The sequence below is a fragment of the uncultured Cardiobacterium sp. genome, assembly GCF_938028825.1.
Taxonomy (GTDB): Bacteria; Pseudomonadota; Gammaproteobacteria; order Cardiobacteriales; family Cardiobacteriaceae; genus Cardiobacterium.
Genome location: NZ_CALIZP010000071.1, coordinates 1 through 57,671 on the forward strand (window position 1 = coordinate 1; position 57,671 = coordinate 57,671).

The following is a 57,671-nucleotide window of genomic DNA, read 5'->3' on the forward strand; positions in this document are numbered from 1 at the left end:
CCGCTTCGGCAAATTCGTAGTAAACGTTGTTTACCGCGTCGATTTGCAGCGGCGCACCGCCGCCATTGATGGTGTATGCGCCGATAACGCGGCCGCCGGTGTCCTTGATGGTGAGGTTGACTTGTTGTGCCATGTTGTGTTCCTTGTGTGTTGGTGGGAAGGCTTTACCAATCCCGGTTGTAAGCCGGGAAGGTGGCGCGCCGAAACGCGCTCAGATGATTTCCCGGGATTGGTATTGCATCGTCCCGCTATTATGACCTGATTGGTATCAAAAAGCGCTTGCCACGGTTTTCCCATGGCAAGCGCGCAGTTGAAGCCGCCCGCAAGCGGGCGGCTGTGGTTGGTGGTCAGAAGTTGTTGTGACTATGGTCATCGTCCAGATGCGGGTTGTAATTGCTGCTGTAAGCAGGTTCATCGTAACCCTGCGGCGTCATGACTTTGACATGCGTGAGGATGTCTTTTTCGCTCAGTTTGCCGTTGGCGCCGACGATATCCACCGTCTGGGTGTGGCCTTCGCTGTCGCTGATGCTCAGGCGCTGGCTGTCACCGTGGTCTTCCAGCGTCAGTTTGGCGCCACTGAGGTGTTCGCCTGCAAAGACGATGCGGTCCCCTTCCGCCGGATTGAAGTCAAGGATTTTGTCTCCCTGTCCGTCGTTGCCGTCAAAGAGGAAGGCGAAGGTATCCGCGCCTTTGCCACCGCTGAACTGGTGCGAACCATGGGCGGCAACAAAGACATCATCGCCATCTCCGCCGTGCGAGATTTGCGGGCTGCCGCTATCGGTTGCCCCGGCGAGGATTTCCGCGCTGTGCTGACCGAGGTAGTTGAGGACGGCCTCGCCTTCCATATTGACCAGCTGGCTGTAATCCGCTTCGTTGATACCCGGATCGAGGTGCACCGTCTCCTGAACGGTATGCATGGCGTGCTCGTGTGTGTCGCTGCTATCCGCATCATGCTGCCCGTCGTGGCTGGCGTCCTGCGCCTCATCGGCGAGAGGGCTGTACTCGACGGCCGGCTGTTCCGGCGCGAGATGCGGTGCCTGCGGCACTTCACCGGCTTTCACGGTGACCGCTTTACTGCTGGCGCTGCCGTAGGCATCGTTGAAGTTCTGCGCGGTAACCTCGCTGCCTGTTTGCAGCATATGCGCCGGGATGGTCACAGTGCCGGTTTGCGCATCCAGGGTAATGCCGCTTGCCGACGATACTTGATGGCTGTCGGCAAAGGCCCATTCCGTTCCTGCGGCATGGATACTCTTCTGTGCAATCAGTTTGTATGCCTGGCCTGACGGATCAGTGAAGCGGACTTCCATGAAGGTTAGCTCGTTCATGGTGTATTTGTTCGCCGGATTGCTCAGATCCATGCCGGAGGTAATGCTGACATCGCCCGTTTTTTCATTCCGCACCATCGTCGGTGCTGCCGGCGGGTCGTTGTCGAGGATGCCCACGTTGTAGCGCACATCAGTAATCGGCCTTGCGCCTTCGGCGCTTTTGATGGCAACTTGTGGTCCGGCGTGATAGCTCTGCACCACATTGTCATCGCGAGTCGTCAGCGTAAAATCAACGCTGGTTTCTCCTTTGCGAATAACGTACGTCTGCTGGTTGCCTTCATTAAAGGCCGCATACTCACTTCCGGCAAACTCAACGGTCACGCTGACATCGTGATCTACCGCCTTGTTCATCTGCAGCTTGTAGCTGATACCCTCGCCTTCGCGTACGACGGCATCTCTGCCGACCAGGGAAACAACCGCTTCACCGTCACTATCGGCAATGGTGCTGTACACCGTGTCGTTCTGGGCTGCGGAATCTCTTGGGGCATACTCAAGCGTGGCACCTTCCGGATTTTTCAGTGTGATGGAGAAGCCTTCCACGCCTTCCGCTGCACTGTCGGCATTGGCGGTAACCGTAAAGGTGGCCCGGGTTTCTCCCGCCGGGATGGTGACGCGTTTTGTGCTCAGCGTCACGTCATCCTCGGCGGCGTTTTTCACTTCTATACCCAAGGCGGAAGGAACAAAATCAATATCAACACTGACCGGATGATCAGTCGCCTTGCTCAGGGTAACCGTATAGGTTGCGGTGTCGCCTTCTTTCAAAGATGGCTGGTCGGTACTGAGGGTAAGACTTGGCAATGCAGGCTCATCATCAATGACTTGCGCCTTGACCAGTTTGGCAGCATCGTTAATCGTTGCTCCGGATGCGCCGGTCATTTCAATGCTGAAGCGCCCGGTAGAAGGGTGCCCCGGTCTGTCGTTGACTTCGTTGTTATCATTGACGAATGCAGTGAAGGTTGCCCGGGTATCTCCGGCAGGAATAGTGACCTGTTTATCATTCAGGCGAATGGTTCCCTGCTCGGCACCATTCATGTAATGGTGCAACCCAAGGGAAACCGTCACATCATGATCTGTCGCCTTATCCAGCACCGCCGTAAAGGTGGCCCGTCCGCCTTCCGGAACTTCGCTCGGCCCTACCAAGCCGACCGTGGGGTCAACGCCATCCCCCTGAACCTTGCCTGTGGCTTCGCTGCCCGGATTTTCATGATGTTGGATATTGTCATCATATTCCGCCTTGACGGTAATACTCTTGCCCACATCGCCAGGACGCAGGGTGTAGGTTTTGCCGGTTGCTCCGGTGATCGGCTGACCATTTGCCAGCCACTGATAGCGGATGGCATCTTCGGCAACACCGTCAGGATCAACCACAGTAGCCGTCAGCGTCTCACCGACTTTTGCCGTACCGCTGATGGTGACACTGCCGTTATCCACCACTGCCGGATAATTTGGATCATCCTGCACTTGCAGGGTGAATTCCTTGCTGAACGTACCGCCGTGACCGTCGTCGGTCGTCACCGTCAGTTTGACTGTCGGCTCTTGGGCAAAGTCGAGTTTCTCACCGGTTTTCAGTTTCAGCGTACCGTCAACGACCTCGAAGCGGCTGTCGCTTACCGTGTAGGTATGTGTATCGCCCTTGTCTTCATCGGTCGTGGCCAGTTTGCCGACTGCCACGCCGTCTTTGCCTTCCATTACTTGGGCAGCATCCAGACTGATGTCTGTCGGGGCATGGTTTTGCGGCGGTTGCGGTGCCGGATAGTCCGGATCATCCTGCACTTGCAGGGTGAATTCCTTGCTGAACGTACCGCCGTGACCGTCGTCGGTCGTCACCGTCAGTTTGACCGTCGGCTCTTGGGCAAAGTCGAGTTTCTCACCGGCTTTCAGCTTCAACGTACCGTCAACAACTTCAAAGCGATTGTCGCTTACCGTGTAGGTATGTGTATCGCCCTTGTCTTCATCGGTCGTGGTCAGTTTGCCGACTGCCACGCCGTCTTTGCCTTCGATAATCTGGGTGACATCCAGGGCAATATCGGTCGGCGCATGATTTGGCTGAGGAATTTCCTTACCGCCTACCAGCGCTGTCGAGCGGCTTTCCGCATGTTCGATATGACCGACTTCATCAATATAGTCCGCCTGTACCGTAATGCGTTTGCCGTTGTCTTCGGGTTTAACCGTATATCTTTCGCCCTGACCGACTTCTTTCCCGGCTATATACCAGGTGAATCTGGCTGTGTTTGCCCGGACACCGTCGCCATCACCAATGACAGCCAGGATGCTTTCCCCCACTGCCGGAAAGCCCGATTGGGTATTGATGTACACATTTCCCGCTTTATTCGCCGAAGTCGCCGGGAAGTTCGGATCATCCACCACTTCCAGGGTAATGTCTTTGGTAAACGCGGCTCCATGATTGTCGGTCGTCGTCACTTGCAGCGTGACGGTCTGCTCGTTGGCATGGTTGAGATACTCACCGGCTTTCAGTTTCAAGGTACCGTCGGCTGTTACCTCGAAGCGGCTGTCGCTTACCGTGTAGGTATGCGTATCTGCCGTATCCTGATCAGTCGTGGTCAGCTTGCCGACTGCCTCCCCACCCTTGCCTTCGCTGACGCGGACCGTATCCAGCGTAATATCGCTCGGCGCATGGTTTTCACTTGCCGGAACGGGAACATCCTGCCCATCGCTGGTCGGTTTTTCCGCAGTACCTATATTGTCGGTGTATTCGACGTGGACGCTGATCTTGTGCCCGGCGTCATCGTTGGTGAGCGTGTAGGTCTTGCCCGTCGCCTTGTCGATCGGTTGCCCGTCGCGCAGCCATTGATACCGCACACCTGCTTCGTCGTAGTTGTCGCCATCGGTCACGGTTGCCGTCAGCTCGCTGCCGACTTTCGCCTCGCCACTGATGGCAACGCTGCCCGGCTGGTTCACCGGCGTCTGACCGTTGTCATAGCCTGCATTGAGCGTGGCACCCGTACCTTCAGCGTATTCGGAATCGTTGTGCGCGTTGACGGGGCTGCCGTCTTTCAGCGCCGCACCGCCGAGGGTAACAACACCGCTGTTTTCATCCAGGCTAATGTTGTCGCGCGGCAGGTCGGCACTCGCCCATTTGCCGCTGTCGTCGCGGGTCACTGTCAGGGTCTGCTCGGCATCATTGCTATCGCGGTAAGTAACAACCAGCTTCTTGATGCCGCTGTCCGCCTGCGGGGTGACTACCACACTGCCGTTCTCGCTGCCTGCGGCCAGGGTCGGCGCGGGCGGCGGATCATTATCGGCGATGGTCGTTTCTACGGTATCCGCCTTGTTGGCGGCACCGCTTACGCTGTCCACGCTGACACTGAACGTACGGCTCGGCTGATAGCTGTCGTTGTCAAGCGCCGCCACCTCAAAGTTGTGGCTGGTTTCTCCTTTCGGGATGGTGATGGTGCGGGTTTCCGCCTTGACGTTGCCATCATCCGTCGTGCCATGCTTGATGGTCACGGTCACGGTCACGTCGCTGTCTGCCGCCTTGTTGAGCGTCAGGGTGTAAGCGGCGCTTTCACCTTCGACCACGTTACCGTCGCCGGAAAGCGTCAGCTCGGCTTCAACCGGCTGCGGTGTGCCGCTGTCGGGGTCGGTCGTGATGGATACACGGGGACTGTACGCGGTGCCTTTACCGGCAATGGCACTCAGGGTGGTGTTGTCATCCACCGCTGCTGGGGCAACTTTAATGATGCCGCTGGCGGCATCGAACTCGACGCCGCCCGGTTTTTGCGTGCCGTCCTGCACCTGCCACTGGCCGGACGCGTCGGCACGGGTGAGAACCAGGCTTCTCGTTTGTCCGTTACCCTCGTAATCCACGCGCAGATAAGTCGCTTCATCCGGCGGGGTGATGGTTACCCCACCCTGTTCGGCACCTTCGCCCTTGGTCAGGGTCGGTTGCGTGAACGAAGGCTGCGGCGGGGTCGGCGTGTCGCTGGCGACATCCAGAGCCGCACTGAGCGGGGTTTCATCGTGTCCGGCGTTGTCCTTATACGTCGCCCGCACGGTGATTTTGTGCCCGGCGTCATCATTGGTGAGGGTATAGGTCTTGCCATTGGCCTGGGCAATCGGCTGACCGTCACGCAGCCACTGGTACTGCACGTTGGCTTCCTCAAAATTGTCGCCATCGGTCACGGTAGCAGTCAGTTCGCTGCCTACCTTGCCTTCGCCCGTGATGCTAACCACACCCTCGTTGTTCGGGGTATCAATCGTCTTGTCAACTGCACCGCTTGCGCTTGTGCTGTCTTTGCCGTCGCTCACGGTCACGGATACCTCGGGCAGATCGTTGCCTGCATTGACATGATCCGCCCCGGCCTTGCTCAGGCTCACCGTGCCCGTCTGCGGGTCAATCGTGTAGTAGCCGGCCGGATCGCTGCCCGGCGTCAGGCTGTAGATTAGCGGATCATTATCGGCATCCGCCCCCTTGCTGGTGGCTACTTGCTGCCCTTCAGTCGCTTGACCTTGCTGCGGATGCAGGGTCACCGTCACTTCCACCGTCGGCGCATGATTTGCCGCCGCAGCGTCCACATCGCTGATGATCTGGTTACTCGCCGTATTCGGATTACTGCCGTTGGACGCGGTTGCCCTGACTTCCGTTTCATCTCCCACCGCATCCGGCGGCAGTTTGACCGCACCGCTGGTTTCATCCACGCTGATGTCCTGGTTGTCCGGCACGCCCGCCGCCGTCCACTTGCCTTCGCCGTCCTTGCTGACGGTGATGGTGTGCTCGGCGCCTTCTTCATCCTTAAAGGTAATCACGACCTTGTCGGTATTACCCTGCGGTTTGATGGTAACGGCACCTTTCTCGGCATCCGTCCCTTTCTCCAAAAGCGGTTGTTCCGGATCGGCAAGCACCGGTGGCGGATTATTGCCAGCGATGAAATCCATATCTCTGGCATAGACCGAGTGAATACTGGTGGCCGAGATTGATACGGTGCTGCCGTCCTGCACGACTTTCGCCGCCAGCGTAGTCTTGCCACTTTCAGCATCTACCGTGATACCTTCGATTGGGTCACCATCCAGTTTCCAACTACCATTAACCTTGCTGACCGAGATGTTTTTCCTGGCACCAGTGGCCTCATCCGTATATGAAACATCCAGTTTGTCAGTGCGCTCTTTCGGGATGATGACGACACTACCCTGTTCCTCGCCCTCACTAACCTCCGGCGGTTCGGGCCTGGGCTCGTTTTTATCGATACCCGTCATAATCTCGGCAACCGTACTGGTTTGTGTCGCATTGCTGTTGACGGCGATAACTCTGCTTTCATCCAGCACCTGATCCGGCTCGAAACGAATCCGCCCGCTGTCGGCATCCACATAACTGCCGTCATCGGCGCTCCATTTGCCTGTCGCGGCATCTTTGCTCACCGTAACCGTATGCGTGACCGGCGGAGTACCCTCATCCTGATATTCGACCACCAGTTTGGTTGCCCCCGCTGCCGGAGTGACAGCAAAGGCATCGCCATATTCACCGATTCCCGTTTGGAAAGTCGGTGGTTCTAACGGGCTCGGTATATCGCTCACCGCATCGGTCGGGGTACTGGTCACGTCTTCACGGTGGCCCGCTTTGTCGGTGTAGTGTGCTTCGACGGTGATGGTTTTGCCTTTGTCAGCCGCTGTCACGGTGTAGGTTTTGCCCGTGCCGATTTCTTGGCCGCCGGCCAGCCAGCGGTAGGTGATGCCGCTGTCCGGGACGCCGTCGGCGTCAGAGACGGTCGCCGTCAGGGTTTTGCCCACTTGCGCCTCACCGCTGATGATGACTTGGCCCGGCTGGTTGCCCGGCTGCGGTTGCGGCTGGGTCGTGTCTTCAACCGCGTTGGTCGGGCGGCTTTCCACGCTTTCTGCCGTGCCTTTGCCGTCGGTGTATTCGGCTTTGACGGTGATGACTTTGCCTTTGTCGGCCGCCGTCAGGGTGTAGTTCGCCCCCGTGCCGATTTCTTGTCCGTTCGCGTACCAGCGGTAGGTCACCGTTCCCATGCCGTCTTCGTCGGCCAGGGTGTTGGTCGCCGTCAGGGTCGCGCCCACTTTGGCTTCCCCGCTGATGTTCACTTCCCCGGTCGGCGCATGGTTGCCCGGGATCACCGGCTGTTCGGTAACCGCATCGGTCGGGGTACTGGTCACGTCTTCACGGTGGCCCGCTTTGTCGGTGTAGTGTGCTTCGACGGTGATGGTTTTGCCTTTGTCAGCCGCTGTCACGGTGTAGGTTTTGCCCGTGCCGATTTCTTGGCCGCCGGCCAGCCAGCGGTAGGTGATGCCGCTGTCCGGGACGCCGTCGGCGTCAGAGACGGTCGCCGTCAGGGTTTTGCCCACTTGCGCCTCACCGCTGATGATGACTTGGCCCGGCTGGTTGGCATTCGGCGTCGGTGACGGTGGCTGCGGATTCGGATTGGGTTGCGGCTGCGGTTCTATGTTTGGCGGTACGGGATTGGGGGTGGCGTGGTTATCGCCGTCGTCGTCATCATCATGGCCGCTTTTTGCAAGACCGATTGCTGCGGCTACCAACCCGATGGCACCCGCAACGCCCAGCGGGGCGAGTGTCGGTTGCCCCAGATCTGCGGCAAAGGCCTGCTCGGCAACGACTTCGGAAGCAAGGACGTGTTCCGGCATGGTGGCAACAGGGTAGTTGAAGAGGCCGCCGTCCATCTGCGTGCCAACCAGTGCGCCCTGTCCCTGGGTGAAGTAGTTTTCGATAACGAGGCCGGTGCCGTCATCGAAGGAAACCAGCAGGTTGTCGCCTTCACGATCGGTGATGATGCTTTCCGGGCCGATGCCGGTGGCCTGTTCGGTGAACTGGTAGTACACACCATCCACTGCCTGAATGTGCTGGGCATCGGCAGCGGTGTTGATGTTGTATTGCCCAACGACGTTACCGGCGTTGTCTTTCAGAGCCAGGGTGATTTGCTTTGCCATGACTAATTCCTTTTAAGGTAGTGGGTTAAGGGATTTTCACGCAGTTGCATGAATGTTTATTCACATTATACAAAGGTTAATGTTTAATTACCACTTTATGAAGCAATCTTCGTGCCAAGCCTGCAAGCGGCGCAACCGCACGGTTTGGCAGCGAAAAAAACCGTCCTCGCAGGACGGTTTTTTCGGGAGAATCAGTCAGATACGCAGCCAGTCATGCAAAAACCCGCTCAGCCAGCGGCGAATGTCGTCGTTGTGCCGTTCCTGGAACGTCCACTGCGAGGCGGCGGTCTGTGCGCCGGGATTTGACAATTCTTCGCTGTCGCGGGTGTGCCAGTAGCGGATTTGTTCCGGCGTCGCTTCGGGGTGAAACTGAAAGCCGTAGGCACGCTCGCCGAGGCGGAAGGCCTGGTTGGGGAAGGCATCACTCGCCGCCAGTTTGACCGCCCCTTCCGGCAGGGTGAAGCCTTCGTTGTGCCACTGGAAGAAGCGTTCCGGCATTTCGGCAAAGATGCTGCCAAAGCCTTCCACGGTCGGATAGAGATGGTAATAGCCGATTTCCACGACGTGTTCGGCGTGGCGGGTAATCTTGCCGCCGTAGGCCATCGCCAGCAGTTGCGCACCGAGGCAGATGCCGAGGAAGGGTTTGCCGCTTTCGACCACGCTGCGAATCCACAGTAATTCGGCGAGCAGCGCGGGCAGGGTGTTGCAGTCGTTGGCGCTCATTTTGCCGCCGAAGACGATCGCCGCGTCGAAACTGTCCGCGTCCGGCAGGGCATCGCCCGCAAGCGGGCAGATGACGCGGAAATCGTGCTGTTGCGCCTGAATCAGGTTGCCGATGTGGCCGGTCGAGCCGGCGGGATTGTGCAGAATGGCCACGATGCGCTGCATGGTCGGGATTGCCTTTTATATGATGACGGAAGCGGCGTAATGTAGCGTAATCACCACATAACAGAAAGGGCGCAACGCCAGAAGCGCTGCGCCCGTCCACACAGGAAAATCTACTGCTGGTTGAACGCATCCAGCGCGCGCGCCGAATACACCATTGCCGCGCCGGCATTCATGGCCACCGCCACGCCGAGCGCCTCCGCGAGCTCCTGTTCCGTCGCGCCGGCCTTGCGCGCCGCATCGGCATGCACCGTGATACAGCCGTCGCAGCGGGTGGTAACAGCGACAGCCATCGCAATCAATTCGCGCGTCTTCGCGTCCAGCACGCCATTCTCGCCGTTGGCTCTGGCGAGCGTCTGATAACCCTTCATCGTGTCCGGGCTCAGTTTGCTGAAACCGCCCAGTTTTGCCATCAGCCAGGTACGATATTCCTTCCAGTTCAACATGATAAAAACCTCATACATTAGTGAAGGCCGCGTATTGTAGGGACGGCGTGTTAAGCTGATAAGCCGGAAAACACGCAAAAAAACGCCCCGGCGTCTCAACACCGCATCATGAGCCTTCTCATCACAACACAAGGATCCCCGCCATGCTCTTTGTCGATAACCGGGAAAACACCGACCCGCGCACCAACATTGCCCTCGAAACCTACCTCGTCGAAAACCGCCTTACCGACCAGCCGCTCCTGCTCTTCTACATCAACGAGCCCTCCATCATCATCGGGCGCAACCAGAACACCGTGGAAGAGGTGAACCAGCGCTACGTCGAAGAACACGGCATCCATGTCGTGCGCCGCATGTCCGGCGGCGGTGCGGTCTATCACGACCTCGGCAACTTCTCCTTCTGCTTCATTCAGGACGAACACGGCCCGGCGCGCGATTTCAGCGTCTTCACCCGCCCCGTGATTGACGCCCTGCACCGGATGGGCGTCAGCGGCGCCAAACTCGAAGGCCGGAACGATCTCCTCATCGACGGCAAAAAATTCTCCGGCAACGCCATGTACATCAAAAACGGCCGCATGACCGCGCACGGCACCATCCTCTACGACGCCAACCTCGACGCCGTGACCGCCGCCCTCAAACCGCGCGCCGACAAAATCGAATCCAAAGGCATCAAATCCGTGCGCAGCCGCGTGACCAACATCCGCCCCTACGTCGCCGACAACTACCGGCACCTGGACACGCGCGCATTCCGCGACCACCTGCTGCTGCACATCTTCGGCGTGGGGAGCCGCGCCGAAGTGCCGGAATACCGCCTGGACGAACACGACTGGGCGCAAGTCGCCGCCATCCGCGCCGAACGCTTTGCCAACTGGGACTGGAACTATGGCCGCTCGCCCGCCTTTACCAGCGAGCGCTACCACAAATACCCGCAGGGCGCGGTGGATTTCCGCTTCAACGTCGAACAGGGCGGCAACATCAAGGACATCAAAATCTACGGCGATTTCTTCGGCACGGGCGACATCGCCGACGTGGAAAAATTGCTGACCGGCATCCCCTACCGCCGCGAAGCCGTTACCCTCGCCTTCACCCACATCGACACCGCCCGCTACTTCGGCGGCATTGCGGCAGAAGACCTCGTTGACCAACTGGTCGGCTGACGGCGCGATGGGTACGGCCACGCAGACGGGAAACCCGGCGGCACAATCCTTTATCGCGTGTTTCTACCCGTTTTTTCTGCCCCAACCTCAATCCACGCCGCCCCGCTGAGGCCGTCCTTGTCATGCACGCTGACCAGCGCGTTCACCGCCGGATGGCGCAAGAGCATATCCAGCACCGCCTGTTTCAGCGGGGCGCGATCATAGTGCGGGCTGTTGCGCCCCTTGCCGTGTACCACCAGCCAGCATTCTTCGCGGCGGTTTTTCCGCTCGCCCAGCATATCGCCGAGATAACGCAGCGCTTCATCGACAAAAAAGCCATGCAGATCAATCTCGCGCGCAAGCGGCAGGCGCCCGGCGGCAAGCGCGCGGAAGCGTCCTTCCGGAATGTGCGCCAGATTAACGGCAAATGTCTCGCGGATGTCCGCCGCCTGCCGGATACGTTGCGCTTCGATGCGGCGGCGCTGTAAAATTTTCGCCTGTCTGCCAAAGCCTTCTGCCAACAGCGGCGTTTTCAGGGGCGTAACCGTACCGATCAGGTCGGCAAAGCGTTCTTTTTCCGTCATGTATCTTTAATAGAGTCGGTGGCAGGCAAAGGGTTATCCATATATCAGGGGCGCGGCATTTTATGGTGCGCCCCAAGCATTAAAAAACATCATACACTGTGGCAATCCCAGCGAAGGACGAATCATGAAAATCGGCATTCACGGCATCAACGGCAAAATGGGGCTGGCTATCGCCCATGAAATCATCACCCATCCCGGTCTGGAACTCGCCGCCGCGTCGGTGCGTAACGGTCATGACTGGGCGGGCAAGCGCCTTTGCGATGTCGCCGGCCTGCCGCATGACTGTACCGTCCGCGTGACCAGCAATCTTGACCAGTTCTGCGCCGCCGTCGATGTGGTGGTGGATTTCACCCGCCCCGATGCGACGCTTGCCATCCTGCCGGTCTGCCAGAAGCTGAAACGGCCGCTGATGATCGGCACCACCGGCTTCAACAATGATACCACCGCCTGGATTCACCGCGCCGCGCAGGTTATCCCGGTCGTGCTCGCCGCCAACACCAGCCTCGGCGTCAACATCCTGTTTGAAGTCAGTCGCCGCGTCGCCGAAGTGCTGGACTACCAGCATTGGGACATCGACATCGCCGAAGCACACCACCGCAACAAGGTGGATGCCCCGTCCGGCACCGCGCTGCGTATCGGCGAAATGATCGCCCAGGCGCAAAACAGCGATTTTGAAGCGCGCAAACGCTACCCCTACACCAACCGCCGCAAGAACGGCGACATCGGATTCTCCGTACTGCGCGCCGGCGACATCATCGGCGAGCATACGGTGTACTTCACGACGGCAGACGAGCGGCTGGAATTCACCCACCGCGCGAACAACCGCCGTATCTTCGCACGTGGCGCCCTGACGGCGGCCATCTGGCTGGACAAACGTCCGGCGGGGCTGTACAGCATGGCGGATGTGCTCGGTTTCACTTCATAAACAACGAGGAAATACCCATGAAATGGTTGGGCTATCTGATTACCGTCATCCTGTGTGCCGCCTTTGCCGCCATCGGCCTGCTCAATAGCGGCAGCGTCACCGTCAATTACATCCTCGGCAGCGCCCCTCTGCCGCTGGTTGCCGTCATGCTGCTGTCCTTCCTCTTCGGGGCGCTGATGATCCTCTTCCTCTTCGGTTTCCAGGCCCTCTACTGGAAACTGCACGCCAAATCCCTGCAACGCCGTCTCGCAGAAGACCATGCAGCGGCTGAAAAAGCCGCCATCAAGGCTCAATTCCACGCCGACCAGAACGCCGCCTGATGGCCGACTGGCTCATCATCCTGCTGCTGCCGCTGACGGCTTGGTCCGGCTGGTGGCTGGCGATGCGCAAAGAAGCGCGCGAATGGCGTGCCAACAAAACCCACGCCGCCTACTTCGAAGGCGTGGGTTTTCTGCTGAACGACCAGACCGACCGCGCCGTGGATGTTTTCATCCACATGGCCGACCTTGACCAGCAAATGCTGGAAAACCAGCTCACCCTCGGCAGCCTCTTCCGCAAACGCGGCGAACTGGACCGCGCCCTGCACCTGCACCGCCAACTGCGCGGCCACGAACAACTCAGCGAAGCGCAGCGTCTCGCCATCGACTACGAACTCGCCGAAGACTACGCCGCCGCCGGCATGTACAGCCAGGCGCAGGCACTCTTTGAAACCCTGCTGCAAGCGCAGTACCGCAGCGCCGACATCCTGCCCGCCCTGGCGCACATCTACGAACGTACCAAACAGTGGCCGCAGGCCATCGCCTTTGCCAGCCAATGGCCGGCAGCGGACGACGCCGCTCGCCGCCGGGCGCTGTCCCACTACCATTGCGAACTGGCGGAACAGGCGCTGGCGCGTAACGACGATGACGAAGCCGCCGCCCGGCTCACCCAGGCACTTGCCGCCGACCGCGACTGCGTCCGCGCCAACCGGATGCGCGGGCAGCTCTTCCTGCGCCACGGCGAATACGTCAACGCCATCCACGCCCTGCAAACCATCGGCGAACAATCAGCGGAACTGCTGCCGGATGTCCTGCCTGACATCGCCGCCGCCTATCACGCCCTTGACCGTGACGACGAATACCGCAACTGGCTGGAAACCGCCGAAGCGCGCAGCCAGAACCCGCGCCTGACCCTGGCGCTCGCCGCACTCACCGCCGCCGGCTCGCGCGAAGCCGCCGCCGCTCTGCTGCAACAGCGCATAGCTGAAAAACAGACGCCGCTGCTACTTGCCGCCTACCTCGATTACTGCGAAGACTACGCGCCGCTGGCACAAACAGCGGGCAAACTCGTGCGCCCGCGCACCGTGTACCAATGCAACGAATGCGGCTTCCGCCAGCAAAACCTCATCTGGCACTGCCCCGCCTGCTTCGCCTGGAGCAGCTTCCGCCCGCTGCTTGAACTCAAAGTAGAAAACCGATGACCCGCCGCGCCATCCTCGTCGCCCTTGACACCAACCGCCGCGAGGATGCCCTGCACCTCGCCGCCCGGCTTGACCCCGCCTGCTGCCGCCTGAAAATCGGCAAAGAACTCTACACCCGCGAAGGGCGGGTGCTGGTCGAAACCCTGCAACAACAGGGACACGACATCTTCCTCGACCTCAAATTCCACGACATCCCGCATACTGTCGCCGCAGCCGTCCGCGTCGCCGCCGACATGGGCGTGTGGATGGCCAACGTCCACGCCGGCGGCGGGCGCAAAATGCTGGAAGCCGCCGCTAATGCCCTGACGCATTACCGCACACCGCCATTGCTCATCGCCGTGACCGTCCTCACCAGCATGAACGACGCCGACCTGCGCGAAACCGGCATTGACGAACCGCTGGCGGCGCACGTCGCCCGCTTGACCGCCCTTGCTGCTGACAGCGGCCTTGACGGCGTCGTCTGCTCCGCCCAGGAAGCTGCTGCCGTCAAAGCGGCACACGGCAGCGCCTTCCTCACCGTCACCCCCGGCATCCGCCCCGCCTGGGTGGCAGCCGACGACCAAAGCCGCATCATGACCCCGGAAGCCGCCATCGCGGGCGGCAGCGACTACCTCGTCATCGGCCGCCCCATCACCCGCGCGACAGACCCGGCGGCGGCACTTGCGGCCATCAGGCGCAGCATCACCCCCGAATAACCCAAGGAAACCGCCATGCGAGGCTCAAAAACCATCTACATCCTGCCCAACCTCTTCACCACAGCATCCCTCTTCTGTGGCTTCTATGCCATCCTTGCCGCCATCGACGGCAACTACACCGACGCCGCCCTCGCCATCTTCGTCGCCATGCTCTTTGACGGCTGCGACGGCCGCGTTGCCCGCCTCACCCACACCGAATCCGCCTTCGGCGTCCAGTACGACTCGCTTGCCGACCTCATCTCCTTCGGCGCCGCCCCCGCCCTGCTCATCTACCGCTGGTCGCTGCACTACGCCGCCGGTGCCCCCCTCTACCCCGACAAGCTCGGCTGGCTCACCGCCTTCGTCTATACCACCTGCACCGCCCTGCGCCTCGCCCGCTTCAACGTTCAGGCCGGCAGCACCGACAAAGCCGTCTTCATCGGCCTGCCCAGCCCGTCCGCCGCTGCCATCGTCGCCGGCTTCGTCTGGGTCGGCAGCAAATACCATTGGGACGGCAGCAGTCTCCTCATGCCCTCCACCCTCCTCACCTGGTTCGCCGCCCTGATGATGGTCAGCAACATTCCCTATTACAGCTTCAAAACCTTCAAGCCGCAAAGCAAACTGTCAATGGGCAAAGTTACCGCCCTCGCCTGCGCCATCGGCATCATCTTCCTCAAACCCGCCCCCGTCCTCTTCACACTCTTCCTCATCTACGGCCTGCACGGCTCCGTCTGGACCCTGTGGCGCATGCACAAACGCCGCCACAACCAGAGCCGCTGATGCTCGCTCTGCGCCCGCAACAACGCACCGCGCTGACCCTGCTCGGCTACAAACTGTGGCTGCCGCGCGCCGAGCTGGCCGCCCTGCGCGCCCACCCCGCCGCCCCCGCCACGCCCATTGCCGCGCCGCCCGCCGCCGCCCCTGTTGCAATCGCGCCGCCCCCTGCCGCCGCCCCGCTCATCCTGCCGCTGCCCGGCCTCGCCGCCCGACTGCACTGGGGGCGCGACTGCCTCTGGCTTTCCGGCGACGACCTCAGTAGCAACTGGCTGCTGCCGCCGCCGTGGGCGGAAGTGGGACGCCCCGTCATCTTCGCGACCGAAGACGAACGCCGCCTGCTGCTCGCCCTCTTCACCGCCATAGACTGCTGCGAAGCACACCACACCTTCACCGCCCTCTTCACCCTCACCCGCAGCCAGCCCCTGCCCCTGCCGCAAACCACCGCCACATCACCCGCCGACCTCGCGGAAAAGCCGCTGCTCATCTGCGGCGACACCCTCTACGCACAATGGCGTGCCGACCCCGCCGCATTTGGCAGCCTACCGGCAAAAGCCTATAATTTCCTGCATCCGTACACCGTCCTCACCGAAGCGTCCCGCAAAGAAACCTGGTGGCGACAATGGACAGACATCAAGAGGAACCTCTTTTGAAAAAAACCATCAGCCTGCTTGCCCTCATCTGCACCACTGCTGCCACAGCCGCGCCGCAAAACGCCTGGATCAGCGACGAACTGCGTACCGCCGTGTACGACAAACCCGGCAGCGATGCCAAATTCCTCGGTACCCTGCGCTCCGGCGAGCCCATACAAATCCTCGACAAAAGCGGCGACTACGCCCGCGTCAAAACCGACGCCGTCAGCGGCTGGGTCTCCGCGCGCAGCATCATGGACACCCCCAGCGTACAAAGCCGCTACGCCGACGCCCAGCAACAACTCGAACAACTGCAAAACCGCGCGCAAACCCTGCAAAGCACCAGTGACGGCCAGACCCAAACCCTCGACACCCTGAAAAAACGCGTCGAAGAACTGCAAAACGCCGAACAGCAGGCGCGCGACGAACTCGTCGCCCTGCAACGTGCCTCCGGCAACGCCATCGCCATCGACCAGCGCAACCGCGAACTGCAAGCCGCCGTCGTCACCCTCGAACAAGAAAACCTCGGCCTCAAACACAAAAACACCCGCCTCGAAGAAAGCCTCAACCAGAAACAACTCTACACCGGCGGCTTCCTCGTCTTCGCGGGCTTCGTCCTGCACTGGCTCTCCGGCCTGTTCCGCCTCGGCACAGGCCGCCGCAGCAGCTACGACGACCTCTGATTTCCCAACAACCCAAGGAAAACACCATGACGAAAATCCTCGACATCGTAAAACCGGGCGTTGTAACCGGCAATGACGTCCAGAAAATCTTTGCCATCGCCAAAGAAAAACAATTCGCCATCCCTGCCGTCAACTGCGTCGGCAGCGACTCTGTCAACGCCGCCCTTGAAACCGCCGCCCGCGTCCGCGCGCCCATCATCATCCAGTTCTCCAACGGCGGCGCTGCCTTCTACGCCGGCAAAGGCATCAAACCCGCCAGCGGTGCCCGCCCCGACGTACTCGGCGCCATCGCCGGTGCCAGACACGTCCACACCCTCGCCGCCGAATACGGCATCCCCGTCATCCTGCACACCGACCACTGCGCGAAAAAACTGCTGCCGTGGATAGACGGCCTACTTGAAGCCGGCGAAAAGCACTACAAAGAGACCGGCAAACCCCTCTTCTCCTCGCACATGCTCGACCTCTCCGAAGAGCCCATCGCCGAAAACATGGCAACCTGCCGCAAATACCTCGAACGCATGAACAAAATCGGCATGACCTTGGAAATCGAGATCGGCATCACCGGCGGCGAAGAAGACGGCGTGGACAACAGCGGCGTGGACGAAAGCCGCCTTTACACCCAGCCGCAAGACGTCCTCTATGTCTATGACCAGCTGAACCCGGTCAGCCCGCGCTTCACCGTCGCCGCCGCCTTCGGCAACGTGCACGGCGTGTACAAACCCGGCAACGTCAAACTCAAACCGAGCATCCTCGGTGCCTCGCAAGAATACGTCGCCAAAGAACGCGGGCTTGCTGCCAAACCCATCAACTTCGTCTTCCACGGCGGCTCCGGCTCCTCACAAGCGGAAATCCGCGAAGCCATCGGCTACGGCGCGATCAAAATGAACATCGACACCGACACCCAATGGGCCTCCTGGGCAGGCATCCTCAACTTCTACAAAAAGAACGAAGCCTACCTGCAAGGCCAGCTCGGCAACCCGGAAGGCCCGGACGCGCCAAACAAAAAATACTACGACCCGCGCGTCTGGCTGCGGAAAATGGAAGAAAGCATGTCCGCCCGCCTCGAACAGGCCTTCGACGACCTCAACTGCCGCGACGTCCTTTAAAAAAGGATGCCGCCCAACCAAAATGCAGCCTGCGGGCTGCATTTTTTATAGTCGTTTCCTTTGTGCACGACAAAATTGTGCCAAGCGGCAGTCGGGTCTGCGCATCAGCGTAACAAGCCTTCCCCCCGTCGCTTCACTATACCTCCCGGGCACCCACGAAAAAATGCGGGTATTTTTTCGTGGATATCCCGTCCTCCCGCAAGCGGGGACAGATTGTCACTTGTTTTTTAATGAATTTTTCCTTGCCACGCGATGGGTAGATACCTATCTCCATGAAGGAAGGGGTTGGGGAGAGGGCAGAAAAACTTCGTGAAGCGGCAGCGTCAAAATCCGGTAACTACGCTGCCTGGCTAAGCATTGCCCCTGCTATTGCGGCGGGCGGCCATTTTTTGTCGTGTATGAAGACAAATCCCAAGGAACAACATAGTCTCCGCAGGCGGGCTTCCGCCCGCCGAAACGATATTAATGATGGGCTGCAGCTCCGCCCTACGGCAGCTTATTTTCGGGTTTTGGTATTGGCTGTATCCCGCTTGGCAGGCTCAATCCCGCCCCGCCCTTCTTGTCATGAGCATTTTTGGGTAATTGGCAATGGGCTGCTTGACGGCGTCCATTAAAGCTGTATGATGCAACCCAAATAGTTGTACAGCACACCGCAACTATCAGACACCTTCGGGTCAACATCATCACGTCTGCAAAAGGAACATCCCATGCTTGGTTTCCGCTATATCAAAGTCCAGCCGACCACCTATCTGTTGCAATACCGTCGCGGCAAACTCGTGCGCCAGGGTGCCGGACTGGCGTTTTATTACTACGCGCCGCTTTCCACCCTCGCCGCCGTGCCGATTGCCAGTCAGGACGCGGGCTTCGTGCTCGAACTCGTTACCGCCGATTTCCAGACCGTCAGCGTGCAGGGCGAGATTTCTTTCCGCATCGCTTCGCCACAACAGGCCGCAGCCCTGCTCGATTACTCGCTGAATGCGCGCGGCGCTTACAGCAGCCAGGATCCGCGCCGCCTGCCGGAACGCGTCGTCGTGCAGGCCAAGGTCATCATCCAGCAGGCCATCCAGCGCCTCAATCTGCGTGATGCCCTGCGCGCACCATCCGACATCGCCCGCACCGTGCACACCGGTCTGGGCGAACAGGCGGAAATCCAGGCGCTCGGCCTTGCCATTCTCGGCGTCTCCATCGTCGCCATCCATCCGACCAAAGACATCGCCCGCGCGCTGGAAGCCGAAGCGCGCGAAGCCAACCTGCAAGCGGCGGATGATGCCGTCTATCAGCGCCGCATGGCATCCGTGCAGAACGAACGCGCCATCCGGCAAAACGAGCTTGACACCGAAGTCGCCGTCGAAGAGAAACGCCGCCGGATTGAGGAGACCAAACTCGACGCGCAGGCGGCGCTCGCCCACCGTCAGCACGAACTGGCGCAGGCGCAGATGGCGGCGGAAATCGCCCTCGAAGAGGAGCGGCGCACGCTTATTGCCATCCGTGCAGAAAACAGCCGCGTCCGTACCGACGCCGATGCCTACCGCCTGCACGCACTCATGCAGGCGCTGGACAAGGCCGAGCCGAAGACCATCCAGCTGCTCACCGAAAGCGGCATGAAGCCCGACCAGCTCATCGCCCAGGCCTTTGGCAGCCTCGCCGCGCGCGCCGAAAAAATCGGCCAGCTCAACATCAGCCCGGAGCTGCTGCAAGGGCTGCTGCAACCGGCAAAAGCGCGAAGCTGACCGCCGGGCGGCGATTTATACCCAAACCGGAAAATCATCTGCCGCAGTGTGGGCTGCAGCCCGCCGAAGCCACGCGGATGGCGGGCTGAGCCCGGTCTGTGCCCGCCCTGCGGACTCTGCTGTATTTCCCGGGATTGGCATCAATCCCGGCATTTATCCCACCACTACCCCGAACCGCCATGAACAGCCAGCCCCGCCGCGTCGTCCTCATCACCCGCCGCACCCGTCTTGCCGAACTCATCATCCGCCACAACACCTACGCCCAGGCGCAGTTCTACCTCGAACACCTCGGTGCCGACTTCGCTGACTATCTGCGCGAAGACCGCGCCTACACCGCCGCGTTGCACAGCGTGACCGCCACCCTGCAACAGTGGGGGCGCTACCGGCACATCGACCGCAATCTGCTGCCGAACTACGTCTTCGCCGCCGACGACATCGTCATCGCCCTCGGTCAGGACGGCCTCGTCGCCAACACCCTCAAATACCTCAGCGGCCAGCCGCTTATCGGCATCAACCCCGAACCGTCCCGCTACGACGGCCTCCTGCTGCCCTTTGCAGCCGCCGCGCTGCCGGAGGTCCTCACGCAGACCGCCCGGGACAAACGCCCGCACAAAAACATCACGCTCGCCGAAGCCCGCTTGAGCGACGGGCAAACCCTGCGCGCGGTGAACGATCTCTACATCGGCGTGCGCAGCCATACCTCGGCGCGCTACGAAATCCACTACGGCGGACAGCACGAACAACAAAGCTCATCCGGCCTCATCATCAGCACCGGCCTCGGCTCGACCGCCTGGCTGAAAAGCATCATCACCGGCGCGCAAGCGCTGGCGGCGGCAAACGGCGGCGCACCGGCCGCCGCCTACCGGCCGCTCCCCTGGGACAGCAAGGAACTGCGCTTTGCTGTACGCGAACCCTTCCCCAGCCGCCACAGCAGCGCCAATATCGTTTATGGCCACATCCGGCGCGACCGCCCGCTGCGCCTGCGCTCGCTGATGGCGGAAGACGGCGTCATCTTCTCGGACGGCATCGAAAGTGACTACCTGCGCTTCGACGCCGGCATCGAAGCCGGCATCACCCTCGCCGCCACGCATGGCGTGCTGGTGCAGTGAAGACTGCCGCCCGTCCGGAAAAATACAGTCATTTCAAACAGAAAGGATACGGTGTTGATGAACCTGGCCGGGCACCCATAAAAACCGTTGCGCAACTTTTATGGGTGCCCGCGCCGCACTATCCGTACTGCCTTCGACCCCGGTACCGACACCGCCTGGCGGACGTCAGCGCTGTTCGTTCATGCAGCACGGGCAGCCCGGCGCATGTTCCTCGCCGCCATCATCCTCGCCGCGTTTCGCATAACGCCACAGCAGCGCTTCACCCTTGTCTTCTTCCGGCGGCGCATCCAGCGCCGCCCGGTGGCGCGGCGCGGTCATCCTTCCAGTCCCTGCCAGAAGCGGTCGGCAATCTTTTGTCCCGTCGCTTTTTCAATCTCACGCAGACAGGTCGGGCTGGTCACGTTCAGCTCCGTCAGATAGCCGCCGATGACATCCAGCCCGACCAGATAAAGGCGCTCGGCGGCAAGCAGCGGTTTGACCTGTTCGACAATCCACCATTCGCGTTCGGTGAGCGGCTGCACCACGCCGCGTCCGCCGGCGGCGAGATTGGCACGGAATTCGCCCTCGGCGGGCAGGCGGGCGAGGCCGTGATCGACCGCTTCGCCGTTAATCACCAAAATCCGCTTGTCGCCTTCCGTGACCTTGTCGAGATAGCGCTGCACCATCAGCGTTTGCAGGCCGTCGGGATTCATCACGTCGAGAATGGCATTGGTGTTCTTGTCGCCGAGAGTGAGCTTGAACACGCCGCTGCCGCCCATGCCGTCCAGCGGTTTCGCCACTGCTGCGCCAAATTCGCGCAAAAAGGCGAGGATTTCGCCGCGCGACTTGCTGATGAGCGTCTCCGGCGTGCATTGCGGCAGGCGGGTAATGGCGAATTTCTCGTTCATGTCGCGCAGCGCCTGCGGCGGGTTGACCACCCGCACCCCCTGCGCTTCCAGCAAATCGAGCATATAGGTGTCGTAGATATAGCGCAGGTTGAAAGGCGGGTCCTTGCGCTGCAACACAACATCCACCGCGCACAAATCAATCACCTCTTCATTGAGGACGCGGAAATAGTCTTCATCCTGATCGGCGAGCTGCACCGTGCGCACATACGCCTGCACGCCGCCGTCGCGCACCTGCCAGTCGCGCTGGCCGAACACCATCACCCGGTGCCCGCGCGCCTGTGCCGCCAGCATCAAGGCAAACGTCGTGTCCTTATAGGGCTTGATTGACGCCAACTCATCCATCAACACTGCAATATCCATCACACACCTCACGCAATTAACGAAAAAGACATCATACGTTATCATGCCACCGAACCCCTACGGACACCATCCATGCACACCCTGCCCCTCGCCCACGGCAACATCGGCATCGAACGCGAAACCCTGCGCACCAACCCCGACGCCACCCTCGCCACCACCGCCCATCCCGCCGCCCTCGGCAGCGCCTACACCCATCCGAACATCACCACCGACTACGCCGAAGCGCTGCTCGAAATCGTTACCGACCCGCAGCCTGCGCCGGATGCCGCCTACGCGCAACTCCTCGCCCTGCACCGCTACTGCGCGCAGCACATCGGCGACGAACAACTGTGGCCGGGCAGCATGCCCTGCATCCTGCCGGCAAGCGACGACGCTATCGCCATCGGCTACTACGGCACGAGCAACGGCGGCAAAATGCGCCGCCTCTACCGCGAAGGCCTAGCGCACCGCTACGGCAAAACCATGCAGATGATCAGCGGCATCCACTACAACTACTCCCCGCCCACCGCCCTGTGGCAGGCACTCGCCGCGCGCGACGGCGAAACCGTGACGCAGGACTACATCAACCGCCGCTACATGGGTGCGTTGCGCGCCAACAGCCGCCACGCCTGGCTCATCAACTACCTCTACGGCGCGAGCCCCGCCGTGCATGACAGCTTCCGCCCCGCCCTCAGCGTCCTCGACCCGCTCGCGCCGCACACCCTCGGCTGGCGCGGCGCCACCAGCCTGCGCATGAGCGAACTCGGCTACCAGAACAAAACCCCGTTCACCGTCAGCACCAACGACCTCGCCACCTACGTGCGCGACCTGGCCAGCGCCGTCGCCACCCCCGCGCCGCGCTTCGAGCACATCGGCCTCTACAACCCCGACGGCAGCCGCAAACAAATCAGCACCCACATCCTGCAAATCGCCAACGAATACTACGCCGCCGCCCGTCCCAAACAGCCGGTGCGCAACAACGAACTGCCGACGCTGGCGCTGGCCGAACGCGGCATTGCCTATCTCGAACTGCGCCTGACCGACATCAACCCCGAAGACCCCTGCGGCATCAGCCCCGCCCAACTCTGCGTCCTCGAAACCTACCTGCTCTACTGCATATTGAACCCCGAAGGGGCGCAGAACCACGCCGCGCGCGACGAAAACAGCCACAACCGCCTGCGCACCGCCTGCTGCGGCCTGAGCGAGGGCTTCACCCTCAAACAGACACGCCACGACCGCCCCATCCAGGACGCCGCCCTCGAACTGCTCGTCGCCATGCAGCCCATCGCCGCGCGTCTCGATGCCGAACGCGGCGGCAGCGCGAGCAGTGACGCCCTCGCCGCCCTCACCCGCGAAGTCGCAGACAAAACCCACCTGCCCTACCGCGCCCAGGCGGGCAACCGCGAAGGCTTCCTCGCTTACCACCTCACTTGGCGTGACAAACACCACGCCACCCTGCACCAGCCCCTGCCAGAAGCAGAACAGACCGCGCTTGCCGCCCAGGCCGCCGCCAGCCTGCGCGCGCAAGCGGACATCGAAGCCCGCCCGCAGGCGGATTTTGAGACCTACCTGCGCGAACACTTCGCCCCGCTGCAACGGCTGCTGGACTGAGCGGCGGCAAACCGCCGCTTGCCAGACCCGGTATTTCCGCCGCCCGGCGGCCTCCATGCGTACGGCGGCGCTACAACGCAGAGACGTTGCCCGCAGCGTCTCTGCACAATCCGGTAACCGCGCCGCTTGACGCAGCACCGGCGCACACACGCCCGCAAACCCTCAAAAAACCGCAGAACAAACCCTAACCACATCATAATTGCCCAAACCACAGCAAAACCCTACACTTCCCCTGCTCCAGACCTATCCGGAATCCCATGAAAAACACCGCACAAAACCGGCTAACCAAAATACTTGCCTTCATCGCCGTCATCTGGCTGCTCATCGCCCTGGCCGCGCCCTCCTTCCTGGCTCCGGAAATCGAAAAACAGACCCGGACCTTCTTCAAAAGCGCCGACATCGACCGCCTGCGCGACAAAGGCATCGAACTCAGCCTGGAAAACTACCGGCGCAGCTACTTCAGCAGCAGCGCCGACATCCGCCTCAGCATCCGCCCGTTCAGCGGCCAGCCGACCTGGTACAGCACCACCCTGCACGCCCGCATCAACCACGCGCCGCTGGTCAACAGCGGCCTCAACCTGTTCAGCGCCAGCCTGACCAACAGCGAAACCGACGGCAGCCTCGCCGCCTACATCCCCGACGGCCACCTGCACATCAAGGCCGGCCTCGCCGCCCTCGGCCAGTTGCACCAGACCATCCGCATAGAAAAAAACGAAACCCCCAATCTCAGCAGCGAAGGCATCAGCCTCAGCTGGCACAGCCACATCCGCCACCCCGACCAGGGCAACGGCGAATGGCTGCTCGGCACCCAGCAATGGCAAAAAAACGGCACCCGCCTCGACATCGCACGCAGCGGCGGCACCTACCGCAGCGACGGCGACACCCTGCGCCTGAACGCCGCCCAGCTCAACCTCGGCTACACCAACGCCGCGCAGCAGCAACAAGACATCGTCCTCTACAACCTGCAAGGCAACCTGACCCGCGAAGAACGCCGCTACACCGTGGAAGACCTCACCATCAAAAGCAAAAACGCGGCGGGCGTCACGCAAACCCAGCGCCTGCAACAAACCCTCATCACCGCCTTCCGCCGCGACAACGGCAGCCTGCGCAACCTCGAAGCCCAGGGCACCGTCACCTCCGACCTGCCGCTGCTCAAAGCATTCAGCGGCGACCGCCTCTATCTCTCGCTGCAACAAGAATCCGACGGCAACCGCCTCATCCTCACCAGCAACAAAGACCAGGCCACCCACCTGAGCGGCAGCCTGCTTTTCCCGCTGCTCTTCCCGCCGCCATACAGCACCGCGCAACTGAACGGCACCCGTGGCGAATTCCTCCTTTACGGCGATTACGCCAAACAAAGCGGCCTGCTGCCCGTGCTGGCGCTGGCTCTCGGCAATGACCGCCTGCGCGCCGACACGGGCGGCAACTACCCGCTGCAAGTGGACATCAACGGCAACGAAATCCGCGTCAACGGCAAAACCGTCGCCCTGCTGCACTGACCTGAAAGACACCGCCCCTGAAAAAACGCCGCCTATCACCGGGCGGCATTTTGCCTGCGCCATGCGGCATAAACACAGAACCCACCAAACGGCATAAACTGAGCCCGTTAAGCGGTCATGCAGGAAGGTTTTATCGCGTACGGAGGCGCCCGATAAAAAAGCAGGCTTGCGCCTGCTTTTTTGCGTTACTCCCCGCGCCGGCCTTTCGGCGGGCTGGGCTGGATGTTCATCCGCATCGCCTGGTTCTTGGTGAGGAAGGCGATGCTCCAGTCGTAAGTGGCGGCGACGCGGTTCTTGAAGGTAACGAGGGCGAGGATGTGGACCACGACCCAGATGAACCAGGCGACGACGCCATGCACGCTGCGCCCGCCCGGCAGGTCGGCGACGGCGGAGAGGCGGCCGATCATCGCCATGTCGCCCTTGTGCTTGTAGGTGAAGGGTTTGTCTTCGCGTCCGAAGTATTTGCCGAGGTATTTGCCCTGCGCTTTCGCCACCTGCCCCAGTTGCGGGTGTCCCTGCGGGTAGTCGGGGTCGCCTTCGACCAGGGCGCAGTCGCCGACGGCATAGACGTTTTCCAACCCCTGCACGCGCAGTTGCCGGTCCACGCGCAGGCGGTTGCCGCGCCCGTAGCAGCTTTCCGGGATGCCCGCGAGTTTCACCGCCGTTACCCCCGCCGTCCAGATGAGGCTTTTCGCGGCGATGGTGGTGCCGCTTTTCAGGGTGATGGTCTGGCCGTCGTAGGCGGTAACGGCATCGTTATAGATGATGTCCGCGCCGAGTTTTTGCAGGGATTCGGCGGTGTAGCGCTGCGAGGCTTCGCGCATCGGCGGCAGCAGGACGGGATCGGCGGTTACGAGGGTGAGGCGGCCGTGATCGCCTTCGAGTTCGGGGTAGTCCTTGTTGAAGATGTCGCGCCGCATTTCGGCGAGGATGCCGGTCAGCTCGACGCCGCTGGCACCGCCGCCCGCGACGACGAGGTGCAGGTAGGGCGCGCGCGCGTTTTTGTCGATGCTGCACGCCTCTTCGAGCTGACGCAGGATGGCGTTGCGGATGGCGAGCGCGTCGCCGAGGGTTTTCATGGTGTAGGCATTCTGCTCGACTTCGCGGTTGCCGAAGTAGTTCGGCTGGCAGCCGTGGGCGATGATGAGGGTGTCGTATTCGGCACTGCCGCCCTGTTCGAGGAAGACGTGGCGCGCGTTGCAGTCCACACGGGTGACGGTGCCCTTGCGGAAGCGCACGCGCGGGTGGCGGTTGAAGAGTTTGCGGAAGGGGTAGCTGATGTCCGACGGCGACATGAATCCGGCGGCGACCTGGTAGATGAGCGGCGGGAAGAAGTTGTAGTTGTTTTTGTCGATGAGGGTGATGCTGTAAGCGGGGTTGCGACCAAGATCGCGGGCGATGTTCACGCCGGCAAAGCCGCCGCCGATGATGACGATTTTTTTCATGCTGTCCTTACAGGGTTAGTGGAGGGGCGCGGATTATAGGGCGTCGCGGCGCGTCTGTACTTCTTTTGCATCAAGCGGCACGGTGGCGGATGATTTCGATGATGGCGGGCAGGATGGAGATGACGATGGTGGCGGCGAGGACGAGGGTCAGGTTCTGTTTGACCACGGGATGCTGACCGAAAGCATAGCCCGCATAAGCAAAGAGCATGACCCAGGCGATGCCGCCGATGATGTTGTAGCGCAGGAAGCGGCGGTAATGCATATGCCCCATGCCGGCGACGAAAGGCGCGAAGGTGCGCACGATGGGGACGAAGCGGGCGATGATGATGGTCTTGCCGCCGTGTTTTGCATAGAAGTCTTCGGTGCGGTGCAGATATTCGCGGCGGAAGAGGCGCGAGTCGGGGTTGGCGAAGAGGCGCGCGCCGAGATGTTTGCCGATGGCGAAGTTGGCGGCATCGCCCAGCACGGCGGCGGCGATGAGCAGCAGCACCAGCAGATGAATGTCCATCTCGCCGAGGGCGGCGATGCTGCCGGCGGCGAAAAGCAGCGAATCGCCGGGCAGGACGGGGGTAACGACGAGGCCGGTCTCGCAGAAGATGATGAGGAAGAGGATGGCGTAGATGAGGGTGCCGTAGCGGGCGCTGATCTCGCCGAGATGACGGTCGATGTGCAGGACGAAATCGAGGATGGGGCCGAGCACGCCGCCGATGTGCAGGAGGAAGAGGAAGGCGAGGAGGACGGCGAGGGCGCAGGCGGTGAGGAGCAGGGCTTTGGGATGCATGGTTGTCTTGGCGCGGAAACGGGGGGGCGGGCAGTATAGCGGCCGGCGCCGCGCGCACACACCGCAAGCGGGCGCAAAAAAGCCGCCGGTGCTGGCGCGACCGGCGGAACCTGTTGTTTTTTCGGTAGATAAAACGCCAGGGAGGAAAAATTATGGCAGCAGGTGGTCGTCCGAACCTTCGTTGATGCTTTCAAAGAGGAAGGTGGACATGTAGCGTTCGCTGCCGTCCGGCAACATGGCGAGGATGACCGAGCCTTCCGGAGCCTGTTGCGCGAATTGCAGCGCGGCATTGAAGGTGGCACCGCCGGAGATGCCGGTGAGGATGCCTTCCTGGGCGGCCAGCGCCAGAGCGGTGTCGCGCGATTCTTCGTCGCCGACCGGGATGAGGTAGTCGTAGATGTTCTGGTTCATCGTCCCGGCAATGAAGTCCGGCGTCCAGCCCTGGATTTTGTGCGGGCCCCATTCTTTGCCGGCGAGCAGTTGCGCGTTGACCGGTTCGGTGGCGACGATTTTCAGATCAGGCCGTGCGGCTTTCAGCACTTCGCCGGTGCCGCTGATGGTGCCGCCGGTGCCATAGCCGCTGACGAAGTAGTCGAGGCGTTCGCCGGCGAAGTCGCGCAGGATTTCGGCAGCGGTGGTTTCGCGGTGGTACTGCGGGTTGGCGGGATTTTCAAACTGGTCGGCAAGGAACCAGCCGTTCTTGTCGGCAAGTTCTTTGGCGACGCGCACCATGCCCACGCCGCGTTCGGCTGCGGGGGTGAGGATGACTTTACCGCCGAAGCTGCGGATAAGTTTGCGCCGTTCGACGGAGAAGGTTTCGGTCATCACCGCGACGAAGGGATAGCCTTTGGCGGCGCAGACCATCGCCAGCGCGATGCCGGTGTTGCCGGAAGTGGCTTCGACCACGGTTTGCCCCGGTTTCAGCACGCCACGGCGTTCGGCGTCGTTGATGACGGCGTAGGCAAGGCGGTCTTTGACGGAGCCGCCGGGGTTGCGCGATTCGGTTTTGACGTAGAGCTGAACGTTTTTCGGCGCGAGGCGGTTGATGCGGATAATCGGGGTGTTGCCGATGGTGTCGAGTACGGAGTTGTATTTCATGGAGGTATTCCTGTCTGGTTTGTGGACGGGGCGCATGGTAATGCGGCGGCACGGGCTTAGGAAATAGCACTTTGCCATCGCACCATGCGTTTTGGTTATAACGCTTTTTGCGCCTGCAAGGTAAGATGCCGTCCCGATTTTTTCTTGTTTGGTACGAAAGCTGCTTGTGTCAGGTCAGGCAGTGTTCAGGTAATCTTCATGAAGTTAAAACAGTTAGAGTGCATCGCCACGGTGGCGCAGTCGGGTTACAACGTGACGGCGGCGGCGGAAAAGCTGCACATGTCGCAACCGGCGGTGAGCAAGCACATCAGGGCTTTTGAGGAGATGCTCGGCCTGCCGGTTTTCCGGCGCAACAGCAAGGCGTTCGTCGGCCTGACCGACATCGGCGAAGCGATCATGCCCGACATTGAGCGCGTCATGGCTTCCGTCGAAAACATCCTCAACCTCAGCCTGCACCACAACGTCGCCGCGCTGACCCAGCTCACCATCGCCACCACACACACCCTCTCGCACTACCGCCTGGTGCAAATCCTGCCCGCCATGCAGCACGAATACCCGAAGCTGCCGATGAACCTCATCGAAGGCACCAACACGCAAATCCTGCAAATGGTGCAGGAACGCGATACCGACTTCGGCTGGTTTTCCGCGAGCGACCTCACCCCGTACAGCCTGCAACTGCGCGGCCTCTTCATGCTGCCGGCGGAAAGCTGGACCTCCGTCGCTGTCGCCCCGCGCGAGCACACAATCAACCGCAAACCCTTCGAGGGGCTGACCAGCCTCGCGCCGCACCCGCTCATCACCTACATCACCTCGCACAAGGAACCCTCGGCGCTGGTGCGGGCAATGGCGGGACGGGGGCTGGCCGCCCGCGTCGTCCTCACCTCGCGCAATGCCGAGATGATCAAAAACTACGTCCGCCAGGGCCTCGGCATTGGCGTCATTGCCGACATGGCCTACGACCCCGAACGCGACAGCGACCTCGTCATGTACCCGCTTGACCGCTGGATGCCGCTCTTCAACACCTACCTCGTCTGGCACGGCGACCTGCGCCTGCGCGCCTATCACTACGACTTCATTGACCGCATCGTGCCGGGGGCGACCCGCGATGCCGTCGAAAACTATGTCCGCCACCAGCAAAGCATCAACGGAGGAGAACAGGGATGGTCAATTTAGACCTTGTACAACTGCGCCGCGACATCCGCGCCGCACGCCGCGCCGTGCCAGGCGCCGAACGCGCGCGCATCAGCCATGAGACCGCTGCCACCGTGTACTGCTGGCTGCAAGCGCACTCCGAACTGCGCCACATCGCCACCTACCTCTCCATGCCCGAAGAAATCGACACCGCCCCCATCAACCGTCTGCTGTGGCAAAACGGCTACCGCCTCTACCTGCCCCATGTCGAAGGCAGGGGCAAACCGCTCATCTGGTATCCCTACACCCAAACCACCCCGCTTGTCCCCGACAGCGCCGGTATCCCCACCCCCGATCCCGCCGCCGCGCCCGCCATCGCCGCGCTTGACCTTGACGCCGTCATCACCCCGCTGGTCGCCCACGATCCGCGCGGCACCCGCCTCGGTATGGGCGGCGGGTTTTACGACCGTACCTTTCAGCGTAAAATGCCGCGCACCCGCCCGTGGCTTATCGGCATTGCCTACCCTTGTCAAGCAGTAGCGCACCTGCCACGCCGCGCTTGGGATGTCCCGCTTGACGCGCTCGCCAGCGCCTCCACCCTACACACCTACGAACAGGAACACTCATGACAAAAGAACACCGCGACCTCACCCGTATCAGCCACCACACCAAAATTGTCGCCACCATCGGCCCGGCCAGCAGTGACGAAGAAACCCTCGAACACATGATCCGCGTCGGTCTGAACGTTGTCCGCTTCAACTTCAGCCACGGTGATGCTGCCTTCCACGGCGAAAACGCCCGCAAAGTCCGCGAAGCCTCAAAACGTGCCGGTCGCGAAGTTGCCATCATCGCCGACCTGCAAGGCCCGAAAATCCGCGTCGGCCTCATCGAAGGCGGCAAAATGGAACTCAAACGCGGCGACAGCCTCATCCTCGACGCCGCCTACGAAGGTGAAGGCAAAAACCTGCGCGTCGGCCTCGACTACCGCGACCTGCCGAAAGACGTCAAAGCGGGCGATGTGCTGCTGCTCGACGACGGCCTGCTCACCCTCAAAGTCGACAAAGTCATCGGCGAAGAAGTCCACACCACCGTGCAAAACCCCGCCGTCCTCAAATCGCGCAAAGGCATCAACAAACAGGGCGGCGGCCTCACCGCCCCGGCGCTCACCGAAAAAGACTACCGGGACCTCAAAACCGCCGTCGCCATCGGCGCCGACTACATCGCCGTCAGCTTCGTCAAATCCGCCGCCGACCTCGAACTCGCGCGCCAGCTCATCAGCCAGGCCGAAGGCAGCGGCAGCATCCTGCCCGGCATCATCTCCAAAATCGAACGCGTCGAAGCCATCGAAAACCTCGAAGAAATCGTCCTTGCCAGCGACGGCGTCATGGTCGCGCGCGGCGATCTGGCGGTCGAAGTTGGCAACCCCGCCGTGCCCGCCCTGCAAAAACACATCATCAAAACCGCGCGCCGCCTGCGCCGCTTCTCCATCACCGCTACGCAAATGATGGAAAGCATGATCACCAACCCCGTGCCGACCCGCGCCGAAGTCTCCGACGTCGCCAACGCCGTGCTCGACGGCACCGACGCCGTCATGCTCAGCGCCGAATCCGCCGCCGGCAACTACCCCTTTGAAACCGTGCGCACCATGGCACAAATCTGCGCCGCCGCCGAGCAGGCACAAAGCGGCACCGCCTTCGACTCGCACCGACTCGAAGAAATCCCGGTCGAACGCATCGACCAGGGCATCGCCAACAGTGCCGTCTTCAGCGCGGAAATCCTCGGCGCCAAAGCCATTGTCACCCTCACCGAAAGCGGTACCACCCCGTTCCAGATCAGCCGCTTCGGCATCAACATGCCCATCCACGCGCTGACCCCAAGCCTCGCCGTACAACGCAAAATGGCAATCTACCGCAGCGTCCGCCCGAACCGCCTCGACACCAGCAAAGACCACAACGAAGCCATCCGCGAAGCCGAAGAATATCTCGTACAACGCCGCCAGCTGAAGAGCGGGGATCTCTACGTCATCACCAGTGGTGCCATCGGCATCAGCGGCGGCACCGACACCCTGCAAATCCGCCGCGCCCGCTAACCCCATGAAAAAACAGACTATCCTAACCCTTGCCGCCATCCTTGCGATGGCGGCAAACCCATCCGCCGCCGACACGCCCGCTGCTACCGCTGCCGTCGGCGAAAACAAACCCGCCACTGCCCCGGCAAACAGCGCAGCCCAAGAAAAAACCGCCGCTGACACATCCGCTGCAAGCGAAAACAAAACAGCGGCCGCCACCGGCGACAGCAAAACCGCCGCCAACCCGCTGGCCGACCTCGAATACAGCGACAGCAAAGAATGCCACCTGAAAATGCCGGACAGCGGCAAGCCGCTGCCCGTCATCCACGCCCTGCTCGCCTCGCGCGGCATGAACAGCAACAACCAGGCACAACTGCTCATCGCCCTCGGCACCGCAATCGCCAACGGCTGCGACATCAACGAACCCGACGCCGCCGGCCTGCAACCGCTGAACGCCGCCATCCTCTTCAACGATGCGGAAGCGGTGCAAATGCTGCTGGAAAAAGGTGCCGACCCCTATAGCCCTATCCACAAAGCGGACAGCCCGATCGACGGCATGAACAGCTTCCAATTCCTTGAAAAAATCCGGGAAAAAGAAAAAGCACGCAAAAACGGCAGCCCGCGCGATTACAGCGCTGTCGCCGCCGCCCTGCAACAATACCGCTGAACGGGCGGCGCCAATAGCGGGCATGTTTCCGGATGACTTACGGCTTCTTGGCTATTTGACTGTATTTCCGGCGGAGCGGGGCCGCCGTGTTTCCTTTGTTAATCAGGGCATAAGGCGTATCTGCGCGCTTGTTGCTATCCATCAATAAATTTGCAAAGACCCTAATGGCACTATCGCCGCTATCCGCTGACCGGGCGATGCGGCGATATGGCGGTAGCTTCATCTGCCGTTGATGTGTGTGCCGGGTCAGCGGTTTGCCATCAATACGCGCAAACTGCCGCTTGGCGGCGGGGCTGTCCCGTTTCCTGTGTCGATGCGGTAATGAACGGCGGGGCAGGCGGCTTTACCTGCTGCCGGTGTGATGCCGGGGCCGGTGCTCCGGCAACTATTGATGTGCCTTCGACCCGAATTATTTCCAGTCGGCCTCGCTTTCAACCGGGACGCCGTTTTTTTCCAGCCAGGTGCGGACTTTTTTACCGAAGGCTTCTTTGTGCGGGTAGGGGAAAAAATCGCGCTGGAAGGTGTTGCCGAGGTCGTCTTTGGCGCGCGGGTCAACGCCCATTTGCAGGAAGCGCCACAGGTCGTCGTGAGCATGGATGAGCGCGGCCTGGTGCAGTAGGGTGCGACCATCTTTCGCTTTGGCGTGGATGTCCGCCCCGGCTTTGAGCAGCAGATCGATGTTTTTGCTGGTTTCCCCCCAGCCGGTGGCGCCAAAGAGCGGGGTTTCGCCGAGGACGTTGCGTACGTTCGGGTCACCGCCGTGTGCCAGCAGGGTTTCCAGATACCACGGGTCGTGGACGATGGCGCCGAAGTGCATCGGGGTGTCGCGCATCGGGCCGAGGAAGTTGGGGTCGGCGCCAACTTCCAGCAGGGTGGTTACCGCACGTTTGTTGCCTTCTTTGATCGCCCAGTCCAGCAAGGACAGTTCTTTGTGGATGGCGTTCGGATTTGCGCCCTGCTTGATGAGTTCGCGGCAGCGCGCGCTGTCGCCCGCTTTGGCGGCAGTAAACAGCGCCTGATCCTGTGCGGATGCTTCGGCTTGAGGGGTGGGATTCACGGGGCGGGCGAGGACGGCGGCAATCTCCGGTGGGGCAGTGAGCGGGGTGCCGACGGCTTCGTTATCCGCCGTTGCGGCAAGCGGGGCGGCGAGGATGGCGAGGGTAAGGGCATATTTTTTCATGGGGTTTCTCCGTTAGCGGATACGCATCCGTCCGTCGCTGACTTTCACCTGATCAGCGGGGGATTTTAAGGATGCTTTCCAGATTGCGTTTGGCGGCGGCCTGCAACTGCGCATCGGTGCTGCCGTTATCCTGATAGTGTTTGGTGCCGGCAATCCTCTGCACATCAGCATCTTTACGATCTTTGATGGGGATGGCCGCAAACGTAGCGGGATATTCGCAGGATGTCATCGAAGTGGCCGGCGATGCTGTTGTAATCGCGGTTAAAGGCGGCTTAACCGTTAAGCGGCAGGGTCGGGTTATCAAGCGGGCGGGTACGGCATTATTTTATTTCCAGTTCGCTTTGCTCTCGACAGGGATACCGTTTTTTTCCAGCCAGGTGCGTATTTTTTTACCGGTTTTTTCGTCGTGCGGGCGACCAAAGAAGCTGCGCTGGAAGGTATAGCCCCGGCTGTCTTTGGCGCGCGGGTCAACGCCCATTTGCAGGAAGCGCCACAGGTCGTCATGCGCGTGGATAACCGCGGCCTGGTGCAGCAGGGTACGGCCGTCTTTCGCCTTGGCGTGGATGTCTGCCCCGGCTTTGAGCAGCAGGTCGATGTTTTTGCTGGTTTCCCCCCAGCCGATGGCGCGAAAGAGCGGGGTTTCGCCGAGTCTGTTACGTGCGTTCGGGTCGCCGCCGTGTGCCAACAGGGTTTGCAGATACCACGGGTCAGGGACGATGGCACCGAAGTGCACCGCCGTATCGCGTTTATCGCCGAGGTAGTTGGGGTCGGCGCCAACTTCCAGCAGGGTGGTTACCGCACGTTTGTTGCCTTCTTTGATCGCCCAGTCCAGCAAGGACAGTTCTTTGTGGATGGCGTTCGGATTTGCGCCCTGCTTGATGAGTTCGCGGCAGCGCGCGCTGTCGCCCGCTTTGGCGGCAGTAAACAGCGCCTGATCCTGCGCGGATGCTTCGGCTTTGGGGGCGGGATTCACGGGGCGGGCGAGGACGGCGGCAATCTCCGGCGGGGCAGTGAGCGGGGTGCCGACAGCTTCGTTATCTGCCGTTGCAGCAAGCGGGGCGGCAAGGAGGGCGAGGATGAGCAAGGGTCTTTTCATGGGGTTTCCTTGATGGACAAAGGTCGGTGCGAGGCGAGGCATTGATGATGTCAAAAGCGCTGCCTTCGGTATTTTCCGCAGGGCGTCCAAACCGGAAGGGTGGAGCCAAGGCAGCTTCATGCGTATTCCAATTGTCCCCTTTCGCCAAAGGGAGAAAGGGGGAACGGTCAGCGGGCAATCAGTTGACCGTTTTCGAGGACAACGCGGTCAACGGGGACCTTGAAGTAGTTTTCGAGGGCGGACCCGGCGGCACTTTTCAGGAAGGCGTACTGTCCTGCGAGGCTTTTGTCCTGATGGTGACCGTGCAGCACCATCGCGGCATAGGAACCTGCCATGATCATATTGATGTATTTCTCTTTATCGGCGGCGGCATAGTCCTCCGGATGTTCGCGCACAAGGCGGTCGTACTGGGCGATGACGCTTTTCATACCGGCATCTGCGGCGTCATCCAGCGGCAAGTCGTGATAGACGAGGTAATTGTTGAAAAGGAAGGCACCGAGTGCCGCACCAAAAGTATGCGGATGATTGGCTTCGAAGGCGGTGAAGCTCTTTTTCAGCGCAACGGCCCATTGCGCACCGTCACCCGGCATACCGTTGGTGAAGGCGGCAATGGCGCGGTCCAGTTCTGCCGGGCTGACATCGTAGGCTTCGGCTGTCCGCGCAGTACCGGCGAAGACGGCGGCAATCTCCGGCGGCGCAGTGAGCGGGGTGCCGACGGCTTCGTTATCCGCATTGGCAACAAGCGGGGTGGCGAGGATGGCGAGGGTAAAAACTTGTTTTTTCATGGGGTTTCTCCGTTAGCGGATACGCATCCGTCCGTCGCTGACTTTCACCTGATCAGCGGGGACTTTAAGGATGCTTTCCAGATTGCGTTTGGCGGCAGCCTGTAACTGCGCGTCGGTAGTGCCGTTGTCCTGATAGTGTTTGGTGCCGGCAATCATCTGCATGCCGAGCATCACCATCTGCACATAGGCGTCTTTGCGGTATTGGGCGGGGATGGCCGCAAATGTGGCGGGATGTGCGCGCATGGCGTCATCAAAGTGAGCGACGATGCTGTTGTAATCGCGGTTGAAGGCGGCTTCGTCGTTGAGCGGTAGATCGTGATAGGCGACATAGCTGCCATAGAGGAAGGTGCCGAGCGCGCCGCCCATGGTGCGGCGGTTGTCGCTGTCGTCTTCGTAGTAGGCAAAGAGCTGCTTGTACATCTCTTGCGCGGCAGCCTGCCCGGCGGCGGGGTAGAGGGCGGCGAGTTCGCCCGCAACGCGATCCACATCATCGGCGCCGGCCGTGATGGTGAGGTCAACGGGCTTTGCAGCGGCGGCTTTTTTTGTTTCCTTCGCGGAACCGGTGGCTGTGTCCCCTTCATCATCATAGTCATCATCCATGGCGGCATAGGCGGCGCCGGACAAAGCCATGGTAGATTGCACGTTGAAATCGGGAATGAAAGGCGGGACATAGTCGTACTGGGCCAGCGCGAGCATAGGCAGAGCGACGAAGCCGAGGATGATTTTCTTCATGAGGGTTCTCCGCAGGTTGGGGGAATGTTGCGTTACAGGGCAATAGGCGGATTATACGGATTTTGCAGGAGGCGTACTCTGGACATGCCGGTGATGGTAGTGCCGCTATTCTGTTTGTTATCAAGGTATTGTCAAACCCGGAGCGCCGGGTAAGCACTTGGTAATGGCGGCGGCTGCCCCCGCAAGCGGGGTATCGCCGCGTCAGTCGGCAAACTGCGGGTTGTCGCAGAGGTCGGAGATGAGGCAGGCAGTGCAGCGCGGTTTGCGCGCCACGCAGACATAGCGGCCGTGCAGGATGAGCCAGTGGTGCGCATCCAGCAGGTATTCGGGCGGGACGCGCCGCATCAGGCCGTCTTCGACGGCGCGCACGTTTTTGCCCGGCGCGATGCCGGTGCGGTTGGCGACGCGGAAGATGTGGGTATCCACCGCCATCACGGGTTGGCGGTAGGCGGTATTGAGGATGACGTTGGCGGTTTTACGCCCGACGCCGGGCAGTTTTTCCAGTGCGGCACGGTCGGCAGGGACTTCGCCGTGGTAGTCGTCAACGAGGATACGGCAGGTTTTGAGGATGTTCGCCGCTTTGCTGTTGTAGAGGCCGATGGTTTTGATGTAGTCCTTCAAGCCGTCTTCGCCGAGGGCGAGGATGGCGGCGGCGGTGTTGGCGACAGGGAAGAGGCGGCGCGTGGCTTTGTTCACGCCTTTGTCGGTCGCCTGCGCGGAGAGGATGACGGCGATGAGCAGCTCGAAGGTGCTGCTGTATTCGAGTTCGGTGGTCGGCTGCGGATTTTCGGCTTTGAAGCGGCGGAAGCATTCGGCGATAGCAGCGGGGGTCATGGTGTGCTCGTGAGTGGTATGGCGTCAGGCGGGTCAACCGCGCACTTTTTGCCGCTGCGCCCAAGCGATGGCAGTCGTGATGGCGGCGCGGGCTTGCGGGCTGTTTCGCCAGCAGGTGCTGCCGGTGAGGTAGGCACCGTGGGCGAGGATGTCGTCCACGTCGGCTTCCGCGAGGGCGGGAATGTCGTCCAGCCCATTTGTGATACCAATTCCAGAAATTAAGCTGGCAAGGCGGCGCGCCGCAGACAGTATGTTTACCAACACAGCCAGATTATTTTCTGGGATTGGTATGAGGCGTTGGATGATGGTTTTGCCGATTTCCTTTTCGGCGAGCAGGCTTTTTTCTTGTGCTGGGGTGAAGGGCATCAGGAGACTCCGAAGAAGCGGCGGGTGTTGGCCAGGGTTTGCGCGGCAAGGGCGGCGGGGTCTTCGTCGCGGCAGCGTGCGACTTCGTGCAGGACTGCCGGCAGGTAGCGCGGTTCGTTGACGCGCGGCAGGGGGTTGAGGGTTTTCGGGGTGAGGTAGGGCGCGTCGGTTTCGAGCATGAGGCGGTCGGCGGGGATGTGGCACACGGTGTCGCGCAGTTCGGCACCACGTTCGGGATCGCAGATCCAGCCGGTGATGCCGATGTAGAGGCCGCGCTCTGTCATCGCTTCCATTTGTGCGCGTGTGCCGGTGAAGCAGTGCCAGACGGCACCGGCGAGTTCGGGCAGGGCGTCGCCGAGGATGGCGGTGAAGTCGGCGTAGGCGGCGCGTTCGTGCAGGAAGACGGGTTTTTGTACGGTTTTGGCGATGGCGAGCTGGTCGGTGAAGCAGCGGCGCTGGTTGTCGCGCCGCGCGAGGTTGCGGTGGTAGTCCAGCCCCATTTCGCCGACGGCAACGCAGCGCGTTTCGCGGGCGAGGGTTTGCAGGAGCAGGCGGTGCGCGGGGGCGTGCCAGTCGTCGGCATGGTGCGGGTGGTAACCGGCGGTGGCGTAGAGTTCGCTGTGGCGGTTGGCGAGTTCGAGCGCGGTCTGGTTGCTGGCGGCGTCGCTGCCGGTGATGATCTGCGCGATGACGCCTGCCTCTTGCGCTTCGGCAAGGATGCGGTCGAGATGCGGCAAGAGGCGTTTGCTGGCGAGGTTACAGCCGATGTCGATAAGCTTCACAGGCGTATCAGCAGGTAAACGAAGGCGATGACGCAGAGGATGATGATGGCAAAGGTGCCCCAGTGCTGCGGCGCGTTGCGCGAGCGTTCCATCAGGGCGCGGTAGCCGCCGCTGGCGACCATGCGGTAAGCGATGAAGATGACGGCAGCAGCCATGGCGATCAATCCGATTTGATTCCAGTCCATACGGTATTTCCTCTGTAAAATGGGGCTTTCATTGTATCTGATTGGGGGTTCCCATGCCGTTTGTGGACGTTTCGCCCGTAGGGCAGCATTTTATGAATTTTTCCCGGCCTCTTGCTCTGTCGCTGGTCGCGCGCGAGGGTGATTTATTGTCGTTTTTGCTGGTGTACGGCTTTGGCGAATACCGCTTTACGGCGGATACGGCGCGCCATGATTGTCTGCACGATATGCAGGCGATGCTGGATACGCTTGCGGGCGGTGGTGATTGTGCCGAGGCGCTGTTTGTCGATGATGCCGGGCAGGTGCGCCTGCTGGTGCAGGGCGAGGGCGATGTATTGACCTTCGCCTGCTATGCCGATGGCGAGCTGCTGCCGTGGTTACAGGGCGAGGCCGGGCGCAAGGCGTTTACCGCCATACTGCGCGCGTTGCTAGCGTGAGGATGACGATGGCTACTTCCTGGCAGCGCGGTATCGCGATTCTCACGGGGATTTATGTGTCCCGGATGTTGGGGCTGTTTATGGTCTTCCCCGTCTTTTCCCTCTACGCCAGCGAGCTTGCCGGCGCAAACAAGACGCTGGTCGGTGTCGCGCTCGGCATTTACGGCCTCAGCCAGGGCTTGCTGCAACTGCCCTGCGGTTGGCTGTCCGACCGTTTCGGGCGCAAGCCGGTCATTGCCGCAGGATTGCTTTTGTTCGTCTCAGGCAGCCTGCTCGCGGCGACGGCGACGACCATCACCATGATGATTGCCGCCCGCGCAGTGCAGGGCATGGGCGCGATTGCCGCCGTTACCTTGGCCTATGCGACCGACATCACCCCCGGCGAAAAACTCGGCAAAGTGATGGCCATCCTCGGCGGCAGCATCGGCATGGCCTTCGTGCTGTCGCTGATTATCGGACCGCTGGTTGCCGCCTGGATTGGCGTCGCCGGACTCTTTTACCTGATTGCGCTGATTGCAGGCCTCGCCCTCGTCGCCGGCCTGCGCCTGCCGCCCGTCGCCGCCCGCCGGGCCGCGCCTGCCGCCGGGGGCGGTTACGACAAGCGGCAACTGGCGCAAGCGGCGGCATCCATCTTCTTCCTGCACGCCGTCTTCACCGCCACCTTCCTCGTCCTGCCGCCGCTTTTGGTGGAAGCGGGCATCGCCAAAGCGAACCACTGGTGGCTGTACCTGCCCGCGAATCTCGTCGCCCTCTGCTTCATGCGCGTCAAGGCGACGCCGCACCCGCTCAACTTCGGCATCAGCTACCTGCTGCTTGCCGTCGGCACCGGCCTGCTCGCCATGCCGTTTGGCCTGTGGTGGCTGCTCTTCGCCCTCAGCGTTTACTTCATCGCCTTCTACCGCCTCGAAACCGGCCTGCCGCACTGGGTGGCGCACATTGCCTCGGCGGAGGCACGCGGGCGGGCGATGGGCTTCTATTCCAGCGCGCAATTCCTCGGCAGCTTCTGCGGCGGCGCGGTGGCGGGCCGCCTGTGGCACGACCTGCCGCCGGCGACCGTCCTCCTGCCGCTGGTCACCGCCTGCGCCTGCGCCGCGCTCCTTTTGCTGAAAATCGGCAAAACCACTACACTACGCGCCGCAAAACACGGCAATACTTGATTAACAATTAACCCAACAGGACACATAAATGGCAGGCGTCAACAAAGTCATCATCATCGGAAACCTCGGCAACGACCCGGACATGCGCTACATGCCGAGCGGCGACGCAATGGCAAACATCTCCATCGCCACCTCGGAAAACTGGACCGACCGCAACACCGGCGAAAAACGCGAAAAAACCGAATGGCACCGCGTCGTCGCCTTCCGCAAACTGGCGGAAATCATCGGCCAGTACTGCAAAAAAGGCAGCAAAATCTATATCGAAGGCAAACTGCAAACCCGCAAATGGACCGATCAGAGCGGACAAACCCGCTACACCACCGAAATCATCGCCGACCAGATGCAAATGCTGGACAGCCGCAACAGCGGCGGCGACTGGGGCGGCCAGGGACAGGATTATGGCAACCGTGGCAGCGGTCAGGGTGGTTACAACCACGCCAACCGTGGCAGCGGCAATCCGGACGACGGGCACGACGGCTATCCCGACTACGACGGCGGCAGCAGTCCGCGCAACCCCATGCCGAACAGACCCGTCCCGCCGCAAAACGACGGCGGCGGCATCGGCGGTCCGGCGATCGACCAAGACACCTTCGACGACGACATCCCCTTCTGAGCCTTTCCCCAAAACCGCGCCCGGCGCGGTTTTTTACTGCGCGCCCGCCGGGCGGCGTGACTACCGGGCTCATCAAACGCACCAAACACTGCCTCAACCATGACCTACCGCATCATCCTCTTCGACTTCGACGGCACCCTTGCCGACAGCGCCCAATGCAGCATCCTCGCCACCCGGGCCGCCTTCGCCGCGCACCACCTGCCCGTGCCGGATGCCGCTGCCATCGTGCATAGCATGGGCATCCCCATTGAAACCGCTTTCCGCAGCCTCGGCGCGGCAGCGCTGAGTGACGCCGCCTACGCCGCGTTGCTGGCAGACTTCCGCCGCTATTACGGCGACTACACTGCCGACCACATCCGCCTCTTCCCCGGCATCCCCGCCCTGCTCGCCACCCTCAAAGCGCAGCACAAAACCCTCGCCATCGTCAGCAGCAAACGGATTGCCCGCCTGCGCGACAACAGCGCCCGGCTCGGCATTGACGGCTACATCGACGCCTGCATCGGCTCGGACCAGGTGACGCACTACAAACCGCATCCTGACAGCGTCCGCGTCGCCCTTGCCGCCCTCGGTTACCACGGCGCACCCGAAGCCGTCATCACCGTCGGCGACGCGACAGGCGACATCCGCATGGGACAAGCCGCCGGCATCCGCACCTGCGCCGTCACTTGGGGCGCACATGGCGCCGCCGCCCTGCGCGCCGCCGCCCCCGACTATCTCGCCGACAGCGTCGCCGCCCTGCAACGCATCCTCAGCGCATGACCCTCACCATCCTCTGCCAGGACGAACACCTCGGTGTCGTCAACAAACCGGTGGGCATCCCCGCTCCCTCGGCCCGTCCAGCAAGCCATGCGGCAATTCGAGCGGACCCATCAGGTCAAGGGCTTCGCAAGCAGACCATAGATGTGCATGATGCCGGCAGTGGTGCGGGTGCGACAGGGCATAAGCGCGAAAGTCTTTTTGTTACGCTGTTTCCCCAAGCGGCTTGGTATTGTTTTGGGTGAATTTCCCTATGTTTTCGTGGAAAATAGGCAAAAAAAGAGCTTGCATCCTTGCGAGCCGGTACCTATGTATCTTCCTGATGGCGTGTATTATACATACAACAATCCGGATAACAAGTTTTTAATCATCTGTTCCCCTCAAATCTATCACGAGAATTTCCGAACGCGAGCCGAGGCGCAGCGGCACGCCCCAAAAGCCGTAGCCGGAGGAGACGAAGACGTCCTTTCCTGCAATCTTTTCATGCCCGTAAGCGAGGCGGTACACCGCATCCGCAATGAAATTGGCGGGGAAAATCTGCCCGTTGTGGGTGTGCCCGGACACCTGCATATCCATCGCCGTCTGCACATTGGCGGCAATATCGCCGGGGCGGTGGTCGAGGACGATGATGGGCAGGTCGCGGCGCACCCCGTCGAGCAGGGCAGCAAGCGGCGGGCGGTCTTCGTGCATATCGTCATCGCGGCCGGCCAGCACCAGGCGGTCGGCGACGACCACTGTTTCATCACGCAAGAGATGCACGCCGCTGTCGCGCAGTGCCTGCGCGTTTTCCGTGACGTCGCCGTAGAACTCGTGGTTGCCGAGGGTGGCATAGACGCCGAGCGGCGCGCGCAGCGCCTGCAAATGCGCTTGCATGTTCTCGGCGCGGAAAGCGGCGGTGTTGTCGTTAATTACGTCGCCCGGCAGGAGGATAATGTCCACCTCTTCCTGCGTCATCAGCGCGGCGAGGCGGTCCAGTTCGCGCGCGCCGTAGAAGAAATGGCTGCCGAGGTGGATGTCGGCGGCGACACCGACGCGCAGCGGCACCATCGCCTTCGGCAGGGTGATTTGATAGTGGCGCACCACCGTCGCATTGGCGTTAAAGAAGCCCCAGGCGAAGAGCGCGACGAAACCCGTCGGCAGGAACGCGCGAAAAAATAGTGCCGCCCGCTGCGGGTGGAAGACCTTTATCAGGCGGTAGAGCGGATAGGCGGCAACCGCCACCATGAACCACAGCCACAGCAGCGCCATCACCCAGGCATGGACGATAAAAAGTGCGGGGACGAGGCGGGTCATCGCCGCGAGCAGCAGCCCGTCGCCGCAGAGGAACACCGCCAACGTCAGGCGGCGGGGGCGGTCGCGCAGGAGAAAACGCAGCGAGCGGGCGAACACCCACAGCAGCAGTTGCATCACGCCAAAAACCAGCACGACAAAAAACCAGCGCGGCATAGACAAATCCTCTTGCTAAAATGGCGCGCCATCATACGCGAAACCACGGAGACAACCATGACCTTCACCCCCATTCACGCCGACGGCGCCTGCCACGCGCACGACCCGGCCACCCAAGGCTTCACCTACAACCACACCATGCTGCGCGTGAAAGACCCGGCCAAATCGCTGGACTTCTACACCCGCATCCTCGGCATGACCCTGGTACGCAAAAGCGACTACGCGGGTGGCAAGTTCAGCCTCTACTTCCTCGTCATGCCGCGCGACGGCGAGACCATCCCCGCCGACGAAACCGAACGCCGCCGCTGGATTGCGCGGCAAAGCGGCGTCCTCGAACTCACCCACAACTGGGGCACGGAAGCCGATCCCGCCTTTCACTACCACAACGGCAACAACGAACCGCGCGGCTACGGGCACATCTGCATCAGCGTGCCGGACTTCGACGCCGCCATCCGCTGGTTCGACGCCAACCATGTCCACTACCAGAAACGCCCGGAAGAAGGGACGATGCACGACATCGCCTTCCTCAAAGACCCGGACGGCTACTGGGTGGAAATCATCAAGGGCTGACCAAAGAAAAACCACCGCTTGCGGTGGTTTTTCATTTCTTCCCAATCTGCCTGTCCTCGCGCGGGCGCTGCCGTCATATCGGCGCTTCTTCCCCGCCTACCGCCCCGCAACCCCGTACCGCCGCCGGTACTCCTGCATCGCGGGCAGGTAAGCGGTGAGGCGCGGATCGTTGCCGACAAATTGCAGCAAGTCGTCGAGGGTGACGACGGATGTCGCCGTGAGGTTTTCATCTTGCGCGAGACGCGACAGAGCCGAGCCGCCGCCGTCCACCGTTTCCTGACGGTCAAGAGCGACGATGACCGCCACGGGTTGTGCTTGGGCAGCGCGCAAGACAGCGAGCGATTCGCGGATGGCAGTGCCGGCGGTCAAAACATCATCCAGAATCAACACCCGTTTACCGGCAAGCGGTGCGCCAACGAGCGAACCGCCCTCGCCGTGATCTTTCGCTTCCTTACGGTTGAACGCCCACGGCAGCGACAGGCCGTGTTCGGCGAAGAGTACCACTGCCACCGCCGCTACCAGCGGGATGCCTTTATACGCCGGGCCGTAGAGCACGTCGAAAGTTATCCCTTCTTCCCGCAGGTGCAGGATGGCCGCTGCATAAGCCTGCGCTAACACGGTGAGCGCCTCGCCGTCGCAAAACGCGCCCGCGTTGAAGAAATACGGGCTTTGCCGCCCCGATTTCAGGGTAAATTCACCGAAGCGCAATGCCTCAGCGGCAAGCGCCGAGGCTAAAAATCTTTTTTGATATACTGCCAGCATCTAGCACCTCAAAGCCTAAAAAACATGTATAAAATCATAACCTTCAATGCCAACGGCATCCGTTCGGCGGCGCGCAAGGGATTCTTCCGCTGGCTGGCCGAACAGGACGCCGATGCCGTCTGCATTCAGGAAACCAAAGCGCAGGAAAACCAGCTCAAGGACGACCCCATGTACTACCCGCTCGCGCACAATTACTATCACGACGCCGAAAAGAAGGGATACAGCGGCGTCGCATTGTACCTGAAACACCCACCGCAGACGGTTCGCCACGGCATCGGCTGGGCGGAAATCGATTGTGAAGGGCGCTACCTCGAAGCGGTGTACCCCACGCACAGCATCATCAGCCTTTACATGCATTCCGGCACCAGCGGCGACGAACGCCAGCAGAAAAAAGAAGCCTTCATGGCCAAATTCGCGCCGTGGCTGCAAGCACGGGCGCAGGCGGGCGAGCGCCTCATCCTCTGCGGCGACATCAACATCGCCCACACCGAAAAAGACCTGAAAAACTGGAAAGGCAACCTGAAAAACAGCGGCTTCCTGCCACAAGAACGCCAATGGCTGACCGATCTCTTCGCCGGCGACTACCGCGATGCCTTCCGCCTTGTCAACAACGAAGAACACCAGTACACCTGGTGGAGCCAGCGTGGCAACGCCCGCGCCAACAACGTCGGCTGGCGCATTGACTACCACATCATCAGCGCCAACCTTGCTGACCTGGTAGAAAGCGCCAGCATCTACACCGCCGAGCCCTTTTCCGATCACGCCCCGCTGACCATCACCTACCTCGACCTCGCCTGACCATGCGCCGTTTCATCCTCGTCCTGTTCCTCACCCTCGCTGCCACCCTCATCCGCGCGCAAGGCCTCGATAACGCCGGCAACGCCCCCAGTGCCGCCCAGCTTGACCAGCTCGAACAAGCCATCAATGCCAACGAAGCCCGCAACCGTGACTGGCTGCGTGACCTGGACGGACTCGACGAAGACAGCCTGCCCGCCACCATCAGCGAAAACAACCTCGCCGCTATCCGCGTCGCCCTCGAACAAACACAAAGCGACCTCACCACCCTCACTAACACGCAGAACACCGTCAACCAAGAGATCGAAACCGCGCGCAAACGCAGCGACGCCCTCTCTGCCCTCTTGCAAAAACAATCCAACCCGCTGCTCGACAGCGACGACGGCCACAGCGCGCAGACCCGCGAACAACTCGCCCTCAGCCAGCGCCACCTGCAACTGCTGCAACGACAAAAACACATCCTCGCCCAGACCGAAACCATCGGCAACCGCCAGAAAGCCCTGCTCGAAGCCCGCTACCAGCGCTACAACGAACGCTACCTCGAAACCCGCCAGACCACTGCCGACCAGACCCACAGCGACCGCCTCACCCAACTGCAAGCCCGCCGCCAGGAACTCAACGATCGCCTCGACCACAACAAACCCGACCGCAACACGCGTCTTGACCACAACAACGAACTCGCCCTCATCAACACCCAAATCTATTACACCCAGATCGAAAACGAACTGCTTGCCCAGGAAGCCCGCCTGCAAGAAATCCAGTATGCAGACCTCACCAGCCTCTCGCTCGAACGCATCGACCGCATCCGCGCCGAACTCGCCGCCGCACAAGCCCGCCTTGATGCCCTTACCCCGCAAATCGACAACGACCAGCACCTCATCAGCCAGCAGAACGAACTCTACACCCGCCAGCGCGGCACCCCGCTGGATGCCAACAAAACCCGCCAACAAGCCGTTAACAACCAATACCAGCAACTCAAAACCCTCATCAATAACAACACCCTCAGCCTCAAAACCAGCCGCGACATCGCCGACCGCCAATACAGCCAGCTCGCCAAAGCCCAACTCACCCAGCAATACCGCTTCGGTGGCGACCCCGCCGCCCTGGCGCAGCACGGCGCCGCCTTCCTCAAAAGCGCGGGCGCCTTCCTCGGCCAATACATCGTCGCCGTCGAAACCCTCTACCACAGCCTGCGCACCCTGCCCACCCTCAAATGGCTCACCATCGCCAGCGCCGCTATCGGCTTTATCGCCGCCACCATCGCCATCATCAACCTGATGAACCGCGCCATCCGCCGCTACGCCGGACAAAAACGCCTCACCTTCCCGGCGCGCCTGCTCTACTTCCTCAGCAAAATGCTGAAAAACAACCTGCCCTACCTCACCGCTTACAGCATCATCCACATCACCATCCGCACCAGCGGCATCACCGCGCCCGCCTCCGACATGCTCGCCCTCATCCCGGCGCTTCTGCTCTTCAACACCATCCCCTACTACGCCGCGCGCAACCTCATCCATACCGAACTCATCGCCGCCCCGGAAAAACAGCGCATCATCCGCCCCACCATCATCTACGCCGCCGTCGGCAGCCTGCTCTACGGCCTCGTCTGCATGGCCGAATGGATACTGGACGAGCAAGTCATCACCGACACCTACCGCTGGATCTTCGCCCTCTACAACCTCCTCGCCGCCGTGCCCATCTGGCGCGCCACCAGCCGCAGCATCGCCCACATGAACGGCTACTACCGCGACCAGCCCAGCTACCGCAGCCTGCGCCTGCTCATCCGCACCATCCCGCTCGGCGTCGCCGCCTTCGGCATCGTCGGTACCCTCGGCTACCTCAACCTCGCCTGGAACATCGCCCGCCACCTCCTCATCTTCGTCCTCTACGCCAGCCTGTGGATCGCCTTCACCGCGCTGCTCAAAGACAGCGCCCGCCGCGCCAAACACTACGCCCTGCGCCACACCACAAACGGCGTCTTCTGGGCGCAAGACATCATCAACCCGGCGAACACCATCCTCACCTACGCCAGCCTCATCCTGCTCCTGCGACTCCTGCAATACAGCTACGGCTGGAACGAACACACCCCCGTCATCCAGGAAACCCTGACCCTGCTCAACACCCCCATCGCCAAAAACGACAGCCACCTCACCCTGCTCAACATCCTGCTGATGGGCATCCTCATCTACATCATCTACCGCATCGGCGGCTGGATAAAATCCCTCAGCTACCGCTGGATCTACGGCAAAATCGCCGACCTCGGCATCCGCAACAGCCTCGCTGTCTTCAGCCAGTACGCCGCCGTCACCCTCGGCTTCTTCCTGGCGCTGCGCGTCATCGGCATCGACCTCACCGCCTTCACCGTCTTCGCCGGTGCGCTCGGTGTTGGAATCGGTTTCGGCATGCAGACCATCGCCAACAACTTCATCAGCGGTATCCTCCTACTCATCGAACGCCCGCTGCGCAACGGCGACATCATCACCGTCGGCAACTACGAAGGCACCGTCGAACGCATCGGCATGCGCTCACTGACCATCACCACCTTCGACAACGAAAGCGTCATCCTGCCGAACTCCGACTTCGTCACCAGCGCCTTCAAAAACTGGTCGCACCAGGACCCCATCACCCGCACCGTGCTCTACCTCGACCTCGGCTACCGCCACGACCCCGAACACACCCGCCAACTCCTGCTGGCGACCCTGCGCGAACTTGCCGAAGAAGGACACATCGTGGACAGCAACGAACACGACTACGGCGTCTTTGCCTACGACTACTCCGACCGGGGCATCACCTACCGCGTGCAATACCACGTCCACATGCAAAACCACCACCGCCTGACCAGCCGCCACCTCGTTATCGAACGGCTGTGGCAGACCTGCCGCATACACGGCATCGACATCGCCTACCCGAAACGCGACAACTACTACCCGCTGGAAACCGACCAGCCTGCGCACCTGCCCGCGCCACGCAAACCGGCGTAGCAGAGAACCGCCATGCCCCCGGACACCATCCTGCTGCGCACCACCGCCGACCTGCTCGCCGCCAGCGGCAGACTGCTGCCATACAACCTGCTCCTCGTCGCCGTTGCCGCCTGGCGGGCAGACGGCATCCCGGCCGTGCTGCTATGGACCACCCTGCTGCTTACCAGCGCATGGCTGCACTGGCGCATCGCCTTCGATGCCGCCATCTTCCGCCGCTGGGCGGCGTACGGTGCGGGCACGGCGGCGTTCGACGCGGCACTGGCGGTACTGCACCTGCGCCGCAAGCGCCACACCGCCCCGCTTGCCGCCAGCTGCCACGGTGCCGCGCGCCTGTGCAAACAGCTCCTGCTGCTGACAGCGCTGCAAGCCGCCGCCACCGCGTGGCTTGCAGGCATCCGCTGACCCCCGGCGCGCAGAGCGGATACGGGCGCAAAGCCGCCGCCACACGCGGATGAACAACAGCCCCCATTTCTTGGGACCGGGATGGCACTCCCGCCAAGCGGGGCAGATACGGCTTCCGCGTGCCGTCAATGCAAAAAGCGGGCTTGCGCCCGCTTTTAGTTTCTGCCGCGTTCAGTGCCGGAAGTGGCGGATGCCGGTGAAGAGCATGGCGATGTCGTGTGCATCAGCGGCGGCGATGACTTCGCTGTCGCGCACGGAGCCGCCCGGCTGGATGATGGCGCGCACTCCCGCTTTGGCGGCGGCATCCACGCCGTCGCGGAAGGGGAAGAAGGCATCGCTCGCCAGCACGCTGCCGTGCGGGTCGAGCCCTTCGCTTTCGGCTTTGAGCACGGCGATTTGCGAGGCGAAAACGCGGCTGGTCTGCCCCGCGCCGATGCCGATGGTCGCGCCGTCGCGCGCCAGCACGATGGCGTTCGATTTGACGGCTTTGACGATTTGCCAGGCGAAGAGCAGGTCGCGCAGTTCTTCGTGGCTAGGTTCGCGCGCGGTAACGATGTGCAGGTCGGCGCGGCTGAGGGTGCCTTTGTCCCATTCTTGCACGAGCAGGCCGCCGTGCAGGCTGGTGAGCTGCCAGTCGCGTTCTTTGTGGCCTTCGCTTTTGATTTCGAGGACGCGGATGTTGGGTTTTTGCGCCAGCACGTGCAGGGCGTCGTCGTCGTAAGCGGGGGCGAGCAGCACTTCGACGAACTGGCGGCTGATGATTTCGCGCGCGGTTTCGCCGTCCAGCCCCCGGTTGAAGGCGATGATGCCGCCGAAGGCGGAGGTGGCGTCACAGCGGTGCGCGGCGTTGTAGGCGGCGAGGACGTTCTCGCCCAATGCCGCGCCGCAGGGATTGGCGTGTTTGACGATGACGCAGGCGGGCTGTTCCTGGAAGCTGATGACGGTTTGCAGCGCGGTGTCGGCGTCGGCGAGGTTGTTGTAGGACAGCGCCTTGCCCTGGATTTGTCTGGCGGTGGCCAGCGTCGCCCCGGCAGGTTTGCGCGGGGTGTAGAAGGCGGCGCGCTGGTGCGGGTTTTCGCCGTAGCGCAGGGTACTGTGCAGCTGGTAGTCGGCGTGGAAGTGGGTGGGGAAGGTGTCGCCGTCGCCGACGCCGAACTCGCGCGCGAAGTGGTTGGCGATGGCGCGGTCATAGTCGGCGGTGTGGTCGAAGGCTTTGGCCATCAGGCGGCTGCGCAGTGGCAGGTCGAAGGCGCCGCGCTCGATGGCGGTGATGACTTCGGGGTAGTCGGCGGGGCTGACGACAACGCCGACCGAGGTGTAATTCTTCGCCGCCGCGCGCACCAGCGCCGGGCCGCCGATGTCGATGTTTTCCACGGCGTCGTCCAGGGTCACGTCGGGCTTGTCCACGGTTTCGCGGAAGGGGTAGAGGTTGACGATGACGAGGTCGATCGGCGCAATGCCGTGTTCGAGCATCACCGCTTCGTCCAGCCCGCGCCGGCCGAGAATGCCGCCGTGAATGGCGGGATGCAGGGTCTTCACCCGCCCCGCCATCATTTCCGGGAAACCGGTATGCTCGCTCACGTCCTTGACGGCCAGCCCCGCCTCGCGCAGCGCCTGCGCCGTGCCGCCGGTCGAGAGGATTTCCACCCCGCAGGCGGCGAGTCGCGTGGCAAACTCGGCCACGCCGCTTTTGTCGGATACGCTGATAAGGGCGCGACGCGGCACGATGACAGTCATATGAATCTCCCGTAACTGAAAGCGCCGTATCCTACCAAAAGCCCATAGCGGGCAACAGGGCAGCCCAAAGCAAACGCGCTTTGTTAAAATGCCGCCATTCCACACCGTTAACGATTAAAGGCCCCGCGTGTCGCCCTTCCGAATCCTCTGCCTGCCCGCCCTGCTGTTTTTCTTCCTGCCGGTGCATGCCCTGCAATGCGTCGCCGACCCGCTTGCCGTCTTCACCGAACTGGGCGGCGACCCCAACGACAAACAGGTGCACGTCCACGCCGACAACTCCGCAGGCGACTACACCCGCGCCGATTTCGCCGGCTCCGTGGAAATGCACCAGGGCGACAAACACCTCTTCGCCCCCGAACTCACCTACCGCCACGAAGAAGGCAAAGCCGACCTCGAACGCGGCGGCATCCTCTCCAACAGCCAGGCCGCCGTCGAAGGCAGCAAAGGCCGCTACGACAGCGAAGCCGAAACCGCCACCTTCGCAGAAGCCGAATACTACATCCGGGGCAAACAGCAGGCCGCCGTCGGCTCCGCGCAAAACGCCCGCCTCGACCGCAAAAACAACCGCGACGACTTCGACAACGTTACCTGGACCACCTGCACCCGCCTGCACCCCGCCTGGCACCTGCGCGCCCGCACCCTCATGCTCGATCACAACCGCGAGCGCGGCGTCGCCCGCGACATGACCCTGCGCATCGGCAAAATCCCGATCTTCTACCTGCCCTACTTCTCCTTCCCCATCACCTCGGCGCGGCAGAGCGGCTTCCTCATCCCCTCGCTCGGCAGCAGCGAAGAGCGCGGCTTTGAAGTCAGCATCCCCTACTACTGGAACATCGCGCCGGATCAGGACGCCACCTTCACCCTGCGCCCCATGACCAAGCGCGGCGTCATGATTGACGGCGAATACCGCTTCCTCGGCAAAAAACAGGAAGGCACCCTCTACGCCAGCCTGCTGCCGCACGACCGGCAAACCGGCGAAAACCGCTGGAGCTGGCGCGCCACCCACCAATACCGCTTCAACGACGCATGGCACACCGACCTTTTGCAACAGCGCGTCTCCGACGTGGACTACGCTGACGACCTCAGCACCGACTTCACCCTCTACGACGACTGGTACCTCGAAAGCCACGCCACCCTCTACGGCGACACCCGCTACGGCAACCTCATGCTGCGCGGACAAAAATACCAGCGCATCGACAGCAACGTCAGCGAAACGGACAAACCCTACGCCCGCCTGCCGCAGCTTACCTACAACAACACCCTGCAACACGGCAACTGGCGCTACGATTTCAACGCCGAAGCCGTGCGCTTCCACAAAGACCACCTCGGCAGCGCCAACCGCCTGAGCGGCGACGCCGCCGTCGCCTACCGCCTCGAAGCCCCCTACGGCTACCTCGAACCCAAAGCCAGTGCGAACCTCGCCTACTACGACTTCGGCAGCCGCAAAGACAAACAGACCCTCGCCAGAACACACACCACCCGCGCCCTGCCAACCCTCTCCATCGACGGCAAACTCAACTTCGAGCGCGACATCCACTGGCGTGGCGAAGGCTGGACGCAAACCCTCGAACCGCGCCTCTACTACCTCTACACCCCCTACAAAGACCAAAGCGACATCCCCGACTTCGACACCGACGAACGCAGCCTCTCCTGGAACTGGCTCTTCGCCCGCAACCGCTTCGTCGGTACCGACCGCATCGGCGATGCCAATCAGCTCACCACCGCCGTCAGCAGCAGCTTCTACCGCGACCGCGACGGACAAGAAAAAATGCGCCTCTCGCTGGGGCAAATCCAGTACTTCCGCGACCGCCGCGTCCAGCTCAACGACAACCGCGTGGACAAACAGGGCAGATCCGTCCTCGTCGGCGAAGGGCTGTATCAAATCGACAACCACTGGCGGCTCTACGGCCTCGGCTTCTGGGACACCCAAAAACACAAAAACGAACGCGACGTGCTGAGCCTCGACTACCGCCTCGACAACGACCGCTTCGTGAACCTCAGCCACCACTACACACGCGGCGACTATAACCAGACCACCCTCGCCGCCGTGTGGCGCATCAACCCCCAATGGCGCACCTTCTACCGCCAGGACTACTCCAACACCCACCACCGCCTCTTCAACAACATCATCGGCCTCGAATACAACGACTGCTGCTGGGCGTGGCGCCTCGCCGGCAGACGCTACCGCGACCACCCGACAGACAGCAAAACCCACGACGCCATCTACCTCGAATTCGTCCTGAAAGGACTCGGCAACATGGGCAACCGCTCAGGACGGATGCTCAAAGACCAAATCCACGGCTTCACCCCCCTCCCGGAGGAAAAAGAACTATGAAACACACCCTCGCCCTCGCCGCCGCCCTGGCCATCGCCAACAGCAGCAGCGCGCAAAACCTCAATTTCGGCCCGGCAGGTGCCCCACCACAAAGCCAACCCATCGACGAAATCGGTCTCGTCGTCAACGACGAAGCCATCACCCGCCGCCAGCTCGCGCAAGAAATTGAAGCCGAGCGGCGCAGCGTCCCCAAGGGCCTAGACATCCCCGAGGCCGCCCTGCAAAAACAACTGCTCGAACGCGTCATCATGAACCACATCCTCAGCCAGATCGAAAAACGCGTCGGCCTCGACATCAGCGACGAAGAAGTAAACGCTGCCATCGCGCAAATCGCCAACCGCAACCGTCTCAGTGAAAAAGCCCTCTACGCCCAGGCACAAAAAGACACCGGACTTGACCGCGAGGCCTTCCGCGCACAAATCCGCAAAACCCTCGCCCAGGACCAGATGAAAGAAGGCATGGTCGGCGCAGACATTACCATCAGCGACCAGCAAGTGGACGACTACCTCGCCAAACTTGCGCGCGAACAGGGCAGCACCATGCACATCCAGGATCTGCTCATCCCGCTGCCTGCTGGCGACGCCAAGACTCGTGCGGCTGCCGTGGACGAAAAAATCCGCGAAGTCGCGCGCGCCCTGCAAGAAAACGGCCAGAACCTTGGCCAGGCTGCCGCCCGCGTCAGCGGTGCCCGTTTCAACGACCTGGGCAACCTCAACCTCGCCACCATCCCGCCCCGCTTTGCACGCGCGCTGGCCAAACTCGGCGCGGGCGACACCGTCGAAAGCCCGGTAGTGGATGACGACGGTATGCACTTCCTCAAAGTCGTTGCTAAACACAATGCCGGCGAAAATTACACCCTGAACGAAGCCGATGTGTCGCACATCCTGCTGCGCACCAACGATGGCCGCGACGACGCCACCCAAAAAAACCGCATTGACGCCATCTACCGCGAACTGCAAGGCGGCGCGGACTTCGCCGCCCTCGCCCGCCGCTACTCCGAAGACGGCCAGAGCGCGGCCAAAGGCGGCGATCTTGGTTGGGTGAGTGGCGAATCACTCGGCAGCGAACTCGCACAGGCCATCGCCAAACTCCCCGACGGCGGCATCAGCAAACCCATCCGCACCCCCTACGGCTACCACATCCTGCTCGTGCGCGGCCACCGCCAGAGCGACAAAAGCGAAGACATGATGCGCCAGCAAATCAAACAGGGCCTGTACAGCAAAGCCATCGAAGAAGCCTGGCAACAACGCCTGCAAGCCCTGCGCCGCGAAGCCTACGTTGACATCCGCTAATCCGCTCTCCCCGCTCAGACGGGGACTTCCACATACCGCCGCCCATGAACAACCATCCCATCCGCGCCGACAAACGCCTCGGCCAGCACTTCCTGCGCGATGACAGCGTTATTGACCGCCTCATCGCCGCCATCCGCCCGCAGCCGGACGACGCCCTGCTCGAAATCGGCCCCGGCCCCGGCGCGCTCACCCTGCCGCTCCTGCGCGCAACCGGCCGCCTTACCGCCGTCGAATACGACAGCCGCCTCATCGCCCCGCTTACCGCCCGCGCCGCGCCGCTCGGCGCATTGCACCTCATCCATGCCGACATCCTCGACATCAACCTTGCCGACATCCCGCCCTATCCCGCCCGCTGGCGGCTCGTCGGCAACCTGCCCTACAACCTCAGCTCGCCCATCCTCTTCCACTGTCTCGCGCAACGCGCGCGCATCGCCGACATGCACTTCATGCTGCAAAAAGAAGTCGTTGACCGCATTACCGCCGCGCCGGGTGGTAAAGACTACGGCCGCCTCAGCCTGATGGCACAACTGTGGTGCGACACCACCGCCCTCTTCACCATCCCGCCCGCCGCCTTCGCGCCGCCGCCGAAGGTCGATAGCGCCATCATCCGCCTCGTGCCGCGCACCACCCCCGCTTGGGTAATCGACGACACAGCGGCATTTGCCGCAACCGTCAGCCGCGCCTTCAACCAGCGGCGCAAAATGCTGCGCCACACCTTCGCCGCCTGGTTCAGCGTGGCCGAACTCGAAGCACTCGGCATTGACCCGACCGCGCGCCCCGAAACCCTCGACGGCGCGGCCTACGCCCGCCTTGCCAACGCCCATTACCACAAGGAACAACACCCATGAGCGAAACCGTCATCATCACCGGCCACAGCCACGGCCTCGGTGCGGCGCTTGCCGCCGCCTGGCTGCAATGCGACGCCCGCGTCCTTGGCATCGCGCGCGGCAACAACCCCGCCCTGGCCGCCACCTACCCGCACACCCTGCAAGAAATCCCCTGCGACCTCGCCAACCCCGTCGCCGTCCTCGCCCTCATCCACAGCACCCCCTTCCGTCACTTCTGTGCAGAGGCCGAACGCCTGTGGCTCTTCAACAACGCCGGCACCGTCGCCCCCTCCGCCCCGCTCGGTGCCCAGGACGACGAACAAATCGTGCTCGCCGTCAACCTCAACATCACCGCCCCCTTCCTGCTCAGCAATGCCGCCGTCAGCGAAGCACGCCGCCCCGACGCCGTCAACATCGTCCACATCGGCAGCGGTGCGGGACGCAAAGCCTACCCCGGCTGGAGCATCTACGGCGCGGGCAAAGCAGCGCTTGACCGCCACGCGGCGAGTGCCGCCAACGAAGAGCACGGTGTGCGCATCATCAGCCTCGCCCCCGGCACCGTCGATACCGCCATGCAGGAAACCATGCGCCGCGACCCCAACTTCCCGCTGCGCGGGCACTTCGCCAAAATCCACGCCGACGGCGGCCTGCAAAACGCCAACGACACCGCGCTGAAAATCCTCGCCTACTGCCTGAGCGAACAATTCGGCACAGAACCCATCGCCGACATCCGCAACATCGAACTGCCGCTATGACGCCAACGCGCAAGCCCCTGCCGGTACGCGCAATAGACGAATGGTTTTGGCAAATAACGTCCGGATTGAAAAATACCGCGAAAGTTCCGCGCCCTCGTCCAAAAACATCTGCCATATAGTCGTTTCCAATGGGAATGAGACAAGGCGGCGCAACACCGTTACGATTTTTTAGATGTTTAACTATACACCTGTGCCGGATAATTCCTGCCCACTTTCCGGGAACCTTCGCGATTAATACCGGACAACAAACAATAACGGGCCGAAACCCACCATACAAAGACCGCTTTATTCCCTAGGCTCGACCTTCACATACGACAAAAGATCCCGCAAATCCGAACAATTGCACGACATATAGTCGAATCGCTGAAAAAAGATAATGACGTAGGACGGACATCAACCCGCCTTAAAAAACATTTTTACGGGCTGGCCTGTCCTGCTTTTTCTTGTCGCTACTGTTGTTTGACGCTTTGGCTATAAAGCACTTTTCCGCTTGCGGAAGCCCGGACATGCCCGATGGCGGAAGGGAAAAATCACGACAAATACCCATGAAGCAGAAGCGATAACAAATATTGTCGGGTACAGAGGAACGGTATAAGTTGAGTCGGTATTGTGCTTGAATAAGAAATCAAGTATTATCTGTCTTTCATTTGCGGAGAGATGGCAGAGTGGTTTAATGCACCGGTCTTGAAAACCGACGAGGGTTCACGCCCTCCCAGGGTTCGAATCCCTGTCTCTCCGCCAACCACGCAAAAACGCCATGTTTCATGGTGTTTTTTTTCGTCCGTATTCGTTCAACGCTTCGAGGAAAAATCCTTGATAAACAAACTTTAATAAAGAATTATCGCTTAATTGCGTTTGTCAAGTTTCACGTTCGTTTAATCCCTTTTTTGAAAAAACGGGGTTCTTTTGGGGTTCATTTCCGCTGGTTACAATCCCGCCGAACCCCTGACTTCCCGCCCCGTGCGACTGACCGAAAAAACCATCAAGAATGCCCCGGCGGGCGAACGCCCCTACAAGCTGTTTGACGGCGGCGGACTGCATCTGTTCATCACCCCGCGCGGCGGCAAATATAGTCGTTTCAAACAGAAATGATACGGTGTTGGCTCGCCTCGCCGTACTATCTGTACTGTCTCCGGCTCGCCGCCTTGTCTCAATCCTATTTGAAACGACTATATCGGCAACAAAACCGTCAGCGGGATACCGCCGCCTGCTATCGTCGGCATCCTGAACCGCCTCGCCGACAGACCCGAGACCAGAACCCGCGTCAAACAGCGCATCAGTGCCGTTTTCGCCTTCGCCATCCAGACCGGCAGGGCGGCCTTGTCTGCCCCGAAAACGGTGCGCAGCGCGCGAAACAACCATCTTTGCTCACTTGGCATCTCTTCATTCATCATCACATGATGTTGTTAAAAATATTTTGCCAACGAACCCTAGGCAAACAGACTTTTGACTTCATCCAGATCAAAAGATTTTTTCTCGTCATCCACGCTGATGATGCTTTCGGCGATGCCGCGTTTCCTTTCCTGCAAAGCGAGGATTTTTTCCTCAATGCTGTCACGACAAATCATGCGGTAAGCCATGACGTGCTTGTTTTGCCCGATGCGGTGGCTGCGATCAATCGCCTGATTCTCAACTGCCGGATTCCACCACGGATCCACAATAAAGACATAATCTGCTTCCGTCAGGTTCAAACCGGTGCCGCCCGCTTTGGTGCTGATGAGGAAAACGCGTATCTCGTCGTTGCCCTGAAAACTGTCCACCCGCGCTTGCCGGTCGCGCGTTTGCCCATCGAGATATTCATAAGGAATCTGCTCTTCCTGCAAGCGGGCTTCAATCAATGCCAGCATTTTCACGAAACTGGAAAAAATCAGGATTTTATGATTCCCCGTTTTTTCCTTGATATTTTCCAAAAGCGTATCAAGTTTCACTGATTCATCGCCATAATCGGCATCATCCAGCAGGGCAGGGCTGTTGCAAATCTGGCGCAGGCGGGTCAGACCTTCCAGAATATACATCTGCGATTTATTGATGCCGTTCTCGCTGATTTTGCTGAGCAGATAATCGCGGTATTCTTTTTTCACCGTTTCATAGACCTTACGCTGTGCCTTATCCATTTCGCAATAAATCACGCTTTCCGTCTTGGGCGGTAGTTCGGTAGCGACCTGTTCCTTGGTACGACGCAAGATAAACGGATTAACAATTTTGGCCAGCAATGCAGCGGCGGCAGTATCCTTGTTTTTATCTACTGCATTAGAAAACTCTTTCTTGAAATGGGCATTGCTGCCGAGTAATCCGGGATTGAGGAAATTAAACTGGGCATAAAGGTCAAACGTATTGTTCTCAATCGGTGTGCCGGTCAAAATCAGGCGGTTATAGGCTTGCAGCAAGCGCACAGCTTTATAGCGTTGCGATTGCGGATTCTTGATAGCCTGACTTTCATCCAGCACGACATAATTAAAGGTATATCCCTTCAAAGTTTCAATATCTTGCGCCAGTGTGCCGTATGTAGCCAGAATCACCTCATAATCCGCAAAGTGTTCGATATATTGCTGCCTGCCTTGTCCGGTAAAATCCAGCAGTTTCAATCCGGGGCAAAATTTCATGATTTCAGCCTGCCAGTTAAAGACCAGCGAAGTGGGGGCAACAATCAAACTGGGGCGGTCAGGTTTCTGTGTTGTTTTCAGATAGTGCAGGAAGGCTATGGTTTGCAGGGTCTTGCCGAGACCCATATCATCGGCGAGGCAGCCGCCTAGGCGGTTTTCATGCAGGAAGGCCAGCCAGTTGAGACCGTATTGCTGATAAGGGCGCAACGTTGCTTTCAGGCCTTTGGCGAGCTTGATATCCGGCTGCGCCGACAAATGTTGCAGGCGCTGTTTGCGCTGATACAGATCCGCCAGAAACGCCGGCTTGTTCTCCAGACTTTCATACAGTTCGTCGATA

53 protein-coding genes, 1 tRNA gene and 1 pseudogene (1 of these 55 running past the window's edge) are annotated in these 57,671 nt (G+C 61.3%); 32 read left to right on the top strand and 23 right to left on the bottom strand.

The window, feature by feature from the left end:
- Positions 1-347: 347 nt before the first annotated feature.
- The 3 genes from Q0562_RS10460 to Q0562_RS10470 form a co-directional block, all read right to left on the bottom strand.
- A complete protein-coding gene (locus Q0562_RS10460; RefSeq protein WP_298644161.1) occupies positions 348-8,243 on the bottom strand; it encodes an immunoglobulin-like domain-containing protein in 7,896 nt (2,631 codons plus the stop codon).
- 195 nt (positions 8,244-8,438) lie between these two features.
- Complete coding sequence (locus Q0562_RS10465; RefSeq protein ID WP_298644163.1) at positions 8,439-9,131, bottom strand: gamma-glutamyl-gamma-aminobutyrate hydrolase family protein; 693 nt, start codon at positions 9,129-9,131, stop codon at positions 8,439-8,441.
- A gap of 110 nt (positions 9,132-9,241) precedes the next feature.
- Positions 9,242-9,574, bottom strand: a complete 333-nt coding sequence (locus tag Q0562_RS10470) for a carboxymuconolactone decarboxylase family protein (RefSeq protein WP_298644165.1) — start codon at positions 9,572-9,574, stop codon at positions 9,242-9,244.
- Positions 9,575-9,717: 143 nt separating this feature from the next.
- On the opposite strand from Q0562_RS10470, the gene Q0562_RS10475 reads away from it, so the two are divergent.
- On the top strand, positions 9,718-10,728 hold the full coding sequence (locus Q0562_RS10475) for a lipoate--protein ligase (protein WP_298644167.1): 1,011 nt from the start codon (positions 9,718-9,720) through the stop codon (positions 10,726-10,728).
- Between the two features lie 50 nt (positions 10,729-10,778).
- On the opposite strand, the gene Q0562_RS10480 is transcribed toward Q0562_RS10475, so the two are convergent.
- The gene (locus tag Q0562_RS10480) at positions 10,779-11,291 is read right to left on the bottom strand and encodes a Smr/MutS family protein (RefSeq protein ID WP_298644169.1); all 513 of its coding nucleotides are present in this window, start codon (positions 11,289-11,291) and stop codon (positions 10,779-10,781) included.
- A 124-nt stretch (positions 11,292-11,415) separates the two neighbouring features.
- Here Q0562_RS10480 and dapB point away from each other — a divergent pair, with 124 nt between their 5' ends.
- From dapB to Q0562_RS10530, 10 genes are all read left to right on the top strand, one after another.
- Positions 11,416-12,216 (top strand): 4-hydroxy-tetrahydrodipicolinate reductase, encoded by an 801-nt coding sequence (dapB, locus tag Q0562_RS10485; RefSeq protein WP_298644171.1) that lies wholly within the window; start codon positions 11,416-11,418, stop codon positions 12,214-12,216.
- Between the two features lie 17 nt (positions 12,217-12,233).
- Positions 12,234-12,536 (top strand): LapA family protein, encoded by a 303-nt coding sequence (locus tag Q0562_RS10490; RefSeq protein ID WP_298644172.1) that lies wholly within the window; start codon positions 12,234-12,236, stop codon positions 12,534-12,536.
- Positions 12,536-13,675, top strand: a complete 1,140-nt coding sequence (locus Q0562_RS10495; protein ID WP_298644174.1) for a tetratricopeptide repeat protein — start codon at positions 12,536-12,538, stop codon at positions 13,673-13,675. The genes Q0562_RS10490 and Q0562_RS10495 overlap by 1 nt, the downstream gene beginning before the upstream one ends.
- Positions 13,672-14,370, top strand: coding sequence for an orotidine-5'-phosphate decarboxylase (pyrF, locus tag Q0562_RS10500; protein WP_298644175.1), 699 nt, complete (start codon positions 13,672-13,674; stop codon positions 14,368-14,370). Before Q0562_RS10495 ends, pyrF begins: the two co-directional genes overlap by 4 nt.
- A gap of 15 nt (positions 14,371-14,385) precedes the next feature.
- Positions 14,386-15,129, top strand: coding sequence for a CDP-diacylglycerol--serine O-phosphatidyltransferase (gene pssA, locus Q0562_RS10505; RefSeq protein ID WP_298644177.1), 744 nt, complete (start codon positions 14,386-14,388; stop codon positions 15,127-15,129).
- Positions 15,129-15,776, top strand: coding sequence for a hypothetical protein (locus tag Q0562_RS10510; RefSeq protein WP_298644179.1), 648 nt, complete (start codon positions 15,129-15,131; stop codon positions 15,774-15,776). Before pssA ends, Q0562_RS10510 begins: the two co-directional genes overlap by 1 nt.
- Positions 15,773-16,438 carry a TIGR04211 family SH3 domain-containing protein gene (locus Q0562_RS10515; protein WP_298644182.1) on the top strand — a complete coding sequence of 222 codons (666 nt, stop codon included), beginning with the start codon at positions 15,773-15,775 and terminating at the stop codon, positions 16,436-16,438. The genes Q0562_RS10510 and Q0562_RS10515 overlap by 4 nt, the downstream gene beginning before the upstream one ends.
- 26 nt (positions 16,439-16,464) lie before the next feature.
- The gene (gene fbaA, locus Q0562_RS10520) at positions 16,465-17,544 is read left to right on the top strand and encodes a class II fructose-bisphosphate aldolase (RefSeq protein WP_298644184.1); all 1,080 of its coding nucleotides are present in this window, start codon (positions 16,465-16,467) and stop codon (positions 17,542-17,544) included.
- Positions 17,545-18,251: 707 nt separating this feature from the next.
- On the top strand, positions 18,252-19,274 hold the full coding sequence (locus Q0562_RS10525; RefSeq protein ID WP_298644186.1) for an SPFH domain-containing protein: 1,023 nt from the start codon (positions 18,252-18,254) through the stop codon (positions 19,272-19,274).
- Between the two features lie 179 nt (positions 19,275-19,453).
- Positions 19,454-20,383: a hypothetical protein gene (locus Q0562_RS10530; RefSeq protein WP_298644189.1), complete on the top strand. Its 930-nt coding sequence runs from the start codon at positions 19,454-19,456 to the stop codon at positions 20,381-20,383.
- Between the two features lie 165 nt (positions 20,384-20,548).
- Here the strand turns inward: Q0562_RS10530 and Q0562_RS10535 are convergent, their stop codons facing one another.
- Together Q0562_RS10535 and gshB are read right to left on the bottom strand one after the other, a co-directional pair.
- Positions 20,549-20,701: a MerR family transcriptional regulator gene (locus Q0562_RS10535; protein ID WP_298644191.1), complete on the bottom strand. Its 153-nt coding sequence runs from the start codon at positions 20,699-20,701 to the stop codon at positions 20,549-20,551.
- Complete coding sequence (gshB, locus tag Q0562_RS10540; protein ID WP_298644192.1) at positions 20,698-21,630, bottom strand: glutathione synthase; 933 nt, start codon at positions 21,628-21,630, stop codon at positions 20,698-20,700. The genes Q0562_RS10535 and gshB overlap by 4 nt, the downstream gene beginning before the upstream one ends.
- Positions 21,631-21,702: 72 nt before the next feature.
- Here gshB and gshA point away from each other — a divergent pair, with 72 nt between their 5' ends.
- Complete coding sequence (gene gshA / locus Q0562_RS10545; protein ID WP_298644194.1) at positions 21,703-23,220, top strand: glutamate--cysteine ligase; 1,518 nt, start codon at positions 21,703-21,705, stop codon at positions 23,218-23,220.
- A gap of 257 nt (positions 23,221-23,477) precedes the next feature.
- Positions 23,478-24,719 (top strand): hypothetical protein, encoded by a 1,242-nt coding sequence (locus Q0562_RS10550; RefSeq protein WP_298644196.1) that lies wholly within the window; start codon positions 23,478-23,480, stop codon positions 24,717-24,719.
- Between the two features lie 185 nt (positions 24,720-24,904).
- Here Q0562_RS10550 and Q0562_RS10555 read toward each other — a convergent pair whose 3' ends face one another.
- The 3 genes from Q0562_RS10555 to cysK all read right to left on the bottom strand — a co-directional run bounded on the left by Q0562_RS10555 (position 24,905) and on the right by cysK (position 28,043).
- On the bottom strand, positions 24,905-26,164 hold the full coding sequence (locus tag Q0562_RS10555; protein WP_298644197.1) for an NAD(P)/FAD-dependent oxidoreductase: 1,260 nt from the start codon (positions 26,162-26,164) through the stop codon (positions 24,905-24,907).
- A gap of 70 nt (positions 26,165-26,234) precedes the next feature.
- On the bottom strand, positions 26,235-26,864 hold the full coding sequence (locus Q0562_RS10560; protein ID WP_366144766.1) for a DedA family protein: 630 nt from the start codon (positions 26,862-26,864) through the stop codon (positions 26,235-26,237).
- Positions 26,865-27,095: 231 nt separating this feature from the next.
- On the bottom strand, positions 27,096-28,043 hold the full coding sequence (gene cysK / locus Q0562_RS10565; RefSeq protein ID WP_298644202.1) for a cysteine synthase A: 948 nt from the start codon (positions 28,041-28,043) through the stop codon (positions 27,096-27,098).
- Positions 28,044-28,241: 198 nt separating this feature from the next.
- Between cysK and Q0562_RS10570 the strand changes: the two genes are divergently transcribed.
- The 4 genes from Q0562_RS10570 to Q0562_RS10585 are packed head-to-tail and all read left to right on the top strand — an operon-like array spanning position 28,242 to position 31,909.
- The gene (locus Q0562_RS10570) at positions 28,242-29,216 is read left to right on the top strand and encodes a LysR substrate-binding domain-containing protein (protein WP_298644204.1); all 975 of its coding nucleotides are present in this window, start codon (positions 28,242-28,244) and stop codon (positions 29,214-29,216) included.
- Positions 29,204-29,803: a 5-formyltetrahydrofolate cyclo-ligase gene (locus tag Q0562_RS10575; RefSeq protein WP_298644205.1), complete on the top strand. Its 600-nt coding sequence runs from the start codon at positions 29,204-29,206 to the stop codon at positions 29,801-29,803. Before Q0562_RS10570 ends, Q0562_RS10575 begins: the two co-directional genes overlap by 13 nt.
- A complete protein-coding gene (pyk, locus tag Q0562_RS10580) occupies positions 29,800-31,263 on the top strand; it encodes a pyruvate kinase (protein ID WP_298644207.1) in 1,464 nt (487 codons plus the stop codon). The genes Q0562_RS10575 and pyk overlap by 4 nt, the downstream gene beginning before the upstream one ends.
- Positions 31,264-31,267: 4 nt before the next feature.
- Positions 31,268-31,909 (top strand): ankyrin repeat domain-containing protein, encoded by a 642-nt coding sequence (locus tag Q0562_RS10585; protein ID WP_298644209.1) that lies wholly within the window; start codon positions 31,268-31,270, stop codon positions 31,907-31,909.
- Positions 31,910-32,318: 409 nt separating this feature from the next.
- Here the strand turns inward: Q0562_RS10585 and Q0562_RS10590 are convergent, their stop codons facing one another.
- From Q0562_RS10590 to Q0562_RS10630, 9 genes and pseudogenes are all read right to left on the bottom strand, one after another.
- Entirely contained in the window at positions 32,319-33,089 is a 771-nt protein-coding gene (locus Q0562_RS10590; protein WP_298644210.1) for an ankyrin repeat domain-containing protein, read from the bottom strand.
- Between the two features lie 52 nt (positions 33,090-33,141).
- Positions 33,142-33,318, bottom strand: coding sequence for a hypothetical protein (locus tag Q0562_RS10595; protein ID WP_298644212.1), 177 nt, complete (start codon positions 33,316-33,318; stop codon positions 33,142-33,144).
- Positions 33,319-33,414: 96 nt separating this feature from the next.
- A complete protein-coding gene (locus Q0562_RS10600) occupies positions 33,415-34,185 on the bottom strand; it encodes an ankyrin repeat domain-containing protein (RefSeq protein WP_298644214.1) in 771 nt (256 codons plus the stop codon).
- Positions 34,186-34,352: 167 nt separating this feature from the next.
- Positions 34,353-34,970: a DUF6683 family protein gene (locus Q0562_RS10605; protein ID WP_298644215.1), complete on the bottom strand. Its 618-nt coding sequence runs from the start codon at positions 34,968-34,970 to the stop codon at positions 34,353-34,355.
- A 12-nt stretch (positions 34,971-34,982) separates the two neighbouring features.
- A complete protein-coding gene (locus Q0562_RS10610) occupies positions 34,983-35,702 on the bottom strand; it encodes a DUF6683 family protein (protein WP_298644217.1) in 720 nt (239 codons plus the stop codon).
- Positions 35,703-35,903: 201 nt separating this feature from the next.
- Positions 35,904-36,536, bottom strand: a complete 633-nt coding sequence (nth, locus tag Q0562_RS10615) for an endonuclease III (protein ID WP_298644219.1) — start codon at positions 36,534-36,536, stop codon at positions 35,904-35,906.
- Positions 36,537-36,569: 33 nt separating this feature from the next.
- Positions 36,570-36,731: pseudogene (locus Q0562_RS13810) on the bottom strand (recombinase RecA); the annotation flags it as partial.
- Between the two features lie 170 nt (positions 36,732-36,901).
- Positions 36,902-37,684, bottom strand: coding sequence for a TatD family hydrolase (locus tag Q0562_RS10625; protein WP_298644223.1), 783 nt, complete (start codon positions 37,682-37,684; stop codon positions 36,902-36,904).
- Positions 37,681-37,869, bottom strand: a complete 189-nt coding sequence (locus Q0562_RS10630) for a hypothetical protein (RefSeq protein ID WP_298644225.1) — start codon at positions 37,867-37,869, stop codon at positions 37,681-37,683. Before Q0562_RS10630 ends, Q0562_RS10625 begins: the two co-directional genes overlap by 4 nt.
- A 92-nt stretch (positions 37,870-37,961) precedes the next feature.
- On the opposite strand from Q0562_RS10630, the gene Q0562_RS10635 reads away from it, so the two are divergent.
- The 5 genes from Q0562_RS10635 to Q0562_RS10655 all read left to right on the top strand — a co-directional run bounded on the left by Q0562_RS10635 (position 37,962) and on the right by Q0562_RS10655 (position 41,074).
- A complete protein-coding gene (locus Q0562_RS10635) occupies positions 37,962-38,303 on the top strand; it encodes a hypothetical protein (RefSeq protein WP_298644227.1) in 342 nt (113 codons plus the stop codon).
- 8 nt (positions 38,304-38,311) lie between these two features.
- Positions 38,312-39,460 (top strand): MFS transporter, encoded by a 1,149-nt coding sequence (locus tag Q0562_RS10640; RefSeq protein WP_298644228.1) that lies wholly within the window; start codon positions 38,312-38,314, stop codon positions 39,458-39,460.
- A 28-nt stretch (positions 39,461-39,488) separates the two neighbouring features.
- Complete coding sequence (gene ssb, locus Q0562_RS10645) at positions 39,489-40,073, top strand: single-stranded DNA-binding protein (RefSeq protein WP_298644231.1); 585 nt, start codon at positions 39,489-39,491, stop codon at positions 40,071-40,073.
- A 99-nt stretch (positions 40,074-40,172) separates the two neighbouring features.
- Positions 40,173-40,832, top strand: coding sequence for an HAD-IA family hydrolase (locus Q0562_RS10650; protein WP_298644233.1), 660 nt, complete (start codon positions 40,173-40,175; stop codon positions 40,830-40,832).
- On the top strand, positions 40,829-41,074 hold the full coding sequence (locus Q0562_RS10655; protein WP_298644235.1) for a hypothetical protein: 246 nt from the start codon (positions 40,829-40,831) through the stop codon (positions 41,072-41,074). Before Q0562_RS10650 ends, Q0562_RS10655 begins: the two co-directional genes overlap by 4 nt.
- A gap of 118 nt (positions 41,075-41,192) precedes the next feature.
- On the opposite strand, the gene Q0562_RS10660 is transcribed toward Q0562_RS10655, so the two are convergent.
- A complete protein-coding gene (locus Q0562_RS10660; RefSeq protein ID WP_298644237.1) occupies positions 41,193-42,275 on the bottom strand; it encodes a metallophosphoesterase in 1,083 nt (360 codons plus the stop codon).
- A gap of 57 nt (positions 42,276-42,332) precedes the next feature.
- Here Q0562_RS10660 and gloA point away from each other — a divergent pair, with 57 nt between their 5' ends.
- Complete coding sequence (gene gloA / locus Q0562_RS10665) at positions 42,333-42,845, top strand: lactoylglutathione lyase (protein WP_298644238.1); 513 nt, start codon at positions 42,333-42,335, stop codon at positions 42,843-42,845.
- Between the two features lie 96 nt (positions 42,846-42,941).
- Here the strand turns inward: gloA and pyrE are convergent, their stop codons facing one another.
- On the bottom strand, positions 42,942-43,604 hold the full coding sequence (gene pyrE / locus Q0562_RS10670; protein WP_298644346.1) for an orotate phosphoribosyltransferase: 663 nt from the start codon (positions 43,602-43,604) through the stop codon (positions 42,942-42,944).
- Positions 43,605-43,631: 27 nt separating this feature from the next.
- On the opposite strand from pyrE, the gene Q0562_RS10675 reads away from it, so the two are divergent.
- From Q0562_RS10675 to Q0562_RS10685, 3 genes are read left to right on the top strand one after another with little or no spacing between them, the layout of a single operon-like run.
- Entirely contained in the window at positions 43,632-44,405 is a 774-nt protein-coding gene (locus Q0562_RS10675; protein ID WP_298644240.1) for an exodeoxyribonuclease III, read from the top strand.
- A 2-nt stretch (positions 44,406-44,407) separates the two neighbouring features.
- Positions 44,408-47,383 (top strand): mechanosensitive ion channel domain-containing protein, encoded by a 2,976-nt coding sequence (locus Q0562_RS10680; RefSeq protein WP_298644241.1) that lies wholly within the window; start codon positions 44,408-44,410, stop codon positions 47,381-47,383.
- Positions 47,384-47,395: 12 nt separating this feature from the next.
- A complete protein-coding gene (locus tag Q0562_RS10685; protein ID WP_298644244.1) occupies positions 47,396-47,785 on the top strand; it encodes a hypothetical protein in 390 nt (129 codons plus the stop codon).
- Between the two features lie 171 nt (positions 47,786-47,956).
- Here the strand turns inward: Q0562_RS10685 and purH are convergent, their stop codons facing one another.
- Complete coding sequence (purH, locus tag Q0562_RS10690; protein WP_366144768.1) at positions 47,957-49,513, bottom strand: bifunctional phosphoribosylaminoimidazolecarboxamide formyltransferase/IMP cyclohydrolase; 1,557 nt, start codon at positions 49,511-49,513, stop codon at positions 47,957-47,959.
- Positions 49,514-49,649: 136 nt separating this feature from the next.
- Between purH and lptD the strand changes: the two genes are divergently transcribed.
- The 6 genes from lptD (at position 49,650) to Q0562_RS10720 (ending at position 55,823) form a co-directional block, all read left to right on the top strand.
- A complete protein-coding gene (gene lptD / locus Q0562_RS10695; RefSeq protein WP_298644246.1) occupies positions 49,650-51,857 on the top strand; it encodes an LPS assembly protein LptD in 2,208 nt (735 codons plus the stop codon).
- Positions 51,854-53,149 (top strand): peptidylprolyl isomerase, encoded by a 1,296-nt coding sequence (locus tag Q0562_RS10700; protein WP_298644248.1) that lies wholly within the window; start codon positions 51,854-51,856, stop codon positions 53,147-53,149. The genes lptD and Q0562_RS10700 overlap by 4 nt, the downstream gene beginning before the upstream one ends.
- 44 nt (positions 53,150-53,193) lie before the next feature.
- Positions 53,194-53,997 (top strand): 16S rRNA (adenine(1518)-N(6)/adenine(1519)-N(6))-dimethyltransferase RsmA, encoded by an 804-nt coding sequence (gene rsmA, locus Q0562_RS10705; protein WP_298644250.1) that lies wholly within the window; start codon positions 53,194-53,196, stop codon positions 53,995-53,997.
- A complete protein-coding gene (locus tag Q0562_RS10710; RefSeq protein ID WP_298644251.1) occupies positions 53,994-54,731 on the top strand; it encodes an SDR family NAD(P)-dependent oxidoreductase in 738 nt (245 codons plus the stop codon). The genes rsmA and Q0562_RS10710 overlap by 4 nt, the downstream gene beginning before the upstream one ends.
- 651 nt (positions 54,732-55,382) lie before the next feature.
- Positions 55,383-55,472: transfer RNA gene (locus tag Q0562_RS10715), tRNA-Ser, on the top strand.
- Between the two features lie 219 nt (positions 55,473-55,691).
- Positions 55,692-55,823, top strand: a complete 132-nt coding sequence (locus tag Q0562_RS10720; RefSeq protein WP_298641924.1) for an Arm DNA-binding domain-containing protein — start codon at positions 55,692-55,694, stop codon at positions 55,821-55,823.
- A gap of 77 nt (positions 55,824-55,900) precedes the next feature.
- On the opposite strand, the gene Q0562_RS10725 is transcribed toward Q0562_RS10720, so the two are convergent.
- Both Q0562_RS10725 and Q0562_RS10730 read right to left on the bottom strand, forming a co-directional pair.
- Complete coding sequence (locus Q0562_RS10725) at positions 55,901-56,125, bottom strand: hypothetical protein (protein WP_298644252.1); 225 nt, start codon at positions 56,123-56,125, stop codon at positions 55,901-55,903.
- Between the two features lie 36 nt (positions 56,126-56,161).
- Positions 56,162-57,671, bottom strand: partial view of a DEAD/DEAH box helicase gene (locus Q0562_RS10730; RefSeq protein ID WP_298644254.1) — the end only. Its footprint extends 2,267 nt past the window's final position; only the last 1,510 of its 3,777 coding nucleotides appear in the window; its start codon lies off the right edge, out of view; it ends in the stop codon at positions 56,162-56,164.

Coding starts and splice junctions, on each gene's coding strand:
- Q0562_RS10460 (WP_298644161.1), bottom strand. CDS start 8,243: ATGGCAAAGCAAATCACCCTGGCTCTGAAAGACAACGCCGGTAACGTC.
- Q0562_RS10465 (WP_298644163.1), bottom strand. CDS start 9,131: ATGCAGCGCATCGTGGCCATTCTGCACAATCCCGCCGGCTCGACCGGC.
- Q0562_RS10470 (WP_298644165.1), bottom strand. CDS start 9,574: ATGTTGAACTGGAAGGAATATCGTACCTGGCTGATGGCAAAACTGGGC.
- Q0562_RS10475 (WP_298644167.1), top strand. CDS start 9,718: ATGCTCTTTGTCGATAACCGGGAAAACACCGACCCGCGCACCAACATT.
- Q0562_RS10480 (WP_298644169.1), bottom strand. CDS start 11,291: ATGACGGAAAAAGAACGCTTTGCCGACCTGATCGGTACGGTTACGCCC.
- dapB (WP_298644171.1), top strand. CDS start 11,416: ATGAAAATCGGCATTCACGGCATCAACGGCAAAATGGGGCTGGCTATC.
- Q0562_RS10490 (WP_298644172.1), top strand. CDS start 12,234: ATGAAATGGTTGGGCTATCTGATTACCGTCATCCTGTGTGCCGCCTTT.
- Q0562_RS10495 (WP_298644174.1), top strand. CDS start 12,536: ATGGCCGACTGGCTCATCATCCTGCTGCTGCCGCTGACGGCTTGGTCC.
- pyrF (WP_298644175.1), top strand. CDS start 13,672: ATGACCCGCCGCGCCATCCTCGTCGCCCTTGACACCAACCGCCGCGAG.
- pssA (WP_298644177.1), top strand. CDS start 14,386: ATGCGAGGCTCAAAAACCATCTACATCCTGCCCAACCTCTTCACCACA.
- Q0562_RS10510 (WP_298644179.1), top strand. CDS start 15,129: ATGCTCGCTCTGCGCCCGCAACAACGCACCGCGCTGACCCTGCTCGGC.
- fbaA (WP_298644184.1), top strand. CDS start 16,465: ATGACGAAAATCCTCGACATCGTAAAACCGGGCGTTGTAACCGGCAAT.
- Q0562_RS10525 (WP_298644186.1), top strand. CDS start 18,252: ATGCTTGGTTTCCGCTATATCAAAGTCCAGCCGACCACCTATCTGTTG.
- Q0562_RS10530 (WP_298644189.1), top strand. CDS start 19,454: ATGAACAGCCAGCCCCGCCGCGTCGTCCTCATCACCCGCCGCACCCGT.
- Q0562_RS10535 (WP_298644191.1), bottom strand. CDS start 20,701: ATGACCGCGCCGCGCCACCGGGCGGCGCTGGATGCGCCGCCGGAAGAA.
- gshB (WP_298644192.1), bottom strand. CDS start 21,630: ATGGATATTGCAGTGTTGATGGATGAGTTGGCGTCAATCAAGCCCTAT.
- gshA (WP_298644194.1), top strand. CDS start 21,703: ATGCACACCCTGCCCCTCGCCCACGGCAACATCGGCATCGAACGCGAA.
- Q0562_RS10550 (WP_298644196.1), top strand. CDS start 23,478: ATGAAAAACACCGCACAAAACCGGCTAACCAAAATACTTGCCTTCATC.
- Q0562_RS10555 (WP_298644197.1), bottom strand. CDS start 26,164: ATGAAAAAAATCGTCATCATCGGCGGCGGCTTTGCCGGCGTGAACATC.
- cysK (WP_298644202.1), bottom strand. CDS start 28,043: ATGAAATACAACTCCGTACTCGACACCATCGGCAACACCCCGATTATC.
- Q0562_RS10570 (WP_298644204.1), top strand. CDS start 28,242: ATGAAGTTAAAACAGTTAGAGTGCATCGCCACGGTGGCGCAGTCGGGT.
- Q0562_RS10575 (WP_298644205.1), top strand. CDS start 29,204: ATGGTCAATTTAGACCTTGTACAACTGCGCCGCGACATCCGCGCCGCA.
- pyk (WP_298644207.1), top strand. CDS start 29,800: ATGACAAAAGAACACCGCGACCTCACCCGTATCAGCCACCACACCAAA.
- Q0562_RS10585 (WP_298644209.1), top strand. CDS start 31,268: ATGAAAAAACAGACTATCCTAACCCTTGCCGCCATCCTTGCGATGGCG.
- Q0562_RS10590 (WP_298644210.1), bottom strand. CDS start 33,089: ATGAAAAAATATGCCCTTACCCTCGCCATCCTCGCCGCCCCGCTTGCC.
- Q0562_RS10595 (WP_298644212.1), bottom strand. CDS start 33,318: ATGACATCCTGCGAATATCCCGCTACGTTTGCGGCCATCCCCATCAAA.
- Q0562_RS10600 (WP_298644214.1), bottom strand. CDS start 34,185: ATGAAAAGACCCTTGCTCATCCTCGCCCTCCTTGCCGCCCCGCTTGCT.
- Q0562_RS10605 (WP_298644215.1), bottom strand. CDS start 34,970: ATGAAAAAACAAGTTTTTACCCTCGCCATCCTCGCCACCCCGCTTGTT.
- Q0562_RS10610 (WP_298644217.1), bottom strand. CDS start 35,702: ATGAAGAAAATCATCCTCGGCTTCGTCGCTCTGCCTATGCTCGCGCTG.
- nth (WP_298644219.1), bottom strand. CDS start 36,536: ATGACCCCCGCTGCTATCGCCGAATGCTTCCGCCGCTTCAAAGCCGAA.
- Q0562_RS10630 (WP_298644225.1), bottom strand. CDS start 37,869: ATGGACTGGAATCAAATCGGATTGATCGCCATGGCTGCTGCCGTCATC.
- Q0562_RS10635 (WP_298644227.1), top strand. CDS start 37,962: ATGAATTTTTCCCGGCCTCTTGCTCTGTCGCTGGTCGCGCGCGAGGGT.
- Q0562_RS10640 (WP_298644228.1), top strand. CDS start 38,312: ATGGCTACTTCCTGGCAGCGCGGTATCGCGATTCTCACGGGGATTTAT.
- ssb (WP_298644231.1), top strand. CDS start 39,489: ATGGCAGGCGTCAACAAAGTCATCATCATCGGAAACCTCGGCAACGAC.
- Q0562_RS10650 (WP_298644233.1), top strand. CDS start 40,173: ATGACCTACCGCATCATCCTCTTCGACTTCGACGGCACCCTTGCCGAC.
- Q0562_RS10655 (WP_298644235.1), top strand. CDS start 40,829: ATGACCCTCACCATCCTCTGCCAGGACGAACACCTCGGTGTCGTCAAC.
- Q0562_RS10660 (WP_298644237.1), bottom strand. CDS start 42,275: ATGCCGCGCTGGTTTTTTGTCGTGCTGGTTTTTGGCGTGATGCAACTG.
- gloA (WP_298644238.1), top strand. CDS start 42,333: ATGACCTTCACCCCCATTCACGCCGACGGCGCCTGCCACGCGCACGAC.
- Q0562_RS10675 (WP_298644240.1), top strand. CDS start 43,632: ATGTATAAAATCATAACCTTCAATGCCAACGGCATCCGTTCGGCGGCG.
- Q0562_RS10680 (WP_298644241.1), top strand. CDS start 44,408: ATGCGCCGTTTCATCCTCGTCCTGTTCCTCACCCTCGCTGCCACCCTC.
- Q0562_RS10685 (WP_298644244.1), top strand. CDS start 47,396: ATGCCCCCGGACACCATCCTGCTGCGCACCACCGCCGACCTGCTCGCC.
- Q0562_RS10700 (WP_298644248.1), top strand. CDS start 51,854: ATGAAACACACCCTCGCCCTCGCCGCCGCCCTGGCCATCGCCAACAGC.
- rsmA (WP_298644250.1), top strand. CDS start 53,194: ATGAACAACCATCCCATCCGCGCCGACAAACGCCTCGGCCAGCACTTC.
- Q0562_RS10710 (WP_298644251.1), top strand. CDS start 53,994: ATGAGCGAAACCGTCATCATCACCGGCCACAGCCACGGCCTCGGTGCG.
- Q0562_RS10725 (WP_298644252.1), bottom strand. CDS start 56,125: ATGATGAATGAAGAGATGCCAAGTGAGCAAAGATGGTTGTTTCGCGCG.